68 protein-coding genes (1 of these 68 running past the window's edge) are annotated in these 54,946 nt (G+C 70.9%); 29 read left to right on the top strand and 39 right to left on the bottom strand.

Features of this window, described 5'->3' with window-relative positions:
- Positions 1–113: 113 nt before the first annotated feature.
- The 16 genes from IW245_RS32790 to IW245_RS32865 all read right to left on the bottom strand — a co-directional run bounded on the left by IW245_RS32790 (position 114) and on the right by IW245_RS32865 (position 11,561).
- A complete protein-coding gene (locus IW245_RS32790; protein WP_197006983.1) occupies positions 114–353 on the bottom strand; it encodes a hypothetical protein in 240 nt (79 codons plus the stop codon).
- 108 nt (positions 354–461) lie between these two features.
- The gene (locus IW245_RS32795) at positions 462–1,082 is read right to left on the bottom strand and encodes a PIG-L deacetylase family protein (RefSeq protein WP_233472690.1); all 621 of its coding nucleotides are present in this window, start codon (positions 1,080–1,082) and stop codon (positions 462–464) included.
- A complete protein-coding gene (locus IW245_RS32800) occupies positions 1,076–1,993 on the bottom strand; it encodes a 5'-3' exonuclease (protein WP_231399015.1) in 918 nt (305 codons plus the stop codon). Before IW245_RS32800 ends, IW245_RS32795 begins: the two co-directional genes overlap by 7 nt.
- Positions 1,994–1,997: 4 nt before the next feature.
- Positions 1,998–3,101 (bottom strand): glycosyltransferase family 4 protein, encoded by a 1,104-nt coding sequence (locus IW245_RS32805; protein WP_197006984.1) that lies wholly within the window; start codon positions 3,099–3,101, stop codon positions 1,998–2,000.
- Positions 3,098–3,688 carry a phosphoribosyltransferase gene (locus IW245_RS32810; protein ID WP_197006985.1) on the bottom strand — a complete coding sequence of 197 codons (591 nt, stop codon included), beginning with the start codon at positions 3,686–3,688 and terminating at the stop codon, positions 3,098–3,100. The genes IW245_RS32805 and IW245_RS32810 overlap by 4 nt, the downstream gene beginning before the upstream one ends.
- Positions 3,685–4,623, bottom strand: coding sequence for a radical SAM protein (locus IW245_RS32815; RefSeq protein ID WP_197006986.1), 939 nt, complete (start codon positions 4,621–4,623; stop codon positions 3,685–3,687). The genes IW245_RS32810 and IW245_RS32815 overlap by 4 nt, the downstream gene beginning before the upstream one ends.
- Entirely contained in the window at positions 4,620–5,654 is a 1,035-nt protein-coding gene (locus tag IW245_RS32820) for a glycosyltransferase family 2 protein (RefSeq protein WP_307788931.1), read from the bottom strand. The genes IW245_RS32815 and IW245_RS32820 overlap by 4 nt, the downstream gene beginning before the upstream one ends.
- Entirely contained in the window at positions 5,651–6,112 is a 462-nt protein-coding gene (locus IW245_RS32825) for a DUF6884 domain-containing protein (RefSeq protein WP_197006987.1), read from the bottom strand. The genes IW245_RS32820 and IW245_RS32825 overlap by 4 nt, the downstream gene beginning before the upstream one ends.
- Positions 6,109–6,687, bottom strand: coding sequence for a formylglycine-generating enzyme family protein (locus tag IW245_RS32830; protein ID WP_231399016.1), 579 nt, complete (start codon positions 6,685–6,687; stop codon positions 6,109–6,111). Before IW245_RS32830 ends, IW245_RS32825 begins: the two co-directional genes overlap by 4 nt.
- Positions 6,688–6,695: 8 nt before the next feature.
- Positions 6,696–7,484: a reverse transcriptase domain-containing protein gene (locus IW245_RS32835; RefSeq protein ID WP_197006989.1), complete on the bottom strand. Its 789-nt coding sequence runs from the start codon at positions 7,482–7,484 to the stop codon at positions 6,696–6,698.
- Positions 7,485–7,641: 157 nt separating this feature from the next.
- Positions 7,642–8,370 carry a 7-carboxy-7-deazaguanine synthase QueE gene (locus tag IW245_RS32840; protein ID WP_197006990.1) on the bottom strand — a complete coding sequence of 243 codons (729 nt, stop codon included), beginning with the start codon at positions 8,368–8,370 and terminating at the stop codon, positions 7,642–7,644.
- Positions 8,367–8,744, bottom strand: a complete 378-nt coding sequence (locus tag IW245_RS32845) for a 6-pyruvoyl trahydropterin synthase family protein (RefSeq protein WP_197006991.1) — start codon at positions 8,742–8,744, stop codon at positions 8,367–8,369. Before IW245_RS32845 ends, IW245_RS32840 begins: the two co-directional genes overlap by 4 nt.
- On the bottom strand, positions 8,745–9,473 hold the full coding sequence (gene queC, locus IW245_RS32850) for a 7-cyano-7-deazaguanine synthase QueC (RefSeq protein WP_233472688.1): 729 nt from the start codon (positions 9,471–9,473) through the stop codon (positions 8,745–8,747).
- The gene (folE, locus tag IW245_RS32855) at positions 9,470–10,111 is read right to left on the bottom strand and encodes a GTP cyclohydrolase I (protein ID WP_197006993.1); all 642 of its coding nucleotides are present in this window, start codon (positions 10,109–10,111) and stop codon (positions 9,470–9,472) included. Before folE ends, queC begins: the two co-directional genes overlap by 4 nt.
- Before the next feature lie 28 nt (positions 10,112–10,139).
- Complete coding sequence (locus IW245_RS32860) at positions 10,140–10,388, bottom strand: hypothetical protein (RefSeq protein ID WP_197006994.1); 249 nt, start codon at positions 10,386–10,388, stop codon at positions 10,140–10,142.
- Between the two features lie 174 nt (positions 10,389–10,562).
- Positions 10,563–11,561, bottom strand: coding sequence for a hypothetical protein (locus IW245_RS32865; RefSeq protein ID WP_197006995.1), 999 nt, complete (start codon positions 11,559–11,561; stop codon positions 10,563–10,565).
- 262 nt (positions 11,562–11,823) lie between these two features.
- Here IW245_RS32865 and IW245_RS32870 point away from each other — a divergent pair, with 262 nt between their 5' ends.
- The 3 genes from IW245_RS32870 to IW245_RS32880 are packed head-to-tail and all read left to right on the top strand — an operon-like array spanning position 11,824 to position 15,045.
- A complete protein-coding gene (locus tag IW245_RS32870; protein WP_197006996.1) occupies positions 11,824–13,182 on the top strand; it encodes a helix-turn-helix domain-containing protein in 1,359 nt (452 codons plus the stop codon).
- A 17-nt stretch (positions 13,183–13,199) separates the two neighbouring features.
- On the top strand, positions 13,200–14,306 hold the full coding sequence (locus tag IW245_RS32875; protein ID WP_197006997.1) for a GNAT family N-acetyltransferase: 1,107 nt from the start codon (positions 13,200–13,202) through the stop codon (positions 14,304–14,306).
- A gap of 19 nt (positions 14,307–14,325) precedes the next feature.
- Positions 14,326–15,045 (top strand): AAA family ATPase, encoded by a 720-nt coding sequence (locus IW245_RS32880; RefSeq protein ID WP_197006998.1) that lies wholly within the window; start codon positions 14,326–14,328, stop codon positions 15,043–15,045.
- Here the strand turns inward: IW245_RS32880 and IW245_RS32885 are convergent.
- Together IW245_RS32885 and IW245_RS32890 are read right to left on the bottom strand one after the other, a co-directional pair.
- Positions 15,035–15,889, bottom strand: a complete 855-nt coding sequence (locus IW245_RS32885) for a hypothetical protein (RefSeq protein ID WP_197006999.1) — start codon at positions 15,887–15,889, stop codon at positions 15,035–15,037. The two genes, IW245_RS32880 and IW245_RS32885, sit on opposite strands and share 11 nt — an antisense overlap.
- Before the next feature lie 22 nt (positions 15,890–15,911).
- Entirely contained in the window at positions 15,912–16,934 is a 1,023-nt protein-coding gene (locus IW245_RS32890; RefSeq protein ID WP_197007000.1) for a radical SAM/SPASM domain-containing protein, read from the bottom strand.
- Between the two features lie 173 nt (positions 16,935–17,107).
- Between IW245_RS32890 and IW245_RS32895 the strand changes: the two genes are divergently transcribed.
- The 3 genes from IW245_RS32895 (at position 17,108) to IW245_RS32905 (ending at position 19,641) form a co-directional block, all read left to right on the top strand.
- Positions 17,108–18,616 carry an NsdA family TPR-like regulatory protein gene (locus tag IW245_RS32895; protein WP_197007001.1) on the top strand — a complete coding sequence of 503 codons (1,509 nt, stop codon included), beginning with the start codon at positions 17,108–17,110 and terminating at the stop codon, positions 18,614–18,616.
- A 15-nt stretch (positions 18,617–18,631) separates the two neighbouring features.
- Positions 18,632–19,177: an NUDIX domain-containing protein gene (locus tag IW245_RS32900; RefSeq protein WP_197007002.1), complete on the top strand. Its 546-nt coding sequence runs from the start codon at positions 18,632–18,634 to the stop codon at positions 19,175–19,177.
- Between the two features lie 104 nt (positions 19,178–19,281).
- Positions 19,282–19,641 carry a hypothetical protein gene (locus IW245_RS32905; protein ID WP_197007003.1) on the top strand — a complete coding sequence of 120 codons (360 nt, stop codon included), beginning with the start codon at positions 19,282–19,284 and terminating at the stop codon, positions 19,639–19,641.
- 207 nt (positions 19,642–19,848) lie between these two features.
- On the opposite strand, the gene IW245_RS32910 is transcribed toward IW245_RS32905, so the two are convergent.
- From IW245_RS32910 to IW245_RS32920, 3 genes are all read right to left on the bottom strand, one after another.
- A complete protein-coding gene (locus IW245_RS32910; protein WP_197007004.1) occupies positions 19,849–20,235 on the bottom strand; it encodes a hypothetical protein in 387 nt (128 codons plus the stop codon).
- Positions 20,236–20,558: 323 nt separating this feature from the next.
- Entirely contained in the window at positions 20,559–21,356 is a 798-nt protein-coding gene (locus IW245_RS32915; RefSeq protein WP_197007005.1) for a hypothetical protein, read from the bottom strand.
- 330 nt (positions 21,357–21,686) lie between these two features.
- Positions 21,687–22,253: a hypothetical protein gene (locus tag IW245_RS32920; RefSeq protein WP_197007006.1), complete on the bottom strand. Its 567-nt coding sequence runs from the start codon at positions 22,251–22,253 to the stop codon at positions 21,687–21,689.
- Between the two features lie 407 nt (positions 22,254–22,660).
- Between IW245_RS32920 and IW245_RS32925 the strand changes: the two genes are divergently transcribed.
- The 19 genes from IW245_RS32925 to IW245_RS33015 all read left to right on the top strand — a co-directional run bounded on the left by IW245_RS32925 (position 22,661) and on the right by IW245_RS33015 (position 34,971).
- Positions 22,661–23,044, top strand: coding sequence for a hypothetical protein (locus tag IW245_RS32925; protein WP_197007007.1), 384 nt, complete (start codon positions 22,661–22,663; stop codon positions 23,042–23,044).
- Between the two features lie 102 nt (positions 23,045–23,146).
- The gene (locus IW245_RS41865) at positions 23,147–25,000 is read left to right on the top strand and encodes a ParB/RepB/Spo0J family partition protein (protein ID WP_197007008.1); all 1,854 of its coding nucleotides are present in this window, start codon (positions 23,147–23,149) and stop codon (positions 24,998–25,000) included.
- 532 nt (positions 25,001–25,532) lie between these two features.
- Positions 25,533–25,919, top strand: a complete 387-nt coding sequence (locus IW245_RS32935) for a single-stranded DNA-binding protein (protein ID WP_197007009.1) — start codon at positions 25,533–25,535, stop codon at positions 25,917–25,919.
- Positions 25,920–25,975: 56 nt separating this feature from the next.
- Complete coding sequence (locus tag IW245_RS32940; RefSeq protein WP_197007010.1) at positions 25,976–26,176, top strand: hypothetical protein; 201 nt, start codon at positions 25,976–25,978, stop codon at positions 26,174–26,176.
- Positions 26,177–26,187: 11 nt separating this feature from the next.
- Positions 26,188–26,562 (top strand): hypothetical protein, encoded by a 375-nt coding sequence (locus IW245_RS32945; protein ID WP_197007011.1) that lies wholly within the window; start codon positions 26,188–26,190, stop codon positions 26,560–26,562.
- 74 nt (positions 26,563–26,636) lie between these two features.
- Entirely contained in the window at positions 26,637–27,056 is a 420-nt protein-coding gene (locus tag IW245_RS32950) for a hypothetical protein (protein ID WP_197007012.1), read from the top strand.
- A gap of 83 nt (positions 27,057–27,139) precedes the next feature.
- A complete protein-coding gene (locus IW245_RS32955; RefSeq protein ID WP_197007013.1) occupies positions 27,140–27,535 on the top strand; it encodes a hypothetical protein in 396 nt (131 codons plus the stop codon).
- 106 nt (positions 27,536–27,641) lie between these two features.
- Complete coding sequence (locus tag IW245_RS32960) at positions 27,642–27,905, top strand: DUF5419 family protein (RefSeq protein WP_197007014.1); 264 nt, start codon at positions 27,642–27,644, stop codon at positions 27,903–27,905.
- 183 nt (positions 27,906–28,088) lie between these two features.
- A complete protein-coding gene (locus IW245_RS32965) occupies positions 28,089–28,481 on the top strand; it encodes a DUF8317 domain-containing protein (protein ID WP_197007015.1) in 393 nt (130 codons plus the stop codon).
- Between the two features lie 70 nt (positions 28,482–28,551).
- Positions 28,552–29,019: a hypothetical protein gene (locus IW245_RS32970; protein WP_197007016.1), complete on the top strand. Its 468-nt coding sequence runs from the start codon at positions 28,552–28,554 to the stop codon at positions 29,017–29,019.
- Between the two features lie 80 nt (positions 29,020–29,099).
- A complete protein-coding gene (locus IW245_RS32975; protein WP_197007017.1) occupies positions 29,100–29,381 on the top strand; it encodes a hypothetical protein in 282 nt (93 codons plus the stop codon).
- Positions 29,378–29,926, top strand: a complete 549-nt coding sequence (locus IW245_RS32980) for a hypothetical protein (protein ID WP_197007018.1) — start codon at positions 29,378–29,380, stop codon at positions 29,924–29,926. Before IW245_RS32975 ends, IW245_RS32980 begins: the two co-directional genes overlap by 4 nt.
- A 126-nt stretch (positions 29,927–30,052) precedes the next feature.
- Entirely contained in the window at positions 30,053–30,340 is a 288-nt protein-coding gene (locus tag IW245_RS32985) for a hypothetical protein (protein ID WP_197007019.1), read from the top strand.
- A 145-nt stretch (positions 30,341–30,485) separates the two neighbouring features.
- On the top strand, positions 30,486–31,460 hold the full coding sequence (locus tag IW245_RS32990) for an ArdC family protein (protein ID WP_197007020.1): 975 nt from the start codon (positions 30,486–30,488) through the stop codon (positions 31,458–31,460).
- 85 nt (positions 31,461–31,545) lie between these two features.
- A complete protein-coding gene (locus IW245_RS32995) occupies positions 31,546–31,866 on the top strand; it encodes a hypothetical protein (protein ID WP_197007021.1) in 321 nt (106 codons plus the stop codon).
- Positions 31,867–32,051: 185 nt separating this feature from the next.
- On the top strand, positions 32,052–32,498 hold the full coding sequence (locus IW245_RS33000) for a hypothetical protein (protein WP_197007022.1): 447 nt from the start codon (positions 32,052–32,054) through the stop codon (positions 32,496–32,498).
- A gap of 91 nt (positions 32,499–32,589) precedes the next feature.
- Complete coding sequence (locus tag IW245_RS33005) at positions 32,590–32,931, top strand: hypothetical protein (RefSeq protein ID WP_197007023.1); 342 nt, start codon at positions 32,590–32,592, stop codon at positions 32,929–32,931.
- Between the two features lie 163 nt (positions 32,932–33,094).
- On the top strand, positions 33,095–33,973 hold the full coding sequence (locus IW245_RS42455) for an N-6 DNA methylase (protein ID WP_197007024.1): 879 nt from the start codon (positions 33,095–33,097) through the stop codon (positions 33,971–33,973).
- 320 nt (positions 33,974–34,293) lie between these two features.
- Positions 34,294–34,971, top strand: a complete 678-nt coding sequence (locus tag IW245_RS33015; RefSeq protein ID WP_197007025.1) for a hypothetical protein — start codon at positions 34,294–34,296, stop codon at positions 34,969–34,971.
- 38 nt (positions 34,972–35,009) lie between these two features.
- Here the strand turns inward: IW245_RS33015 and IW245_RS33020 are convergent, their stop codons facing one another.
- Positions 35,010–35,534 (bottom strand): hypothetical protein, encoded by a 525-nt coding sequence (locus IW245_RS33020; protein ID WP_197007026.1) that lies wholly within the window; start codon positions 35,532–35,534, stop codon positions 35,010–35,012.
- Positions 35,535–35,753: 219 nt separating this feature from the next.
- Here IW245_RS33020 and mobC point away from each other — a divergent pair, with 219 nt between their 5' ends.
- The 4 genes from mobC to IW245_RS33040 are packed head-to-tail and all read left to right on the top strand — an operon-like array spanning position 35,754 to position 39,492.
- Positions 35,754–36,200: a plasmid mobilization relaxosome protein MobC gene (gene mobC, locus IW245_RS42460; RefSeq protein WP_197007027.1), complete on the top strand. Its 447-nt coding sequence runs from the start codon at positions 35,754–35,756 to the stop codon at positions 36,198–36,200.
- On the top strand, positions 36,197–37,780 hold the full coding sequence (locus IW245_RS33030; RefSeq protein ID WP_197007028.1) for a relaxase/mobilization nuclease domain-containing protein: 1,584 nt from the start codon (positions 36,197–36,199) through the stop codon (positions 37,778–37,780). Before mobC ends, IW245_RS33030 begins: the two co-directional genes overlap by 4 nt.
- A 15-nt stretch (positions 37,781–37,795) precedes the next feature.
- The gene (locus tag IW245_RS33035; RefSeq protein ID WP_197007029.1) at positions 37,796–39,175 is read left to right on the top strand and encodes a hypothetical protein; all 1,380 of its coding nucleotides are present in this window, start codon (positions 37,796–37,798) and stop codon (positions 39,173–39,175) included.
- A 5-nt stretch (positions 39,176–39,180) separates the two neighbouring features.
- A complete protein-coding gene (locus IW245_RS33040; protein ID WP_197007030.1) occupies positions 39,181–39,492 on the top strand; it encodes a hypothetical protein in 312 nt (103 codons plus the stop codon).
- A gap of 691 nt (positions 39,493–40,183) precedes the next feature.
- Here the strand turns inward: IW245_RS33040 and IW245_RS33045 are convergent.
- The 17 genes from IW245_RS33045 to IW245_RS33125 all read right to left on the bottom strand — a co-directional run.
- A complete protein-coding gene (locus tag IW245_RS33045) occupies positions 40,184–40,540 on the bottom strand; it encodes a hypothetical protein (protein WP_197007031.1) in 357 nt (118 codons plus the stop codon).
- Complete coding sequence (locus IW245_RS33050; protein WP_197007032.1) at positions 40,537–40,773, bottom strand: hypothetical protein; 237 nt, start codon at positions 40,771–40,773, stop codon at positions 40,537–40,539. Before IW245_RS33050 ends, IW245_RS33045 begins: the two co-directional genes overlap by 4 nt.
- Positions 40,773–41,282, bottom strand: coding sequence for a hypothetical protein (locus IW245_RS33055; RefSeq protein WP_197007033.1), 510 nt, complete (start codon positions 41,280–41,282; stop codon positions 40,773–40,775). Before IW245_RS33055 ends, IW245_RS33050 begins: the two co-directional genes overlap by 1 nt.
- Positions 41,279–41,821 (bottom strand): hypothetical protein, encoded by a 543-nt coding sequence (locus IW245_RS33060; RefSeq protein ID WP_197007034.1) that lies wholly within the window; start codon positions 41,819–41,821, stop codon positions 41,279–41,281. Before IW245_RS33060 ends, IW245_RS33055 begins: the two co-directional genes overlap by 4 nt.
- Positions 41,818–42,048: a hypothetical protein gene (locus tag IW245_RS33065; protein WP_197007035.1), complete on the bottom strand. Its 231-nt coding sequence runs from the start codon at positions 42,046–42,048 to the stop codon at positions 41,818–41,820. The genes IW245_RS33060 and IW245_RS33065 overlap by 4 nt, the downstream gene beginning before the upstream one ends.
- A 20-nt stretch (positions 42,049–42,068) precedes the next feature.
- Complete coding sequence (gene asnB, locus IW245_RS33070; protein WP_197007036.1) at positions 42,069–43,874, bottom strand: asparagine synthase (glutamine-hydrolyzing); 1,806 nt, start codon at positions 43,872–43,874, stop codon at positions 42,069–42,071.
- A 104-nt stretch (positions 43,875–43,978) separates the two neighbouring features.
- Positions 43,979–44,497 (bottom strand): DUF4913 domain-containing protein, encoded by a 519-nt coding sequence (locus IW245_RS33075; RefSeq protein WP_197007037.1) that lies wholly within the window; start codon positions 44,495–44,497, stop codon positions 43,979–43,981.
- Between the two features lie 2 nt (positions 44,498–44,499).
- A complete protein-coding gene (locus IW245_RS33080; protein WP_197007038.1) occupies positions 44,500–46,251 on the bottom strand; it encodes a type IV secretory system conjugative DNA transfer family protein in 1,752 nt (583 codons plus the stop codon).
- A 374-nt stretch (positions 46,252–46,625) separates the two neighbouring features.
- Entirely contained in the window at positions 46,626–48,083 is a 1,458-nt protein-coding gene (locus IW245_RS33085) for a putative type IV secretion/conjugal transfer ATPase (protein WP_197007039.1), read from the bottom strand.
- Positions 48,080–49,567 (bottom strand): SCO6880 family protein, encoded by a 1,488-nt coding sequence (locus IW245_RS33090; protein WP_197007040.1) that lies wholly within the window; start codon positions 49,565–49,567, stop codon positions 48,080–48,082. The genes IW245_RS33085 and IW245_RS33090 overlap by 4 nt, the downstream gene beginning before the upstream one ends.
- Positions 49,564–50,769 (bottom strand): hypothetical protein, encoded by a 1,206-nt coding sequence (locus IW245_RS33095; RefSeq protein ID WP_197007041.1) that lies wholly within the window; start codon positions 50,767–50,769, stop codon positions 49,564–49,566. Before IW245_RS33095 ends, IW245_RS33090 begins: the two co-directional genes overlap by 4 nt.
- Positions 50,770–50,865: 96 nt before the next feature.
- Positions 50,866–51,552, bottom strand: a complete 687-nt coding sequence (locus tag IW245_RS33100; protein ID WP_197007042.1) for a DUF8175 domain-containg protein — start codon at positions 51,550–51,552, stop codon at positions 50,866–50,868.
- Between the two features lie 10 nt (positions 51,553–51,562).
- Complete coding sequence (locus tag IW245_RS33105; protein ID WP_197007043.1) at positions 51,563–51,856, bottom strand: hypothetical protein; 294 nt, start codon at positions 51,854–51,856, stop codon at positions 51,563–51,565.
- The gene (locus tag IW245_RS33110) at positions 51,853–52,335 is read right to left on the bottom strand and encodes a hypothetical protein (RefSeq protein WP_197007044.1); all 483 of its coding nucleotides are present in this window, start codon (positions 52,333–52,335) and stop codon (positions 51,853–51,855) included. The genes IW245_RS33105 and IW245_RS33110 overlap by 4 nt, the downstream gene beginning before the upstream one ends.
- Before the next feature lie 17 nt (positions 52,336–52,352).
- Entirely contained in the window at positions 52,353–53,390 is a 1,038-nt protein-coding gene (locus tag IW245_RS33115) for a hypothetical protein (protein WP_197007045.1), read from the bottom strand.
- Entirely contained in the window at positions 53,387–54,382 is a 996-nt protein-coding gene (locus IW245_RS33120) for a 2-keto-3-deoxygluconate permease (protein WP_197007046.1), read from the bottom strand. Before IW245_RS33120 ends, IW245_RS33115 begins: the two co-directional genes overlap by 4 nt.
- Positions 54,379–54,946: the 3' portion of a CpaE/TadZ family protein gene (locus tag IW245_RS33125; RefSeq protein ID WP_197007047.1), read on the bottom strand. 482 nt of this gene lie beyond the right edge of the window; only the last 568 of its 1,050 coding nucleotides appear in the window; the start codon falls outside the window, past its right edge; the stop codon is at positions 54,379–54,381. The genes IW245_RS33120 and IW245_RS33125 overlap by 4 nt, the downstream gene beginning before the upstream one ends.

Here is a 54,946-nt window from a genome sequence, read left to right on the forward strand (position 1 = left end):
AACGACGAGCCGACCAGCCGGGGTTGTGGGGCGCGATGCGTGCCGCGCTGGGGTGCCGCAGTGCAGGAGTGCGCGTGTGGCGGCAATGCGGGCGGCGTGCCCGTAGTTGTCGCTCACCGGGCGGGCGGGAGGGTGCGCAGGAACACCGCGCCGCAGACGATGAGTCCGATCGCCACAGCGGCGTAGTTCTCGGTGCGGTCGAGCAGGGTCGACAGGCCGGGGTCGATCAGCAGAACGGCGGGCACGCCGACGACCATGCCCAGCAGCACTGCGCCGGAGGCGATGTTGACGGCGACGCGGGCAGCGGTGCGCCGCCACGAGGAGCGTGGAGGAAGCAGGGGGTGGGCAGACATGTAACGGGGCCTTTCGGGCTTTCTGCCGCCGTGGGGGCAGCGCGGCGGGCCCTGCGCCTAGTCGGCGAGGGCGCGGTGCGCGCGGGTGGTGCTGGCGGTCGGGGCGGGTTAGAGGGTGTCGGTGGCGGGGATGCGGCCGAGGACCGGCACGGGCCGGAACCCCTCGCCGAAGCCGGTGCCGATGCGGTGGCCGTGGAGACGGCCGAGTGTTTCGGCCATCGGGCCGAAGTGCTCGGCGATCGGTTGGGACTCGTGCGCGAGCAGGGCTTTGATCTTGGTGTGGTGGTAGTCAGTGGTGTCGATGACCACCGGCAGGTCGAGGGGGCGGCCGTGCTGGTCGAGGTTGTTGTAGCTGTCGCAGGTGTAAACCCGCCCGGGTCGGCCGGTGGCGATCACGACCTCAGGCAGCGCGCCGAGGACGACGCCTGAGGCGTGGCGGTGGTCGGGGTGCACGTCGTCTGCGGGGTGGGTGATCACCACGTCGGGGCGCAGCTCGGCCAGCAGCGCGGCGACGGTGGCGATGGTCATGTCGGGCAGCAGGTGCAGCCGGGCTCCGAGGACGTCGGCCCCGGCGGCGGCTTCGCCGTCGCGGACCGGGTCGCTGGCCGGCACGGCGATGCTGGTTCGCCAGCCGAGGTGTGCGTGCCGGCACAGGGTGCCGCCGGCCCAGAGTTCGGCGTCGTCGGCGTGGGCCATCACCGTCAGCAGGTGCCCGTGCCGGGTCACCACAGCTCCAGCCTCTCCAGGACCTCCCGGGGGGTGGGCAGCGGATCGCTGGCCATCCCGGTCGGGGCGATCGGCAGGTCCATGTCGACGGTCAGGCGGATCATGTCGCGCCACTTGAGCGCCGTCTCGAACTGCTCGGCCACCCTGCGGGCGCGTCCCGATTCCAGCCGTCCGGAGTCGCGGAGGTCTTCGAGGGTCAGGCCGCCGGCCAGGAGGGTCGCGGCGGTTTTGGCCCCGATGCCGTGCACCCCGGGAATCTCGTCGGCCGGGTCGCCCATCAGCGCGCGGAAGTCCGCCCACTGCGCGGGCGTGACGCCGTGGCGTTCGAGGACGGCGGCCTCATCGACCAGGCGTTGCCCGTCCCGGAACCGGGGGTTGAGGACCCGGACCCGGCCATCGGTGGTGATGAGCTGGTAGTAGTCACGGTCCCCGGACATGATGATCACCTGCCGGGGGGCGGGGGTCGCGTGCACGAGCGTGGCGATCACGTCGTCGGCCTCTGCGTGATCGAGTTCGACGCGGGCGATGCCGTGGGCGTCCAGGCCCCGGTACACGTCCGGCAGGAACGTCAACGGCAGCAGGGACGCCTCATCGGTGGGTCGGCTGGCCTTGTACCCGGGGTGTTCCTCCTTGCGGGAGGCTCCGCCGTTCTCGCCGTCGAAGGCGACGATCACTTCCGGGCTCCCGCCCGGCACCTCCTTGTTGATCGCCACGCGCAGCAGGGCGAAGAACGCGAACGTTCCGGTCAGCAGCCGGGTCCTGTCGGCGGAGTACACCGCAGCCGGGAAGCCGAACGTCCCGCCGTAAAGCAGGTGGTGGCCGTCGACGAGCAGCAGCGGCGGACCGCCGGGCATATTGGTCGCGGGCATGGGGATGGGCAGCGCGGGCTGGAGCGACACCGGGACGGCGCTCATCAGCTCACCTCACCTTCGACAGGAGTTGGTCAGCGATATGCGCAGGCCGATAGTCCCGAGAGCGGTAGTAGCCAGCCTGTGATGCAGCCCCATACGCTACCGGATCGCTCAACAGCGCCCCGGCGGCGCGCCACAGCCCTTCGGGCCCGTCGGCCGGGTCCACCAGCACCCCGCCGTCGCCCACCAGCGCGGGCAGGTTGCCGATCGCGTAGGCCACGACCGGTGTTCCGCCGGCCATCGCCTCCAGGGCCACCAGCCCGAACGTCTCGGCGAGCGACGGCACGATGACAACCGCGGCCTGCGCCAGCCAGCCGGGCACGATCTTCCACGGCAGGGCGGAGAGCACCGCGACGCCCGGGGACTGGCGGGCCAGGTCCATGCACAGCTCGCGGACGCGGTCCTGACTACCGGGTTGCAACTCGAACGCCGCGTCGGCCAGGGCAACCTCCACGCAGCCGGCGAACTCCGCCGGCATCGCGGCGAGCAGGTCCGTGACACCCTTCTCCGGCCCCAGGCGGGCCATGATCCGGGTCGGTGCGGCGACCCGACGGGCGTCGCGAACGCCCGGGGCCGCCGGGTCCGGCTCGTACAGCAGCGCGTTGGGCAGCACCTGCCAGCCGCAAACGTCGTGCCCGGCAAGTACGGCTTGGTCGATGACGACCGGCGACGGTGCCAGGACCGTGTGCGGGGCCCGGTCGAGGGCGGCGCGCACGTCGGCGCCGTGTCCGAGGACGTGCGCGGCCAGAACCCGCCGGTCGGGTGCCTCCTGCGGCATGATCATGCCGAGGCCCCACAGGGCGTCGACGTACACGGCGACGTCGACCTGCCAGTCCCGCATGATCTCGACCAGCTCGGCCTGGATCGCGGCCGTGTTCGCGGTGATCGCGTCCCGCAGGTGCTCGTCGTCGCACGGGAAGGCGACCGGCAAAGACCACAACCGCAGCAAGTACGCGCCCGCGAACATCGACGTGGACACCGGCGCCGCGGTGAGGATCAGGGCGCGGTGCCCGAGTTCGACCAGGCCGGCGCAGGACGCGGCGACGGCGCGTTCCATGCCGGCGGGGGCGTCGGGGTGCCAGGAGACGAGGACGAACGCGACGGTGGTCATGAGCGGGCCACCGAGGGGACGACGAGGGTTTCGGTGACGGTGCCGGCGGGCAGGCTGTCCTCCCAGGGGAAGTGTGTCCAGTCGTCGGTGTCCCACAGCCACAGGTCCGGCCCGCCGGGCTGGTCGCGGTTGGCGACGTTGCGGCACAGCACGGCCGTGTGCAGGGTCGCGCCGGGTGCGAGGTGGCGGCCGATCTGCGGGATGAGGGTGCCCATGGTGGCCCCGGAGCCGTAGATGTCGTCCACCAGCAGCACCGCTCCGCCGAGGAGGTCGCCCTGGAGTTGGGCGATCAGCGGGCCGAGGTCGCAGGTGACGTCTCCGGTGGCCTGCTCGTACAGGCCGTTGGTCGCGTTGTGCTTCGCGCCGACGGTGTAGGCGCGGGCGCCCAGGGTGTGGGCGATGTGGGAGGCGGGTGCCAGGCCGCCGTTGCTGATCCCGATCACCGCGCTGATGGTCCCGAGGCGGGCGGCGGCAGCCGCCAGGCGCTGGCAGCCGTCGGCGAACGCCTCGGAGGTGACGACCAGGACGCGGTCCCCGCGAAACACCCGCTCGACCGTGGCGGGCTCGGCGGCGTGTCGGCCGGTCATGCCGCACCGTCCCTTCCTGCGAGCATCAGGTCCCCGGGCACCGTCAGCTGCTTCAACGACCCGATGGACAGGGCGCCGCGCCCGTTGCGCCAGACCTGTCCGTCGGCGCGAACGACGCTGAACCCGGCCGCGTTGCGCCGGGTGCGCAGCCGGACCGACAGCCCGTCTGGCAGGGCCAGGCCGTTGAGGAGGGCTTGGGCTCCGTGGTCGGAGACCATCTCCTGCTCGGCGAGGTCGACCGCGGAGCCGATCGGCAGGAGCTGGAGGAACGTCAGCCCGCCCGCCCCCAGCTCGTGCGCGAGGTCGATCATGGCTTGGGCGTGCCGACCGGTGGTGTTCATCAGCACCATCTGCATCTGCACCCGCAGCCCTGCGTCGACGGCCGCCCGCACCCCCGAGCACGCGCGGGCGAACGAACCGGCACCCCGGAGTCGGTCGTGATGTTCGGACGTGGGCCCGTCGAAGGACACCCGGACCGCGTCGACGGTCTCGGCGAGGCGGTTGACCCACCGAGTCAGGTACCAGCCGTTGGTGGTGACCGACACGGCCGCGTGCCCGCCCTCGCGGATGGTGCGGGTCAGGCCCGGCAGGTCGCGCAGCAGCAGTGGTTCCCCGCCGGAGATGTCCACGCCCAGTACCTCAGAGCGGGCCAGGACATCGGCGACGGCCGCGCGGCCGTGCTTGTCGAGTTCCGGGACGGTGGTGTCGTCCAGGCAGTGCGGGCAGTGCAGGTTGCACCGCACGATCGGCGACCAGCACACGCTCATCGGCATCAGCCGTACCACCAGGTCGGGGGTGGCGAGCGGCCAGCCGGCCACCTCCGCGTCCTCCAGGTCTACCCGCCCGTCGGGCACGGTCCCCGGGGCGAAGTGGGTCTGCGCGGTGGCCGGGTCGTGTACGAGACCTCCGGCCGCGCCGAACACACGTCTGGTCATCGCAGGTCCTCCGTCTCTGTGAGCAGCCGCGCCCCGGTGGCGGCGAACTCGCCCGCCTTACCGGTCGGGGCGGGCAGGGTGAGCAGGTGCCGGTAGTGGGCGATGCGGGCGGCGGCGGTGGCGAACTTGGCCTGCCACGCCGCGTCGGCGTCCGGCGGGTCGATGTGCCAGCCCCGCGCCTGGCGCAGCGGGACGATCTTGCAGCCGGCGGCGGCCAGGGCCGCGCCCAGGTGGGTGTCCTCCGAGCCCCACCCGTCGGGCCCGAAGCCCGGGTCGAAGCCGCCGACGTCGGCGACCTTCGCGCGGGGTACTGCGACCAGGGCGGTGACCAGCATCCGGGGCAGGTCCCAGTCGAAGTAGGCGCGGCCGTTGCCGAGGTCGCGGAAGTCATCGGTGTCGTCCAGCGGGTGGCCGACGAGCGGAGCGGTGTAGACCTGCCCGGAGTAGAACATGGGCTTACCGACCGGCGGTTTCCAGAGCACCCGGTGGTCGGCGGCCAGGTCCGGTTCCAGGCCCGGCACGATGGGCGTGTCGTCGCGGCCCCGGCTGTATGGCACGTTCTGCCGGAAGCCCACCAACACCAGTTCGGGGTGTGCGCGCACGGCCATGTCGGTGAGCACGTGCGGGGCGATGACCATGTCGGCGTCGAGGTAGATCACGGTGGGCCAGGTCGCCAGGAACGTGCCCAGGTTGCGGGCGGCGGCCGGTCCCCGCTTCTGCGGGAAGCGCATGACCCGGTCAACGGCGCGGTGCTTGGCTGCGATGCGGCCGGTGTCGTCGGTGGAGGCGTCATCGACCACGATCACCTCCACCCGGGTCTGGAGGTGGCGGCGGGCGTCGAGGGCGTCGAGGACGGCCGGGAGGCTGTAGTCATTGTTGTGGGCGGGGATCACCACCGACACCCCCGTGCCTTCGCCGGCCTCCGGCGGGGTCGGGGTGTGCCAACCCAGGCGGGTGCGCGCGGTGAACGCGGTGGTGTGGGGCCGATGGTCGTTGTCGCGGCCGGCGAGCACGTCGGCGAGGCTGGTCACGGCCACCCCCAGCCGTCGAGGACGGCGGCGGCCTGTGGCCAGCCATGGGCATGGTCGTGCACCCAGTGCAGCTGGGGCCGGGCTGGATGGGCGAGCAAGTCGGCCAGCAGCACCAGGTACAGCGGTTCGGCGATGACCAGCCACTCGGTCACCGGCGCCCCCGACTCCTCCGCCGCCAGTTGCTCGCGGACCAGGGGTCGCAGCTGTACCGCACGGTCGGCGTCGAGGGGCCGGTCGTACGGCAGCAGGAGTTCGTCCGCGCCGATCAGGCCGTGTTCGGCCGACAGGATCCGCACCCGCGACCGCAGCGCCGGTTGTCCGCCGAGCCGGGCGCGCAGCGGTGGGACGGCTCCGCCCTGGTAGAGGTCGAGCGCCGGCACGGGGTGCGTGGTGAACGTCTTCTCCGCCGAGCAGGCCACGATGCAGCGGCGGCCGGCGAGGTGTCCGAGCGAGGTCACGCCGCCCTCACCACCCGCAGCCCGATCCCTTCGGAGCACAGCTCCGAAGGGGCGGCGTTGAGGAACGTGGTGCGCGCATACAGCGGACGGGACGCGAACGACCCGCCGCGGACCTGGTGCCCGCCGCCCGGCACAGCGCTGGCCGTCCATTCCCAGACCAGCCCGGCCATGTCCAGAAGACCCAGCGGGGTGGCCCCGTCGGGGTGGGCGGCCACCGGACCGGGCACGTCCAACGGGAGGTCCCCGCCGGACAGGCGGGCGTGCCGGCTGGTCCAGTCCCGCTCTCCCCAGGGCCAGGGCCGGCGCCTCGGCCCGGAGGCGGCCCATTCCCACTCGGTGACCTTCGCCAGCCGGCCGCCGAGGGCTGTGGCGAGGGCGGCGGCGGAGGCGTGCGACAGGCCGGTGACCGGCCAGTCCGGCTCCCCGACGCCGCCGATCTGCGCGTTGGTGACCGGCGTCGCCGTCCACCACAGGTCAGCGACCGGGCGGGGGGTGGCGTTGTCGCCGTAGAGGCAGACCCCGCCGGGTACGCGGATCCAGCGCAGCGGCGAGCCGAGCGCGGTTTCTGTGATCATCTCCGGCCTCATCCGTCGATCAGGAACAGGTCTTCGATCAGCGCGTGCGCTGGCGGGCGGATGCGGCTCTTGCGCGCGTTGGCCGCGAGCCCCACGGCGGCGAGGGCCGCTGTGACCTGCTCGAACGCGGCCACCGCCGCCGGCTCGTCAACGCTGAACACCGCGTAGTTGTCGGCGAACCGCACCACCCGAAGCCCCGCCAGCTGCTCATCGACCCGGGACAGGCGCAGGTGGAACACCACCGGCCACACCCCCGATCCCGGCATCAGCGGTGACGGCAGCCCGGTCAGGGCGGTGCGGAACCGGTCCAGGAACGCCCCGTCGGCAACGTGCGCGGCCAACCAGTCGACCAATTCGCCCACGTCGCCGCCGGCCGACGCGCCGGCCACGTCGAGGTCGGTGACCCACGCGAAGCCGTCCGCGCGATGCCGGGCGGCCTGGCGCAGCGCGGTGACCCGGCTGCGGCGCGGCCGGTACGCCGACACCCAGTCGGCCAGCACCCGCGTCTCCAGGACCCCGGCGAGCGCCTGGCGCATCGCCCGGTGCACCACCCGGTCCGTCACCGTCGGCAGCACGGCGGTGAATACCTTGCCGGTGTAGGCCGGGATCTCCACCAGCCGCATCGGTCCCGGCTGCCACGTCCCGGCCCGCAGCGCCTGGCCGAGGTCGGCCAGGCGGTGGTGCAGGTCCACCCGGAAGGCCCGCCAGGTCATGCCGTCCGCGCCGGGGCCGCCGGCCCGCCGCATACACAGCCGCGCCGCCCGCAACAGGTGGCGGGGCTCGACCAGCCACGGCATCAGCGAATGCGCCCGGGGCGCCGGTTGGGGTATGGTGTGTCCAACCTGGACGGCAGGAACGATCCCGCCCGACAGCTCTTTCGGGCCGATTTCCTGCACACGCGGCCCCGTAGAGCGGGAAAGACGGCCCCGTCCAGGCCCGTCGGCGACGCTGAGTTCAGCGGCCACGTTCATCACCCCACAGGCGCACGTGCAGCCGGTCGGACAGGTGATATCCCCGCTCCGCCGCTACCTCCCCGAGACGGACTAGTCCCCGGTCGATCGCGGCCACGGTGGTGCCCTCCGGCATCAGCCACACCTCCCGCAGCCCGTGCTCGGCCACGAGCGCGTCGACCTCCGCCAGTTCGTCCAACTCGGAGATGACGAACTTGAATCGGCCGCCGTGCCTGGTCAGCGCCCGCAGCGCGCGGGGCACGATGCGCTTGCGAGCAGCCGACACGCCGAACCGCGACAGCTTGGGGCTGACGTTGAACGAGACCAGCCCCGCCAACTCGGGATCGGGGACCAGGGTGCCGTTCGTCTCGATCTCCACCCGCCGACCAGCCTCCACGAGCCCGCGGACCAGGGGGGTGAGGTTGTCCTGTTGGATCAGCGGCTCCCCGCCGGTGATCACGACCAGGCCGGGGGCGTGCCGGGTCAACCAGTCCAACAGGACGTCGACGCCGATGCGGCGGCTCTGCTCCCGGGCGTCGAAGCGCGTCCAGTCCCACGTGTAGGGCGTGTCGCAGTTGGCGCAGTCGAGGTTGCAGCGCGACAGGCGCAGGAAGCCCGCGACCTGACCCGCGGACGGCCCTTCCCCTTGCAGCGTCGGTGTGAACCCCTCCGCCACTAGCAGACCCCCGTCGCCGATGGGGTGGTCGGCCGCCGGCAACTCCAGGCGGATCATGACGGCACCACGTGGTACGTCGCCGAGCTGGTCGCGGTCTCCATCACGGTGACCGAGCGCAGGAGCCCGTCCAGGTGCGGCGGGGCGGCGTCGATGAACCAGCCGGCCAGGTACTTCGCCAGCCGCTCGCTCGTCGGCTCGAACGACAGCACGGTGTTGAGGTCGCGGTGGTCGAACGCGGCGGCGAGGTAGCTGCCGAAGAACGCCAACTCCCCGAAGTCGGCCACGAACCCGGGCCCCGTCAACTCCTCCGACCCAAGTTCCACGCGCACCCGGTAGCTGTGCCCGTGCGGGCGGGAACACTGGTGCTCGGGAGGAAGGCTGGTGAGGCGGTGGGCGGCCTCGAACCGGAACTCCTTGCTGATCGTGTACACCTACACCACCCCCGCCATGCCGGCCGCGTACCGGGTTGGGTCGGTGACGCCGGCCAGGGCGAACGCCTCGCGGCGCTCGGTGCAGGTGCCGCAGGTGCCGCAGTGCACGTCACCGCCCCGGTAGCACGACCAGGTGTCTCCCAGCGGCACGCCCAGCTCCGCGCCGAGTGCCACGATCTGGCCTTTCGTCGCGCGCAGGAACGGGGCCAGCACCGCGAACCCAGCGGGGAGGAAGCCTTCGTTGGCGGTGGTCGCCGACCAGGTGAACGCCGACAGGAACACCGGACGGCAGTCCGGGTAGATCGGGTGGTCGCCCGCGTGCGCGCCGAACACCACCGCCTGGATCTTGCGCGCGACGGCCAGGCCCACGGCGATGTCGAGCATGATCGCGTTGCGGTTCGGCACGACCGTGGCCGTCATCTGCTCGGCGGTGTAGTGCCCGTCAGGCACGTCCACGCCCCCGTCGGTCAGCGCCGACCCGGACAGGATCGCGCCCAGCCCCGACAGGTCCAGCACATGGTGCACGGCGCCGAGACCGGCCGCCACCCGGCGGGCGTGGTCGAGTTCCACCCGGTGGCGCTGGCCGTAGTCGAACGACAGCAGCGTCACCTCTGCGCCCCGCTCGCGCAGCCAGTAGGCGGCCACCGTCGAGTCCAGCCCGCCCGACGCGATCACCACCGCCGACTCGGGCGCGGGCGTCTCCTCCGGCCATACCAGTGCCGCGGTCACAGCGACCACTCCGCGCTGATCGTGCCGGCCAGCGCCAGGAACTCCCCGCGCACGGTCCGGTCCTCCAGCAGCGTGCCCCGGTAGGCGGAGGTGACGGTGGTGGTGCCGTGCGCGCGGGCCCCCCGTTCGGTCATGCACAAGTGCACGGCGCTGGCGACAACCCCGACACCGGGGGTGGCGAGGTTGTCGTCCAGCCAGCCGGCGATGCCGGCCACCAGGTCCTCCTGGACCTGCGGGCGCCGGGAGAACAACTCCACCAGGCGGGCGATCTTCGACAAGCCCAACAAGCGCTCGCCCGGGATGTAGCCGACGTGGGCGACGCCGATGAACGGGAGCATGTGGTGGGCGCACAGCGACGTGAACCGGATCTGCCGTTCGATCACCAGCTCCCGGTTGCCGCCGCTGTTCGGGAACGTGGTCAGTTCCGTGTCGCGGGGGGTGAGCATTTCCAGGTAGGCGTCCGTCATCCGCTCGGCGGTGCGCTCGGTGTGCTCGCCGTCGAGCGGTACCCCAAGCGCGGCCAGGAACTCCGCCGCGGCCTCCGTCGCCCGGGTCCGATCTCGACCGCCGAGGCGACTATCACCGGCCGAGTACACGTGCACGCCGCGCTGATCTGGGCGTGTGAGCAGGTCAACCATGCCGTCTCCTAGGTGTTGGTGGTCGGACTTACTGGATGTGCAGCGGGCCGAGGGCCGCCACGTGCAGGAACACGCTCCGGCGAGCCACTGCCTCGCCGTGCTGGTCGAGCTGGTAGACCTCGAAGCTCGCCCAGCCGCTGACGCTGGAGCGCCGCTCCACCGCCTTGATCACCCGGACCCGCATGGCGAGCCCCGTGAACTGCGGAGACGCCTCGCGGTCCAGGATCAGAACGTCCCCCGGTTTCGGGGTCCACTTGGTTGGAGCAGCCGCAGCCATCGGTGCCTCTTTCGTCCGAGGGTGAGCGCGCGGCTAAGGCCGTGCGCTCTCCCTGATCACCCATGCGGCGCGGAGTCCAGTCACGCACCGCTGGGGAGCCGGTGAGATTCATCAGTCGGACTGTCAGGTCAGTCCGTCGCCACGGTCACGTGGACCACGGCGACGAACCGGCGGTCACCGGTCGTCGGCCGCAGCCGCAGCGGACGGGCACGCCGAGGCCAGCGGGCACACCCCGCACCGGGGGTCTCGGGTCGTGCATACCGCGCGGCCGAGCCAGATCAACAACTCACTGACCAGCGCTATGTCCCCGATCCGGGCCAGACGGCCAGCCGCAGTCTGTACGTCGTGCCGGCCGCTGGGTTGGCGCGACAGCAGGCCGAGGCGGGTACAGATGCGCAGCAGAGCGGTGCGGGTCGGCATGGCGATCCGCGAGCCGGTGGCCGCGATCACGACGCGCGGCGCGGTCGCCATGTTGACGTGGGGCAGCGTGGCGACCTCCGCCAGCAGATTCCGATCGTCGGCCACCAGCTTGGCGAGACCGTCGTCATCCCCGACGACGCCCAAGAGGGCCTGAGCCACCAGCCGCAGCCGCCGAACATTCTCCCCGGACACCGCCCCCGTATCAGGAAGAGCCGCCAGTCCGGCTAGCGTCAGCCCGCCCGAGGCGGCCACCACAGCATCAAACGGGACCTGGGTCCTGCCGGGCGCACGCCCGGACACATCGAAAGCCGCCAGGACCAGCATCTCCAGCGGCGGAGCCGCCATCAACACCACGCCCTGGCACTGCTCCCGCAACACCGCGAGACCCGGGTACCGGTCGAGATCCAGCCCGCCAACCTGGAGGGTGAACATCGCCTCCAACCGCTCGCGCACCCCGTCGCGTGCCGCGTCGAAGAAGAACTCCAGCGACCGGCCCGCCGCCGCGACCTTCACAGGTACCGGCCGCCCGCCCACGTACACCAGCCGCCGCCAGCGTCCAGCCTCCACCGCCCGCCACGGAGCCGCCGCTAGCTGGCATTCCATCGTCGTCGCCAGATCCACCGCAGCCGCGAAGTCGAGCACCAGTTGCGGCCCAGCGTCCGGTCCGGTCAGCGTTTGCGCCGTCGACGGGCGGGGCGGTGGTGCGGCACCACGCCTGCGGAGCGTGGCCGGCACAGGGATAGTGGTCTTCACCTGTATCTCCTGACGTTGGCCGGAGGGGCTGTGAGAGTCACGCTCCTCAGAAAAGGCGGAGGTTCCCCGGAGAAAACACGGAATTTTCCCGGACTGCCCTCCACCGCCGCGTTCCCGGCGGAGCAATCGCCACGACTCAAGATCGACAATTGCCACTGCGGGCCTGTGGCCTGGGTCTCACCTTCCCGGTACGGTGGGTGCTCGGGTAGATGCACGCAGTTCCAAAGGAAATTTGGAACATGTGGAACACCGGGGGTGACTCGTGACCGGGGATACTTTTGGCGAGGCGCTGAGAGCCCGCAGGGCCGCGCAGGGGTTGACCCAGCGCGCTCTGGCGAAGCTCGCGTTCATTGCCGCGAGCCGGGTCAACGAGTACGAGGGCAAGGGGCTCCGGCCGACGATCGACAACGCCAAGGCCCTAGACGACGCGCTTGGGGCGGGAGGTGAACTCCTCACGCTGGCGGAGCGTATGCACGAGGATCGGCGCTTGCGGGTCGTCAGTACGGTGCCGTTCAATGTGTACAGCTATGCCGCTTTGTCGCAAACTTTGCTGACTGGCAATGGTGGGGAGGGAAGTCCCGTGGACCGTCGACAGGTACTCGCGCTCGGTGGTGCCGTGGCAGGTTTCGGCGCGCTCGCGCCAGGGCTCGGCATGGAAACCGCCCGACACAGCCTCAACCTCGCCCTCGCCGAAGACCGGGCTCGGGCCGGCACTGACGAGTGGCACGAGATCATCCGCGACTACGGGTATGACTATTTCTCACAGGCGCCCGCTGACCTGCTCGATTCGTTGTGGATCGACAACTTCGGCATCCAGGTTGCTGCCCAGAATGCTGGAAGCGACACGGAGCGCAACGAACTCCGACGGGTCGCGGCTACGCTCGCCGCACTGATCGCCATGACGATGGCGAACCTGGCGAACCTGACCGAGTCGCGGCGCTGGTGGCGCACCGCCCGGACCTTGGCCGAGGCATCTGGAAACGTCGATACCGAGCTGTGGGTACGCGGACGGCAGATCATCCGCGCCCTGTACGAGCAGCGTCCCGTCGACGCGATCATCCGGCTGGCCGACGAGAGCATGGCCCTCGCCTCGCACGGCAGCCCCCAGGCGGTCACCGAGCTGACGAGCGGGCGGGCGCAGGCGCTGGCCCTCGCCGGCCGCCACGACGAGGCCCTATCCGCCCTCGCCACGGCCGAGTCGCTGATGCACACCCTGCCGGCCGACGCGGTGGACGAGTCCCCGGACCGTGAGTCCGTCCTGATCTGGCGAGAGAACCGCTACCGCTTCACCGCGAGCTACGTCTACTCCCACCTCGGGATGCTCGCCGAGGCCGGCGAAGCCCAGGACCAGGCTCTGCGCACCTACTCGCGCACCTACCACCGCGGCCCCGCCCAGATCGAACTCCAGCGGGCGCTGTGCATGGTGCGCGCCGGAGACGCCGCAGGTGGCGCCAAGCACGCCCAGACGGTGCTGAACAACCTTCCCCGCCGCGACCACATCCGGCCCGTGGTCGACCTCGGATACAGCGTCCTGCACGCCGCCCCACGCGAGACCCGCAGCGTCGGCGCGGTCGCAGACCTTGACCACTACCTCAACGTCCACGCCGCGATCACGGCCTGACCGACCAGGACAACCCCATGGCCGACCCCTCCCTCACGCTCGCCCGGTACGCCGCCGAAGACGCGCTGAACCTCCGTGACGTGCTGGAGGACATGTACGAGGCGACACACCTCGACGTCGCCGACAACCCGTTCTACAGCCGGGAGCAGTTCTGGCGGAGGCTGGTCGACTGGTACGCGCCCGCGCCCGGCTTCGCCTTGGTCGTCGCCTCGCTCGACGGCGAGCCGGTCGGTTTCGCGTTCGGGTGCACTCGCCCCGCAGACCGGGCCGCCGGCCTGTGGGAGCAGGTCAGCGCGTCAGAGGCGGACATCGAGATCCCGGCGAGCCCGCAGCCGGTGTTCGTGTTCAACGAACTCGCCGTCCGCCCGACAGCACAACGACACGGCGTTGGCCGGGCCCTGCACGACGAACTCCTCCGTGACCGGCCCGAGCTGATCGCCACCCTCACCGTGCGCCCGAACAACCCGGCGCGGGGCTTCTACGGGCACTGGGGGTGGGCGAAGGTCGCTGAGGTCGTCAACACGGGCTTCCCCGTCTTCGAACAGCTGGTCCTAGATCTGCACCACCGGCCCGAACCGGCCCGGCTGGAGCTGGACCTGCGCCGGTACGGCGCGGCCGGCGCGCTGGCGCTGCGCGAGGAGATCTTGAACGTCTACGTCACCTCCCACGCCGACATGCAGCACGACCCGTGGTTCGGGCCGGAGGCGTTCTGGGACCGGTTGGAGACCCTGTACGCGCCGGGCCGTGACTTCGAACTCGTCGCCGGCTGGCGGGATGGCACTCTGGTCGGCTACGCCTTCGGTAGCCCCCGCGACCGCGACCTTGCCGACCTGTGGGCCGAGATCCGCGACGCAAACCTCCCCGTCGAGTTCCCCGCCAGCCACGGGCCGGTGTACATCTTCCGGGAGTTCGCCGTCCACCCCGACCACCAGAAGCGCGGCTACGGCAAACAGATCCACGACGAACTCCTCCGCACCCGCCCCGAGGCCGCCGCGAACCTCTTGGTCCGCCCAGACAACCCCGCACGCGCCGCCTACACCCGCTGGGGCTGGCTCCAGTTCGGCACCAAGCAGCCGTTCTCCGACTCTCCCGTCATGGACAACATGGTCAAGCCCCTGCCGTAGATCCAGATAGGCTCGGCCCGTGCTGATTGACTCCCTGGACGTCGACCAAGGCAAAGTCGACCTGGACCGGTGGCCGTATACCGTGCCGGCGGTCCGCCAGCTCACGGAGGAGGGGCTGGAGTTCCGCCGGCCGATCACCGTGCTGGTAGGTGCGAACGGGTCGGGGAAGTCGACGGTGTTGGAGGCCATCGCCGAGCGGTATGGCCTGGACGCCTCCGGCGGGCACGGTGGCCGGGCGCGGGCGAACGTGTGGGGTAAGAGCCTGCTCGGGGACGCGATGCGCCTGTACCGGACCCGGGAGGGCAAGGGGTTCCGCGGGGCGGGGGCGAAGGGGTTCTTCCTGCGGGCCGAGACCGCGCACGAGGTGTTGGCGTGGGCGACGGGTCGGGAGATCCCCGGCTACGGGGACAGCCCGTCGTGGGAGGTCAGCCATGGCGAGTCCTACCTACAGGCCATCACTGGCCGTTTCTCGGGAGCGGGCTTGTACCTGCTCGATGAGGCGGAGGGCCCGCTGAGTTTCGAGGCGACGTTGCAGTTGCTGTTCCGGCTGGTGGATCTGGCCGCTGAGGGCGCGCAGGTGATCTATTCGACGCACTCGCCGCTGGTCGCGGCGCTGCCCGGCGCGCAGGTTCTGGAACTCGGCGCGCACGGGATCCGCGATGCGGCGTGGGAGGACCTGGAGATGGTCGGCCTGTGGAGGCGGTTCCTGGCCGCGCCGGGCCGGTTCTTCACCGAGTAGCCAGCCGGCCCGCGACCGTGCTGGCGTGTGCGCGGAGGGCCGGTTCCAGGTCTGCGTGGTCGCCGTGTTCGATGTGCGATAGCAGCCGGGCGGCTACGAGGAGTTGGGCGACGTCGCCGGTGGGGGTGTCGAGCAGGTCGGCGAGTTCGAGGTGGACGCGGCCGGCGGTGTCGGGGAGCAGCAGGCTCGTGCACAGCAGGGTGGCCGCGTCGTAGCCGGCGGGTGCGGTGCCGAGGTTGTCCCAGTCCAGGATCTCCAGCCGGGGGCCGGTGAGGTTGCCCCAGTGCAGGTCACCGTGAGCGGTGGCCCAGTCCAGTTCGCCAGGGTCGACGTCGACGGCGAAGTACTCGCGCAGGATCGGGCCGATCTCGTCGGGGTGTTGGCGCTGCCGGCGGGTCGGGTATGCCGCGATCGTGTCGAGCGCGGCGCGCAGGTCACCCCACCAGGCCGCCCCGGTGCGCGCGGGCGCCTCGTGCAGCACCATGTCCGTGGACAGCGCCGGGCCGGTGGCGAGGTCCATCAGATCGGCGCGCAGGCCGATGTCGGGGTGGTCCGGGTCGGCCCAGGTGTGCCAGGCGTGTACGTGTGGTTTCGGGACGCCGATCTCGTCGGCGAGCTGGTCGCCGTCCCAGGTGTCGGCCACGCCCCAGCCGGGCAGGTCGTAGCGGAGCTTGAGCCAGCGTCCCGCGCCCTCGGGAGTGAGGGCGCGGGAGCCGATCGCGTGCAGGTGAGCGCCGAACGCCGGATCCCCGGCCAACTGGACGCCGAGAGCGTCAGCGGCCGATCGCAGGCGCTGGCGGAGCCATTCCCGCTGGTCAGCATCCGGATCCGGTTCGGCGGTCACCTGGCCACGCTACCCTTCCGGGCTAGTTCTTCTTGGTTTTGGGGTTACAGGTGGCCGTCGGGTTGCACTGCTTCGGTGCGCAGTCCGACCGCGGCGAGCACGGCGTACCAGGGCCCCGGTAGTTGGGCGGACAGAAGTTGCTGGCGGGGGCGCACTGCTTGGCCGGGTTGCAGCCGGTCATGGGCTGGCACCTCGGGCCGCACCCGATCGGGTTGCAGTTCGGCCCGCACGTGGGGTTGCAGCCCGTGATCTCCGGTCGGGTGGAGAACGCGGCGTCGAGGTAGGCCCGCCGTTCCGCGAGTCCTCCGGCGAGGATCGTGCCGAGGTCGTCGGTCAGCACGTTGCCGGCGGGCAGCCAGCGGGAGAACACGCACGGGAACACCGAGCCGTCGGGCAGGACCGCGCCGACTCCGGCGGTGCACTGCCCGCACAGCTGGTCGGGCGAGGCTCCCTCGGTGCGGATGCCGCGTCCAACCTGGCGGAGCTGGTCAACGCCGATGCGGCCTTCCGGCACGCCGAGCCCGGTCAGGTCGTCCACGGCCTGCCGCCAGCGCTGTTCGTCGTCCAGGTCGATCACCCCGACCCGCAAGTTGATGCCCTCGGTGACGGCGCGGGCGATGTTGTCGCGGGTCCGGCGGTGGCTGCCCCGCCGGTGGGTGATCGCGTCGTGCTGGCCCGGGTCGTCGGAGTAGTAGGAACAGGCCAGGCTCACCCCGTCGCGGGCGAACAGGTCCCACAACTCCGGGCGGATGATCAGCAGGTTGCTGAACACCTCCACCTCCAAGCCGACGTCGAGGGCGTGGGCCAGGAGCGTGGGCATGGACGGGTGCAGCGTCGGTTCGCCGCCGATGAGCTGGATCATGCGCACGCCGAGGCCGGCGGCCTGGTCGATCACCCGCAGCCAGTCCGGTTCGGCCATCATGCCGTGGGTGCCGTTCGGGCCGGAGTCTGCGTAGCAGTGCCCGCAGGTCTCTTGGCACTTGCCGGTGATCTCCAGCCACAGGAATTGCAGATCGGTCCGGCTCGCGCCGGTGAAGTCGTTCACGATGCCTCCTTGTTCAAGAGCACGTCGGGACGCTCTCCCTCCACCCTGGACCGCATCGACGCAGGCCACTACGGTGGGTGTGCGCGTGATTGTCCGGATGAAACGCGGGGGCGGGAATGGCAAAACACGGAGAAAACACGGATTCTCAAGCCCCCGCTGGACTGAAGACGGAGTTGCAGCGCCTGCGCAAGGCCGGCGCGTCCGATCTCGCGGTCCGGCCCGCCCGGTACCCGTTGCTTGTCGCCGCGCTGGCTCGCCGCGCCGGCCCGGCTCCGGCGGAGGCAACGGGCCGGTTCGGCTACTTCGCGTCCGCGTTCGCCGCCGTCGTGGCCGAGCTTCCTGAAACGCTCCGCGAACCGGCGGCGGTGCTGTTCCACGCGGGCCGGGGCGGTGCGCTCCCGGTGCTCAACGACCGGCGCCGGGCCGCCGACCGTGCCTTCACCGGCAACGGGTACTCCCGCAGCCCGGACACGATCCAGCGGTACCTGGAACACGACGCGCTCGACCCGCACCTGCTCACGATCCTGTCCGACTCCGGCACGGACGTCTCCGAGGTGCCGCCGGAGCCCGTCGACGCCGACGGCTGGACCGAGGACGACGGTTCCGGATCGCTCGCTGACGGGGTGCGGCACGCGGCGGCGACCTGGCGCGGGGACCTCCTCGGGCACCGCCCGGCGTCGACCCTGACCGGGCCGCACGCGAGTGCACCGGTCTGGAACTGGGAGAACCCGCCCGATGATCTCGACGTGTCCAGCATCGGCCAGCGCCCGGTGAACGCGGAAGACGTCGAACGCCTGGTCCGGGCACGCGGGCTGTACCAGGAGATGTACCGGCGGGTCGGGGGTGTGCCGACCCGGCCGCGGATCGTCGCGCTCCTCAACGCGCAGGTCGCCCCGCTACTCCGCAGCGCCTACGACGACCCGTTGGGACGCCGCTTGTTCCGTGCCGCCGCCGGCCTGGCCGCGTTCGCCGGAGTCTGCGCCTACGACGGCGACCTGCAACCGCTCGCGCAGCGGCACCTCCTCGCGGCGCTGCGCCTGGCGAAAGCGTCCGGCGACCGGGGGCTTGGCGGCTACGTGGTCGCGCTGCTCGCCAACCAGGCCCTGTACCTCGGAGACTGCCGGCTGGTGGTGCAGTACGCCAGCTCCGCGCTGCGGGCCGCCGGGTCCGGGCTCGCCCCGGCGATGATCACCGACCTGCACGCCCTCGCCGGCAAGGCGTACGCGCGGATGGGCGACGGCCGTCCAGCCCGTGAGCACCTGGCGCTGTCGGAGGCCGCCGCCAACCGGCTGGACTTCGCCACGGGGCCGGCGGAGTACAGCTACGTCGCCCCGGGCCTGGTGGCGACCCAGGCCGCCGAGGCACACCGCCGGCTCGGTGACCTGCGCACCGCCCAGGAGTACGCCGAGGAGTCCGTGCGCACCGCCCCGCTCACCCACCTGCGCGGACAGGTCCACCGCCACGGCGGCTTGGCCTTGGTCCTCGCCGCCCGGGGCGAGGCCGAGCACGCCGCCCAGGTCGGCGGGCTCATGCTCGACCGGGCCGACGGCATGGAGTCCGGCAGGATCGCCGACCGCATCGCTACCGTCGCCACCGCGCTCCGCCGCTACCGGACCGAACCGGGCGTGGAAGACTTCCTCCAGCGGGCCCGCGGGTACACCAAGTCTGACCTGTGGGCATAGCGGAAGGCGGAGCCGATGAAGTGGATCAACCACGGCGAGCGGGACCTGTTAAACGACCGGTGGGTTCACGTCACCTCCGCTGACGTCGAACTCCCCGACGGCCGCCACCTCGATCACCGGATCATCCGCACCTCAGGGCCCGGCGCCTGCGCTGTCGTCGTCCAGAACCAACACGTCCTGTTGATCTGGCGGCACAGGTTCATCACCGACGCCTACGGCTGGGAACTCCCGCACGGCAGCATCCGGGCCGGAGAGGACCCGGCCCACGCAGCCGCCCGCGAGGCCGAGGAGGAAACCGGCTGGCGGCCAGGGCCGATGCGACACCTGCTGACCGTGCACCCCTCGCCCGGGATCATGACCTCTCAACACCTGGTGTTCCGCGCCGACAGCGCCGAACACATCGGTCCACCTCGCGACGGCTTCGAGTCCGACCGGGTTGAATGGGTGCTGGTGTCGGAGTTGCAAGGGCTGGTGGAGAAGGGCCACATCGTGGCCGGCACGAGCCTGGCGGCGCTGATGTACCTGGTTGTGACCGATGCGGCTCGACCCACGAGCCAGTAGAGCACCGTCGCCTCCAAACCTGCCCTTCTCAATCTTCTGTGTGATGCCACCAGCACCAACGAGTACGCCCAGCCGCTCCAGGCGAGCGGCTTACTCTGTTGTCCATGAAGCCCGAACCTGGCGACCTCACGCTGGCAGTAGCCCGCCGGCTCGAACTCGACTGGCAATACGTCGAGCACATCGACCCCAGCGACCAGCTCAGGATCGTTGCGGTCCGTGAAGCAGGCCGTGCCGCCGGGCGCCTACTCGGCGTGCAGGTCGTGACAGGTGAGACCGACCCTGCCGCCCGTGAGGACGAAAAGGTGGTCGTGTACGTCGCGGTCACCTCAACCTCAGATCCTCAGGACCAGGAACGGCTGGACCAGCGGATACGTCTCTTCGCCGACACGGTTGCCGAGCTACCCGCACACCGAGGATGGCCGGGCGAGGGCCTGTCCGTACCCGACGGTCCAGCCCAAACCTAGGCAGCTCGCCGCTGGGGTGACGACCGTCCGGCGGGCGTGGTTCCCCGACGTCCCCGGCGGGGCTTCTGCACCCGGAAGCACAAAATCAGGATCGGTGGGACCAGCAGGCAGTCCTGCTCGCCGAGACTCTGAACGACCTGCCCGCACGCCAGCGCTGACCGGCAACGGGCCGGCGTGACGCCGCGTACCGCGAGCAGGTCGTTGTGATCACTGGCTCTGCAGGGTGATGCCCTGGTCTGCCGCGGCGAGGAGCAGATCGCGCAGTTCCTGGCCGGTGTCGAGGTTCAGGCGCAGGAAGACCCGGTCGCGGTCGTCGATGCCGGATGTCACCTGCAGACCGGCGGCGGTCAGCTCCGCGACGAGCTGATCGGCTCGATCGCTCGCCAGCTTGAAAGCCGCCCGCGCATGCTGGCGTGCCGCGTTCTTCGCCAGCCGGCTCCGGTGTGCATTGAGGTGCAGGCCGCACATCTGCGCGTCGCGCTGTTCATCCGTCGTCAGTCGCGTTCCGCAGACCCGAGTCGAGCCGACCCCTGCCTTCCCCGGTGGCGTGACCAGGACCGGGCAGGCTGGTGTGCTCGTCAAATCGTCAGCCATCTCTGCGCGCCTTCCTTCGTTCGATCGTGCCATCGTGTCAGGGTCGGCGAGTGGACACATGTCCACCGTAGGTGAGCGCCGACAAGCACCTTGGCTTCCGCCGTCTCTAGACGTCGGCCGCACCGTGACCGGCACTGCCCCCGGACACCGTGCTCCCGCGGATCGAGTGTGCGGTGTCCGGGGTGGCGCCGGGGGCGGCTACACGGTGTTGATGTTCATCGGGCGGGTAGGCGGTGCGGTGGTGGCGGTCGGGGCGGCCATGGCCTCGGTCAGGCTATGGCCCTCCAGCGGTGCGGCGTCCGGCGTCGCGGCGGCGGTTCGGGCTATGCCGGCTGTGGCTGCCTGGCCGGGCGCGTCCGGTGGGCACGGTTGCCCCGGTGCCCCCAGGTCACCTTCTCCGTCCGCAGGCAATCCCGCAGGTGCCGGTCGGAGCAGCCGATAGCCAGTGCGGCTTCCACCTGTGTCAGCGTTGGGCGGTCGGCGCGCAGCGCCAAGGCTCGCGCGACGATCTCCGGCGCGGACAACTCCGGCCGCACCGGATCCTCGACCGCGTCTTCATCTGCCGGATCGCCATCACCGGGTGTTCCGGCAGCCGACGCCGAAGCCGGGGCTTCCGGCAGCGGCGCAGTGGGCGGTTCGGGAGCTTCCGGCAGCACAACTACCGCTGCCGGATCGACCTTCGGAGCCGAAACGGACGCTACCGGTGGTGCCGGAACGACAGGGCGCGTGGTCTGGCCTACCGGCACGCCGCCGGAGCTACCAGCGAGCGCTGCGGTGAGCATGGCGACCACAACGTCGTAAATGGTCTCCATCCGCCACAGGATCACTGAATACAGGCATGACACGACGACCATGAGGACGATGCTGCGCTGGATCAGGCCGGATGCGAGCAGGTGGGCCAGGGACTGGGTCGCGGACATCAGCAGCAGCGCGAGCGTCACGTCCAGCTTGTTACGGGACTTGAACGCCGCGCTGGTATAGATCAGCAGGAGCAGCGGCGCGAACCAGGCCAAAGGCGGGTAGGTGCCCACCTCGACCATCAGGTGCTGCTCGCCGGGGGCGGTCAGGGCGGTGGCCGCGACCAGCGCGACCCAGCGGCCGTAGACGATGATCGGGGGCACGGGCAGGGTGCTAGCGTCAGCGGTGCGCAACGGAACTCCTGGGCTAAAGGAGAGTTCTGGGGCGTGGCCTCGGGGTGTTAGCGCACCCCGGGGCGCCCCATTGGGAAGTTCGGTCACTGTACCGCGCCGCATCCACCGTTCCGGCACACGTTTCCTGAGTGGAGCGTCACATGCCGGATCAACCGTCCGAAGCCGGAACGCCGACACCACAACGGCTCTGCCGGCACCTGCCGCCGCGGCGTTCCGGAACGCGAACAGCGCCAGCCCGAAACCGGAACACCTTCCGGAAGGGCGCCGCCCTCTCGGGCATCCGGAAGGGATGGGCTCGACCTACGCGCGTACCCGCACGAGGCCGTGCAAGCACAGCAGCCCGAACTCCAGGTGCGGGCCGAGCCAGGCCGTCTCGCTACCGCCGTCGTCGTTCGGCGGGGTCGCGGTCCAGTCCACCAGCGACGCCCACGCCCGCAGCACCGGGGCAACGTCCGGCCCCAGCCACCGGCCGCCCACTCTGCCTCGCGGCGCGTCGTGCCCCGCCGCGGCGAGCATCGAGATCAGCTCGCCCTCCAGTGCGGCCAGGGCGGCGCGCCGGGTCTCGTGGTCCCGGGAGGCCAGCGCCTCGGCGCGGTCTGCGAACCAGCTGGAGATCCCCTCCGCAGTGACCGCACCTGGACCGCCCGGCTCGCCGGCGCCGAGAGCGTAGACCGCCACGGCCACCATTGCGGTCAGGATGTCCTGGCCCGGGTCGGTGCCGACGAGTTCCCGCCACCGGCCGCGCTCGGCGACCAGTTCGCCAGCCCGCGCGCACGCCACCTGCCACGGGCCGCGGTCGCCGGCCGCCAGCCTCGTCATCCGGTCGGCGAGCGTTGTCGGTGCGAGTACCGCCGGAGCGTTCGTCATGCCGTGCAGGCTACCGGCCGAAGCCGGCCGCGGGAGAGCGTGACCATCAAGACCAGGCCGGCGTTGAGCCTCGGGGCGGTCGCGGCTCGTTGTCCGGTGAGCGGTTGCGCAGTCACCGCGACCGCCCGCCTCGCACCCAGCCTGCCGTTAGGGCAAGCCGCGGAGTGCCCTGCAGCGGCGTCTCAGCGCGGACTGGATCTGTGGCTTCCTTCGTCCCCGGCAGGCCATTATGCGGCACCCGGAGCCACGCGCAACTCCCGGAAAGAACGCCCGGGAGTTGCGCGCGGCGCCACCGGGTACCGCCTAACGACCTTCTTGCCGGGGTCGGCGGAAGAAACGGACGCGGCCAAGTGGCCCCTGTCTCGCACCGGCCCCGCGATCACACCAGCTCTGGGAGGAACCCCGCCATGTCCAGCACCACCCGCACCAGCAAGCTCACCCCGCACGCCGTCACCGACGAGGACGCGCTGAACCGGATCTGCGCCATCATCAACCGCGACACCACCGCCGCCGACGCCCGCGCCGCCGTCGCCCAGATCATCGCCAGCACCGGCCGCCCGGTCCTCCCCGTCTGCCAGATCACCGCCCGGGTCGAGCCCGGCGAGTACGAACTGCCGTGCGCGATCGTGGACACCGGCGTCCAGGGCGTCACCGTCACCGTCCACCAATCCCTGATCCGCTCCACCGGCATCAACATCGAGATCGACACCGACAGCGACGCAGAGCTGGAGACACTGACCGTGCAGCTCAACGACGGTTTGATCTTCGGAAAAGAGCAGCACACCAATTGACTTTCACGCTTAAGTAGGGTATCTTTGAATTGTTCGAGGGAACGGGACGGCAACCCGCCCCCCGAGCACCAGGAATCACCACCAACTATCGAAGGGACCAGCGTGTCCACGATCGCCATCGAGCACGACACCGCCGAGCAGGTCGACACCGACCAGCTCGTCACCGACTCCGACGCCCCGGCCGCCGAGCAGGCCGAGGCGCTGCCCGGCCGCTACGAGCTGATCGACGTCAAGAACGTGATTGTCAACAAGGCCAACATCCGGGAGCAGGCCACCGCCAATGCCGGGATCGTCGCCAACATGAAGGAGGAGGGCGCGGCCGGGCTGATCCAGCCGATCGTCGTGGTTGAGATCGAGCCCAAGAAGTACTCGCTGATCGCAGGTGAGGGGCGGCTGCTGTCGGCGCGCGACGCCGGGCTGAAGAAGATCCCCGCGATCATCCGCGAGGATCTGGGGCTGCGCCGCGACCAGATCGCCTCCATGCTCAAGGAGAACGTCCACCGCACCGATCTGACCTCAGCCGAGGTCGCAGCCGGGATCGAGCAGTTGCAGATCGAGGGCCTGTCCGTCACCGGCATCATGAAGAAGACCGGCATCAAGCGGGCCAAGGTCGCCCAGGCGCTGACGGTGGCCGGGATGGGCGAGGCGAAGACCGCCGTCGCCGGACTCGACATCCCCCAGGCCGCGACCGCCGCCGCGTTCGCCGACGACCCCAAGGCACTGGCCCGCCTGGTCGAGGCCGCCAAGGAGGGGCCGGACGCCTTCAAGAAGAAGGTCATCGCCGAGACCCAGACCAAGGAGTCCGCCGCCAAGCTCGCCGCCCGCACCGCCGAGTTGACCGCCGCCAAGGTCACCCTGCTGGCCAAGCAGCCCGACACCTACAACACCCCCGTCCAGCGGGTGAACGCGCTCGCCCACGACGGCAAGGCCCTCACCGCCGCCGACCACGCCACATGCCCCGGTCACGCCGCGTACCTGACCATCAGGTCATGGGACGGGGCGGTGATGGAGGACTACTACTGCACCGACTGGAAGGCCAACAAGCACAAGCAGCGCAACCAGCAGGGCGCGTTCTCGGTCACCGGCCCCCTGACTGACAAGGAGAAGGCCGCGCGTAAAGAGGTGCGCGAGAACAACGCCGCGATGCGCGTGGCCATCGCGTTCCGCCACGACTGGATCCGCGACAACCTGATGACCCGCAAGACCCTGCCCAAGGGCGCGGCCCTGCTGATCGCGGAACTGATGGTCACCGAGGCGCACCTGATCGGCCGCTGGATGCGCGACCCCGCCCGCCCCCTGCTCGCGGAGTTCATGGGCCAGGAGACGGGAAGCAAGGTCGAGGTCAAGGCCACCACCGACGCCCGGTGCCACATCTACAGCCTCGCCGTCATCGCCGCCGCCCACGAGCGCGAACTCGGCCCCCGGAGTTGGGACGGAGCACCCAACACCACCGCCGCCCGCTGGCTGACGTTCCTCGGCTCGCTCGGCTACCCGATCGACCCGATCGAACAGAAGATCATCGACAAGGTCACCGCCGACGCCAAGAAGAAGGCCAAGGCCGAAGCCAAGGCGGCGGCGAAGGCCGAGGCCAAGACCGAGCCCATGCAGGAGTCCGCCGTCCCGGACGTTCCCGCCGAGCCCGAGCCGCAGGAGCCCGACGCCGACCCGGCCGACCCCAGCGAGGCGACCACCCCGGCCGGGGAGCCGCACGGCTACGCGCTCGGCGGGTACGTCCTGGTCGAGGTGGACGACGCCTGGCACGTCATCGACCCCGACGGCGACCACATCATGACCAGCACCACCCCCACCGACGCCGCCACGGCCGCCGACTGGGCCACCGCCCGGCTCGCCGACCTGCGCGGCCTGACCGCCACCTGGTACCCCGACCACACCGCCGACCACGGCCACCACCTGCGCGCCATCACCACCACAACCCCCGAACTCGTGGCCGCCTGACCCCAGGGTGCCGCCCGGCCGACCGGGCGGCACCATCCACAAAAGACCACAACCACGCGAGCCCTGCCGGGCGCACCAACCGGCAGGGCTCGCCTCTTCACTGCCGCCACCAGGGCGACAGGCGAGAAGAGCGAAGATCAAAAGCATGTCCTCGCCGGACGGGCAGGCCAACAGGATGGCCGGGGCACCTGCCTCAACACCAGGTGATCTGTGGGTCCGGTTTCTCCTTGTGCCATCCCGCCGCCTGACCCGGAGGGTCTACCAGACCGCGCGCCCGACCAGAAGGACAAGCCGCTTCGCGGTCGCCGCAAGCGGCGATCCTTCAGCCCGGACACCCGGCCTGGTAGATCAAAGATCAGACGACGGGATGGCACAAGGCGAAACACTCAGGTGAGAGCCAACCCCGACCCGCGCCAGGCCCCGGCCAGCTCACCGCCGACCAAAAAATCTTTGACTTTCGCGCATAAGTAGGGTATCTTTAGATGTGTAAGGGGAACCGGGGCCGACCAGGAATCACACCAAGGAGTACGACGTGAGCGACATCGAAGTCAGGATCACCGGCAACATCGCCAACGAGCCCGACCTACGGATCTCCAAGACCGCCAAGTCCGTGATCAAGCTCCGGATCATGGTCAACAAGCGCGTCCCGGACGGCAATGGCGGCTGGAAGGACGGCAAGGCCACCGCCTACAACATCACCGCCTGGGACAAGCTCGCCGAGAACATCGCCCTGCGCCTGCGCAAGGGCCAGCGGGTGACCGTCGTCGCCAACGACCTGGAGCCCCGCTACTGGGTCGACAAGGAGGGCGTCACGCACGCCGAGATCGAGGTGACCGCCCAGGAGGTCTCGCTGTCGATGAAGTTCAACCAGCGCACCGCCGACGCCCCCGCCGAGCGCGAGCCCGCCGCCGCGTTCTGACCCACCCGACCAGGGCGGCGGCACTCCTGCCGCCGCCCCACCCCAAGGAGCTTGACGTGTCGCTGTACGACGACCAGGACCACAACCCGCCCACCCCCGCCGTCGTCGCCTCCATGCGCGACCTGGCCGAGCGCGAGGAGGCCGCCGCCCGGCTGCGCCGGGCGCACGCCGCCGGGATCGACCCCGCCGTCTGGATCATGTCCACCGATGCCGAGCTTGACGCGCTGATTGCCGAAGCCGAGCGGGAGGCACAGTGAAAATCCTTGTCATGCGCGGGTACACCGCCGACACCGACTGTCCACTGTGCAGCGGAACGGGGAAGCCCGAGCTGTACACGTGCCCCTGCGTGACCGAGGTCGCCGACATCGTGATCCGGCACCGGGCCAGCGGAGCGACCGAACACCACCAGTACACCCGCTGGGGATGTATCGCCCGGCTCTGGAACCCCAGCGGCATCCGCGTGGCAGCTCTACGCCCGGACGGCCGGGCCATGCTCGCCCACATCCGCATCGACGCCGCACGCAGCTGGCTCGTGCACATCCTGGAACCCGAACGTCAGGCCCCGGTCATCGTGACCGGGGACTACCTCGACGCGGAAGAACTCGCGCTGCAAGCCGCCGGTTTGACTTTCCCTCATAAGTAGGGTATCTTTAAATACATCAGGGGGACGGACGGCAACCCGGAACCCGACCAGGAATCCGACGACAAGGACGCAGCGTGAACAACGAAACCCCCGCGGTCCACGACTGGGACTCGCCGACCGAGGTCAGCCCGGTCCCGACCGAACTGGACCCGCCCGGAGCCGCCCTCGCCCGCGACATCGGACACCGGCTGGCCACCCGGATGCGCACCGAGCCCGAGAGCATCACCGTCGAGACCACGACCTGTGTCTGGGGCACGAACCTCCGATACACCCTGACCTACCCGCGCTACGGTCGACAGCACCCGCACGTGATCACCCTCTACCACTTCGCCAACTCCACTGTCGGCCCCGACCCGAGGTCCGTCCTGTACGTCGACGGCCACCAGGTCCAGTACGACCACGGGTTTCACCGGCCACTCGCCCAGGTCATGGCCGAAGTCGCATGGCTCCAGATCCTGGAGACCCGCCGCCAGCGCATCCGCGCCGCAGACTGAACCACCCCGGGCGGCGGCACCCGCCGCCGCCCGACCCTCCCGCAGCCATCAGGGCCAGCGACCCAGCTCAACACCCTAGGAGAATGCAGATGTCCATCTACGTGGCCAACGAGTGGGTCTCACCGTCCGGCGCGCGCTGGAACTCCGCCCCTGCTGACGCGGTGTGGTGCGCGATGATCATTTTCGAGCGCGCCGACGGAGAGACCGACTACGCCTACGGGTACACCGACAGCGAGGATGAGCCCGCCGACACCGACGCCCTACTCCCCGAAGGCGCGACCCTCCTGGAGACCGAGGTGAACCGCTGCCGACTCCTGGATGGCGAGACGTGGCAGTACCTCACCAAGGACGGCCAGGACATCACGAGCGACCCCGTGATGAACATGGATGACGTCGAAGAGAAACGCGTCTGGAACCCCACCGGACTGGTCGCGGCATGGCGACGCCACGGCGAGACCCGCTGGGAGCGCACCGCGTAGGGCAACTCCGTTTGACTTTCACATTTAAGTAGGGTATCTTTAGATTGTTCGAGGGGAACGGGACGGCAACCCGAACCCCGCCAGGAATCCACTAGGGAGCGAACTGATGACCTGGTTTGACGACACGTTCATCGACCCGGACAAGCGCCGTGAGGCCATCGCGCTGATCAACGAGAAGGGTCAGGATCACCTGAAGTACGCCGGAGGTGATCACGGATTCGGGCTGTTCATGCTCGCGATCGACTACGCGTGCCGGAAGCGGCTCGGCGTGTCCTGCTTCGACCTCGCGGACTACTGCTACCGCGACGCCTACGACGACGGCCTCACGCCCGTCCAGACCCTCAAGCTCGCGCTCGCGGCCGAGTTCTAGCCCCGCCTCTCCGGTGCCCAGGCTTGGGGCTGGGCACCGGACTGCGGGGGCGAAGCCGAGGGCGCATCGAGTGGCCCGCCAGGAATTGACTTTCAGGCTCTAGTAGGGTATCTTTAGATTGTTCGAGGGGAACGGGACGGCAACCCGGACCCCGCCCAGGAATCCAAGAAGGAGCGCACCTCCGTGACGCAGCTCGACCTCTCCGCCCTGGCCGGCACCAAGGGCCTCATTACGTACATCTTCAAGTCCGCCACTCTGGGTGACTGCGCCAACGGGGGGATCTCCTCCCGGTGCGACCAGGTCACGATCGTTGGCGTGGTGGACGGACGCAACCCCGGCAGGCCGACCGTGCATCGGCTGGCCGATGACTCCCAGGTCTTCGCCCCCGCCGAGGACCGGCCCGCCGTCGTGTTGTTCGCCCGAGCCCGCTACGGCCGGATCCTGGTACCTGCCACCCCCGACCTCCTGTCGCGCTGGATGGCTGGCGGGACCTACGTCGCCGCCCACGACTCGCGGCTGAGCAACCTGTGGGGCGGGTATCACGCGCTCCCGCTGCACGACCGCACCGAGCACTAGCACCCCACCCGGGGCGGCACCGCCGCCCCGGGCCCCAACCTCGGACACCACCCGAATCAGGAGCACGAATATGGAGAACAGCCCGATCTACGTCGAGGTCACCCGGCGACAGACCATGATCATCCGGGAGATTCGCGACCACGCCGCCCGCTACGCCTATCCCCACAGCGGCGCGGGTCTCAACGACCCCGTCCGCTACCTCGCGGACGGCCACATTCCCCACTGCACCCACGAAGAGCGGGAGTTCATCAAGACCTATATCCGCCTGCACCCGGAAGTCATCGACCGCCACCCCCTCACCATCGCCGAACTCGAACAGCGCGACGCCCGCGACCGTGAGCGCGCCGGACAGGTCGCCGAGCACGCCCGGGAGCTGTTCAACGTCGGCGAGTTCACCGCAGCCCTCTACCTGATCGACCGCGCCGAGCACCTGGACCCCGGAAGCTTCGCGCGGTGGGACAGGCTCCGCACGCTGATCTGCACAGCCCGGGAGCTGGACAAGAACTGTTCCGACAGCTTGATTTTCGCCTCTAAGTAGGGTATCTTTGACTGGTCGGGGCGAGGGACGGCGACCCGAGCCCCGACGGCCAGGAATCCCAGCGACACCAAGGAGACGAGATGTCCAAGGACGAAGCGCGGATGCGCAACGGCACCTACGCCGGGCTGTTCTACTCGACCACCGACGGGGCGTGGATGATGGACGCCGGATGGCTCCCCGAGGACGTGGAGCCCGTCGCGCTCAGCGAGATCACAGACGCCGCCGACTACAACAGCGCCCGGGAGTGGGGCACCGCCACGCTGGCCGAGACCGGTCGGCCCGCAGGCTTCTGGATGCCCGAGTGCCGCAACGGCCAGGCCAACCCCGCCCCGTCGTTCCAGTGGATCGAGGCCCGCGCGTGACGACCCTGACCGCCCCGGCGATCACCGAGACCCGCGACAGCTTCCCCAATGCCGAGCGCCCCCGCTACTGGCCGCAGGAGGAAGCCCACTACCGCAGCGCCCTGGAGCCCGGCGACATCGTCTGTGACGACACCGGTACCCGGTGGCGGATCACCGCCTACGACAACGCCTTCAGTCACCTCACCGCCGGGCGAATCGCCTACCTGGAGGCGACGCCCGACCGGCACGCCGCAGCGTCCGGCCGCGCGCAGGCCAGCCGCACCGCATGGGAGAACACCTTGACAGCAGCTAACGACGACAGCGCCGACCAGTTCCAGGCCGTGGCCCTGGCGTTCGAGCTGGCCGCCATCCTGGAGGACAAGGCCGCCCGACTGGAAGGGCTCGACCCGTCCACGCTGTGGGAAGAGATCCTGTGCCTGACCGAAGTCATCCGGGCCGGGGACGACAGCGCCCCCGAGGCGGGGCGCGATCTGGCGGAGAAGGTGTACACCCTCAATGAGTGGATCATGACCGACGGGAAGCACCCTCGACAGTGGACGTGGTGAACCGATCTCGCTTGACTTTCGCGTAGAAGTAGGGTATCTTTAGATCTGCGAGGGGGTCCGGTCGGCAACCCGGACCCTCGGCCAGGAATCGACACCACGAAGACGGGAACGAGCGACATGACCAGAGTGACCATCGTTGACGTACGCGGCATGTTCGGCCGCGCCGCGCGGGCCGCCGCCAGCATCGGGCTGGACACCACCGGCTGGTACCTCGAAGGCGGATCCCAGGTGCAGGGGGTGGCCTGGAGGATGCACACTCACGGGTCAGCCACGCCCGTGGCGCTGGAGAACGCGAGGATCGGGAGCACAGCGCGGGAGGCGTATGCGGCCTTGCACATGCTGGCGCTCGCCTGGGAGGCGGCGGGCACGGTCCAGGCCGAGCGCGCCCCCGAGCGCGTGCTGATCGCAGCCTGACCACCTCGGGGGCCGCCGATCGGCGGCCCCCGAGGATCTGAGTCCAGGGTTTGACTTTCACTGCCAAGTAGGGTATCTTTTAATAGTTCGAGGGGAACGGGACGGCAACCCGGACCCCGCCAGGAATCCAAGCAAGGAGAAGACGATGGCGAAGCAGAAGAAGGCTCCGGCGACCGAGGAGCAGAAAGCCGAGTGGGCCGAGGCGCGCAAGGCGAAGGTCGCGGCTCTCAAGGACCGCAGCGACGAAGCGGTCGCGGCGCTGGCCGAGCCGAAGGCGTGGGCCGCGATGCTGCACGGCATGGGGTGCTTCGGCCGCCGGTACTCGCTCCGTAACGTCCTGCTGATCATCACGCAGCTTCCGGGCGCCACGAACGTCAACGGCTTCTGGACCTGGAAGGCGCAGGGGCGCGACGTGCGCAAGGGCCAGCACGGCGCGGCGATCCTCGCCGCGATGCGCGGGACGAAGAGCACCGAAGGCGAGGCCCAGGAGCAGGCGAAGCCCGCCGCGGAGCAGGCGACGCCCGCCGAGGGCGCGCAGGGCGAGCGTAAGGGGGTGCGCGGCTTCAAGCCCGAAACCGTGTTCGACATCAGCCAGACCGCCCCGACCAACCCGGACGCGCCGGACCTCTGCCCGCCGGTGGTCGACGCCGACCGGGCCGCCATCGTCCACTGGCCCGCGATCGTTGCCCGCATCGCCACCCACGGCTACGACGTCGAGACCTGGACCGAGGGTGACGACGAGGAGGACGGCGACCAGGGCGACGGCTACGAGATCGACACCGACAGCCGCACCGTGCGGCTCACCACCAACGGCGACCTCGCCGACGCGCGCCAGGCCGTGCACGCGCTGGCCTGCCTGGAACTCGGCCAGCTCGACACCGGCGAGGGCTACGAGGCAGCGGTGGTCGACTCGGTCGCCCACATCGTCATGAGCGGACTCAAGCTCACCGCCGACGCCCCGGACCCCGAGGACTTCGACGCGATCGGCGAAGCCCTCAGCGACACCGACCCGGAAACGATCATCGAAGCCGTGGAGACCGTCGCCCAGGCCGCGCGGGACATCCTCGACGCCATCGACCCGATGCCCGAGCCCGCCGCCCGGCCCACCCGCAAGAGCTGACACCCCGGGTGCCCGGCCACGGCCGGGCACCCACCAGCCAAGCCCCACCCATCCCGCAGCTCAGCACCCGTACCGAGGAGTCCCGATGTTGTCCCCCCACCGTTCCGGCAGCACCGTCCGCTACCACGGCAGCCTCACCGACCAGCACGGCCCGTACCTGATCGACGGCTCTTGCGACTGCGCGGACTGCGACGAACGGTGGGAGATCGTGTACGCCAACTGGCGCTACTACGGAGGCGACGAGCCGACCACCACCTACCGGCTCGTCAACTACCGCACCGGTGCCGCCCTGGAGTGCGTCAACCACCACTCCGTCACCCCGGTCGAGCGGGACCAGGTCGCCGCGGAGGTGTGGCCCCGGGAGTACCTGAACCACCGACGTGCCGCCGCGCCCGCGCACTCATGACGCCGCCCCGGTCCGGCCCCCGTGGTCCGGCCTGGGGAGCCCGTCACGCTGACCGGCCCGGCTGCGCATCGAGCGCGCCGGACCGGGCGAGGGGCGCTCCGCGCCGCCCCCTCGCCCTCCCCGGGCATCCCGTCCCCGCCCACCGGATCCACCTCACGGACACCCCAGAGAAAGGCCAACCGACTGTGAACCCCACCGACCGGAAGACCGACGCCGCGATGGCCGCCCTCCTGCGGACCATCGCGCCCAACACCACCTCGCGCCACCTGCTCTACCCGATCACCACCGACCGCACCGGGCAGCTCACCGCCGAGCCCCGCCCCCTCGGCGGACCGCGCGACACCACTCCGCTCTCGCTACTCCTCGGCGGTCTGCGGATCGGCCTCACCCGCTTCCCGTCCGCCGCGGCCGGCATCGACGGCTACGCCGTCGCCCGCGCAGGCGCCTCCAGCGTCAGAGCTGCCGACCGCAGCGGCCGACTCCACATCGCCCGCTACACACGCGGCGTGAACGAGCCGGAGGTGGAGCACCACGGCGACCCCCAGGGCCTCCGCCGCCTCCCGTGGGAGAGAGCACTTGTCGCACTCGCCCAGGCCCTCCCCGCCCCCATCGGTGTTTACTTTCGAGAATAAGTAGGGTATCTTTAAATGGTGAGGGCGGGGATCCCCCCGAATCCGGGACCGGATCCCCGCTCCAGTCCAGCCAGGCAAGACGGAGGAACTGATGACCACCTGGAAAATCCTCAAGCAGGACGCGCTGCCGGACGGCCGCCTGGTCGAGCTCCGCTATCGCGAGTTCGGCGCCGGCCGCACCAAGGTCCGCAAGTGGGAGATCTACGTCGGCAACTTCCGCGTCGACTACGCGGTCAACGAGACCGATGCCGAGCACAACTACCACCTCGCGCTGAGCGGGAGCCGCCTCAACGGCCGCAGCGAACCCGTCCTGACCAGCTGCCCCGACGAGTGCCCCGAATGCGGCATCGATCTCAAGGGCGACGGATACCCGCTCAACCACAAGACCGACGAGGGCAACTTGTGCCTGTTCGCTTGGGTCAACTGGATCTGAGTGGTTGCACCAGGCTCACGGTGGGGCCCGGCGAGCGCGGGCCCCACCTTCCCGACGCAAGGTGCGTCAGCTTCTCTGAGATAAAGGGTATCTATAAATCGCTGGAGTGAGGGACGGCAACCCGAACCCCGGCCACCAGGAATCACACCGAAGGAGTACCACCGTGTCCACTTCCCGCCGCCGACCCATCGGCAACCCCCGCGACCACGCCCAGCGCATCGCCGAAGCAGTCGCCGAGACCTGGGGACGCTCCGCCAGCGGAGGCAGCGACCTGGAGATCCCCGTCGGAGTCGTCGCGGCCCTCGCGCTCGGCTGCCAGCGACTCGACTCCGACGGCCCCGCCCCCACCGATCTGCTTCTCGCGGCCACCCGGGAGGACTTCATCCAAGTGCTGCGCGACCTGTGGATCATGTTCGCCGTCACCCGCCCCGACCTGTCGCCCAACATCGGCATCGCCAGAAACTGGCTGTTCGAGGACCGCAGCGCCCACCAGCTCGGCGCCGCTCACGACGTCGGCCGCGCCGCCCTGCGCGCCGGCCTCCTCGACCTGCTCACCGACCCCGAGCACCGCCGCGGCGTCGACCTCCTCGGGCCCCTGCTCATGACAATGCGCCCCGCAAGCGCCATCTCCGGCCGGGGCCAGTTCTACACCCCGCCCGAGGTGTCCCAGGTGATGGCCAACATGCTCGGAGTCCAGCCCGGCACCACGGTCAACGAACCGTCCGCCGGAACCGGCGGCATGCTGTGCGCCGCCGCCCTGCATCTGCGCGCCAACGGCCACGACCCCGCCACCGTCACCTGGTACGCCAACGACATTGACCCGTTGGCCGTGGCCGCTCTCGCGATCAACGCCCACCTCTGGGACCTCGGGCCCCGCGTGTTGTTCGCCACCGCGAACACGCTCAGCGAACCCGACTGGATCCCCCGGGCACTCGCCGCCCGCGACGCCGCACTCTTCGAGATCAAGGCCGTCCGCATGATGGCCACGTTGCGCCACCTCACCACCCCAACCGACGACAGCCCCGAGCAGATCGCAGCCTGACCAGCCCCGGGGCCTGGACCATCCAGGCCCCGGCCGACCCGCACCCCACACACTTCGCCCCGGCCGACGCCGTCGGCCGGGGCACACCAGGAGGGCCCACCATGATCACCCCGACCGACGCCGGTCACAGTGAGACGCTGTCGCGTGGACCCCGGCCACGCTCACCCGGTAAAGTCACAGGCGACTCCAGCACGTTCGCGGCCCCGGTCGCCTTCGTTGGTGGATTCCTGGAAGGCGGCCGGGACGTTGCCGGCCCACAGCGGCAACGCGGTGGGTTTCGTTCCGGCCGCCGCTTACATCAGGCCCCGGGGGTGTACGGCATGCAGACGCGAACGGTCAACGGCCACCAGGCCACCGACCGCGACGGCGCCGCCGAACTCCTCGACCGCTCCCGCCGCTGGATCGACCTCAGCGCCAGCCCGAAGAAGCGGCCTGAGACCGGCTTCCCTGAACCGTGCGGAAAAGAAGACGGCCGCGACTGGTACCCGGTCGCTGACCTCACCGCCTACCGGGCCAAGCTCGACACCCCGAAAGAGAAAAACACGCCAGCGCGAGCTCCGCGCTCCGGCGACCCCAACGAACTGATCCCCGCGGTCGTATTCCGGGAATGGCTCGGAATCGAGCAAGGCACCTGGAAGCGCTACGTCAAGGACAGCGAAGCCGAGTGGGACGCCGGTCACGACGGGTACCTTCCGCTGTACGACGACAAGCAGCCCGGCAAGCGCGGCTGGATCTACTACTGGAAGCGCCACCGGGCCAACGAGTGGATCGACAGCCGGCCCGGCAAGGAAGGGGCGACCGGCCGCCCGGTCGGGGCGACCAAGGCCGCCGCGACCGCGACGCTCGCTGACGCCGAAGCGGCTGTGCGTGCAGCAGCCGACCGCGGCGAGGCGATGTCCGGCACGAAACTCGCCGAAGCGCTCGGTGTCCCGCTCAACCGCGCCTACGTCCTGCTCCGCCAGATCCGGGCCGCCGACACCGACGTCTCCGCCAGCTGACCGTCATACCGAAGTCCGGGACCACCAGGGCGCCGCTGTCACTCGACCGCGGCGCCCTGACTCTGTCCCCAGCTGGTGAGTCCTACCTGAGGCGCGTGCACCTCGACCACCACGTCCTCCGCCGGCGCCGGGCCGCGTTGTTCCGGAACACGCCTAGCCGGCTTGGCACGCTTGCGTGGCGCCCGCACCGGCAGCGCGTACTGCAGGTCCAGCAGCGTCGGCTCGGTCCACGCAGCCGCCGCGGCGTCGAACGCCTCCGCGTACGCCGCTTCCGCCTCCCCGGCCTGCCGCTGCGCATCCTCCTCCAGCAGCGCGCCCTGACGTCGCGCTTCCGCGACCAGGGCGGCGCCCCGCTGGCGTGCTTCCTCGACCAGCTCACGGGTCCGCACCGCCGCCGCGTCCAGGGCGCTGGCCGCGTCGTTGCGGGCCACCGCGGCGAGCCGCAGGCTCCCGATCAGCGGAATCCGGTTCTCCATCAGCTGCAGAGCTTCACGCTCGGCGTCTCTGGCCTCCTTGCGTTGCTGTCCGGCTGTCAGCCGCCGGGTCGCTGAATTCTGTGCCATGACCCGACGATAAGCCGCACACGGCCAAGGGCGCCGCATTCGCGGGAGCAAGATATCCCATTCCTAAGTAAAGCTCTGGCAGCTTCGCCGCCTGCGCTTTAACTTTGGCAATGGAAATTCATCCGACCGGGCGCGGTCGGATCAGAAATGCAACACCGAAATGCCAAAGCAATTGCATCACCCGTGAAACACCTTAGTACAAAACAATAGGGGGACCAGGTGGCCGACCAGCCCGAGGAGGACGCGCCGAACAACCACGCCATCTACTTGCGGCACCGCCGACACCGCCCGCCCGGCAAGGGCCGCATGCACGATCCGGGCGGGCGAACCGTGAACCTGGCGCTCGACGGCAAGGAGTACGCGGCGGTATTGGCAGCCGCCAAACGAGCCAAACTCCGGCCCACGAGCTGGGTCGCGGCCGTCGCGGTCTCCTTCGCCCAGGACACCACGCCGCCCATGCCGTCGCCGGGCAAGGACCTGCTCGGCGAACTCAACCAGGCCAGGACGCAACTCGGCCGGTACGGCAACAACGTCAACCAGGCCGTCAAGCAACTGCACGCCACCGGCGAGGCCCCGCCCTGGCTAACCGACGCCGTCCGCACGTGCCAGAACACGATCGCGCTCATCGACCAGCTCGTGGACGAACTGCGCAGGCGAGTGCGATGATCGGCCGCGTTCTGCAGAGCGGACAGCGCGTCGGCGGTCTCCTCGGCTACCTCTACGGCCCCGGCCGCCACCACGAGCACACCGACCCGCACATCGTCGCGTCGTGGACCAGGGAGACCGTCACCCTGGACCCGCCCCTCAACCAGGCGACCGGACGGCGCGACTTCCGCAACCTCGTGAGTCTCCTGCACGCCCCGGTCGACGCGATGCCCGCAGAGTTCCGGCCCGCCGACCCCGTCTACCACGTCGCGGTCCGCAACCGGGCCGATGACCGGATCCTGTCCGACGCCGAGTGGCAAGACGTCGCCGAGCAGATCATGCACGACACCGGCCTGGCGCGCCGCGACGACCCGGACGGCGTCCGGTGGATCGCGGTCCGCCACGCCCCAGACCACATCCACATCGTCGCCACCCTCGCCCGCGCCGACAACCGCATCGCCCGGCACGAGAACGACTGGCTGCTGATGCGCAACACCTGCAAGGTGTTCGAGCGCCGCTACGGGCTGGTCGAGACCGCCTCCGCCGACCGCACCGCCGCCCGCCGCCCCACCCGCGCCGAGACCGAGAAGGCCCGACGAGCAGGCCGCCACGAGACGGCCCGCGAACGGCTCCGCCGCGAAGTCCGGGTCGCCCTCGCCGCGGCGACCAACGAAGCGGAGTTCTTCGCGAACCTGCGCACCGCCGGCGTCATGGTGCGGCTCCGTCACTCCAGCACCAACCCGCTGGAGGTCACCGGCTACTCGGTCGGCCTCCCCGACACCCAAGCAGCCAAGGGCGGCACCATCTGGTACGGCGGCGGCAAACTCGCAGCCGACCTCACCCTGCCCAAGATCCGCCACCGCTGGAACCCCGAACCGGAGGCACCGGCCCCGGCGGATCCGAAGCCCGCCGACCCCGGACCGGCTCCGGCGCCGCAGCCCACCGAAGCCCCGACGCCGCCACCGGCAGCAGAGCCCGAACCACAGCAGGCGCCGTCTCGCCCACAGCGGCCACGGCTCAGCCCCGCCGAACGCCGCCAGATCTTCGACCAGGCGGTGCGCGCCGTCATCGGGGCCGCCGCCGACATCCGCCGCCTGCAGGGCACCGACCCGGCCGCCGCCGCGGCCATCGCCTACGCGGCCTCGGACACCCTCACCACCGCCGCCCGGATCCTGGAGGGACGCCGGGGCGGACCGCTCAGCCACGCCGCCGACGCCCTCGATCACGCCACCCGCCCCCGCAACGGCCACCCGGAGCCGATCCCGCCCAGGGCCGCGCCCCGCACCCAGTACCTGCGTTCATCCACCCGGCTATTGGCCGCCGTCCGCCGGGTCAACCCCGACGACAAGGGGCTGCAGGTCGCCGAACTCATGACCCAACTCGCCTCGCTGTCCGACACCGTGGCCGACCTGCGCGCCAGCCAACGCCGGCTCGCCCAGGCCAATGCCGCCCGCCGGGCCGCCGAGCTCCTGCGCGAGCAGGCCGCCCGCTACCCGGCCCCCACCATCGCCCCCACCCGCCCGGACCGGCCGACCCGCCGGCCGACCCCACCCCGCCGACCCACGCCCCGACCCGGGCCAGGGCCGGCACCGAGCCCGTAGAACAAGGAGTAGGCGATGACCCAGCCCATCCGCGGAGTACACGACGAATACGGCGACCCGCTACAGGAAGCCTCTCGTGCCCCGATCAGCAACGCCGTCGTCGCGACGTCGTTCCTCGAAGCCCTCGCCCGCTGGCAGCACAGCCGCGCCCAGGACAAGGCCGAGCAAGCCGAGCGCGCCGCAGCCAACGACCGCAAGACCGCAGAACAAGACCGCAAGTTCGTAGCCGACCTCGCCCGGTCCAACTCCGTCCGCGAGGCCGCCGGCAGGCTCGTCTACGAGCGCGCCTTCGAGCCCGGTTTCATGCAGCAGGCCGACCTGCGCACGCTCGGCGAGACATGGGCCGCCGCCGAAGCCCAGCACCGGTACAACCCGCGTGCCCGCGAAGCCATGGAGCGCGTCGAGGACCGGCTGTTCGACGCGATCCCCGCGCACATGGTGCAGTACGACGTCTGGATCGACCAGGGCGTGCCGCCCCGCGACGCGATGGCCCGGGTGTTCGCGCGCGTCGACAATGTCACCCCGCCGCCAGCGGAGACGGCGCGTCCGACCCGCGACCGCGCTGGAGCGCTCGAAGGCCCGCAGCCGGAGATCCAGCCCATCGCCACCCCCGACACCCCGGCCGCCGGTGCCCGGGAGGACCGGGGTGCCGTCGTTCTCGTCGGCGGCGTCTCGGACCACCTGATCCGGCCGCCGGTCGAGCCCGACGAACTCGCGCGGCTGCGCGCAGAGGTCGTCTCACTGCACCGCATCGACCGGTACCTGGAGGCGACCTCTGGCCCCGAAGGCATCAGCCCGCAGCTCCAGCAGCGCCAGCAACTGGTCCACGACAACCTCAAGCTCCAGATCAGCCGGCTGGAAGTCCTCCTCGCCCCAGCCCCGGAGACCGTGACACTCGACCAGCTCCGCGAGGAAGCCAAGCGGCTCACCATGATGGTGAACCTCCGCCAGGACTACCTCAACGAGATGGTCACCGAGTACGTCACCCGCCCCGATGTGGCACCCAGCTACATCGAATTCCTCGGCCGCAAAGTCGACCAGCACTCAGCGAACCTCCGCACGATCGAAGGCGAACTGCTCGCCGAACCCCACCCCGGCAGGGCGGACAACGAGCGCAAGAAAGCCGCGTACGATATGACCACGCCCGACCTCGCGGCGACATCTACAGTGGACGAGCACGCCCAGGGCGTCATCGACGCCCGCCGGCACCTCGGCGTCGCCGAGCAGGACACCGCAGCACCCCGCAGCGCCCCGCAGCTGGCGATGGAGTCGTTCCCGACCCCGGCCGCCGCCGATGTGGCCGCGGCCAAGGCCAAGCCGACTGGCCCGGCGCCCCGGCCCCGCAAGGCCGCTGCCCCGGCGCCCCGACCCGCAACACCGAACACGGGGGGATGACCTCGATGCTGACCGTGCACCGCGACGACCCAGAGGGCGCGACGTACTCCGAGGTCAAATGCGATCTCGAACTCACCGACGACTGCCACTACACGCTCGAAATCGATGGCGAGCCCGGCCAGACCGAAGAGCAGGTCGCCGCCGTGGCGGCCTCCGAACACGGCTGGGTGTTCAACGTCCGGCAGCACAAGTGGGCGTGCCCGCCCTGTGCCGCCCGAGACCAGCAGCGCCGCCGCGCCTCCACTCTCGCCAGCGAGGCGTACCCCCGCGCGATCAGCGACGACGTCATCGAAGCCGCCGCCCGCGCAGAGAAGTAACCCGCGCCACTAACCGGAAATATTGTTGATCAAACCGTGGCCCGTTGGCACACTTGATCTACAACGCGAGGTGAAAACCCGCCCGATCGGCCCACTTCCCCCGTGGTGTGTCGCGCGGGCGGCGTTGCGAACAGTTCCACATGCGTCGAGCCCCGCCGGTTGTCCGGTGGGGCTCGACGTGTCTCTGGGCGAGTCGAGCTTGACATGTACGTACAGGTGTTCGATAGCCTGGTCGACGTGCCAGTCCAGTTGACCCGCATTGACGGGCGATCCAGTTTCGTATCGGTACCGCCCTCTCCCTGCCCGGAGTGTCGCGTCATCCTGGCGTGTGAGGACGCCCGAGTGGAGTGGGAACGGCACGGCACAGAACTGCGGGCCATCTGGATCTGTACCTGCGGAGCACGCCTGCCCGAGGTTTACGGCCAGTAGACAACGCGCCTACCAACGCCTCGTTATCCACAGCACCCGAGTTATCCACAGGGCCCCCACGCGCCCGGGTGCGGGCTGCGAGGGTGTTCGTGCGGGGCGAGGTCACCGCACGAACGCCGGCCACGGCCGCGGCAGGTGGGGCGGTCACGTTCGGCAGGCCACTCGCCGGAAGGGGCGCGGCATCCAGCCGCGCCCCTTCCGTTCAGCACCAGCTCCTTAGCCGCCGCGCCCGACCGTGGACTCCGGGCAGGACGGGCCGTAGCTAGTGCTTCGCCTCCCGTCGGAACGCTCGCACGTCGAGCGTCCCCGCCGCGAGGAAGCCGACACCAAGGGCGGGCGGAAGCCAGGGGCCGACCACCGCCCATCCTTCGTGATCTGGGGTGAGCACGAGGGCCAGGAGCGTCAACGCGGCGACGATGACGACCGCCCCGCCCCGCCAGACCTCCCGGGACCGCAGTTCCAGTCGGCGTACCTCTTCGGGCACTGCGGTCCCGCGCAGCGCGGCGTGCCCCTTGGCCAGGGAGACCACGGCGCCGATGAACAGATGCACGATGACGTTGGTCAAGCACGTGATCACCGTGAGCAGGACCAGGGCCGCTGGCCAGTTGTAGGGCGTCACGACCGGTCATCCCACCAGGTGCAGCGCCAGGCCCGGACCGCGAACAGCGCGGCCCCCGCCAGGAAGAACCCCGTCGCCGCGCCGGCTAGCCACAGCAGGACGCCCCTGGCCGGGCCGGTGTCGGCGGGCAGGATCGAGGCGAGCGTGCCCCAGCCGACGGCGAACAGCACGCCCGCGGTGAGGTACAGCCCGAAGTGGGTCAGCTCCCGGGAGAGGTTCGGGTCGCCGGCCATCAGACGCCGTCCCGGGCGTTGTCGCGGGCGCGGGCCCGCCCGACGAGCAGGCACAGGCCGACCGCGACCACCACGAGTGTGACCACGAGCGCCAGCGCCCGCCAGGCGGCCAGGGGCCGGGTCCAGCTGATCGTGACCGCCAGCCCGCATCCGGTCTGGCCGGGTGGGCACTCGATCGGCTCGAAGTGCAGGAAGTACTGGCCCTTGTCCAGACAGACCTGGTCGCCGCACTGCCGGGGCGCCCAGCCCTCATCCTTCGCGCGCTGCACGGCGTCGGCGACCGTGGGCGGCTCGTGCAGCCGCCACGTGATCGAGGTGTGCCGGGCACCGGCCGGGCCGTCGACGGTGGGCGCGGAGACGTCCCACTCAGGCGGGGCGAGGTCGGTCATCTCGGCCACGGCCTGCTCGCGCAGGTCCGTGTCCGTTCGCGGTTTGATCAGCGCGCCCACGCAGCCGAGGATCAGCACGATGATCGCGGCGGCCAGGACGCGGCGGGCGGTTCGGCTCATGCTCTGCTCCTGCTCGGGATGACGGCGGGCCGGACGGCACCGCCGGAGGACGAGATTGAGGTCGACGCGGGCGGAGGCCGGCGGCGCAGGCGTGCCCACCGGCCACCGGCGGCCACCAGCAGGACGGCCACGGTCGCGGGGAACGCCAGCGCGTCGCGGATCCACGGATCCGACCAGCTGATGGCCACCCGCAACCGGCACGCACGCAGGCCGGGCCGGCAGGGTGATTCGACGGTCAGCCGGTAACCGGCCTTGACCCAGCACGACAACGGCGGCCCGCACGGCTGGGCTGTCCATCCGTTCGCGCGAGCCCGCGCCGTCAGCACCGTGTCGGTCGCAGCCGGCTGGTCGAGCCGCCAGCCGATGAGGGTGTCCACGCCATCGGCGACCGCTACACCCCAGTCGGCCGGTACCAGCTCGCGCAGTTGCCGTTCGGCGGCGTGCCGGGTGGCCCGTCGGTCCAGAGCCGGCACGGCGAGGGCGGCCACCGCGATCAGCGCCGCGGCGACCACCATCCACACCACGGCTGCCCGCCTCACCGCGGCCCGCCAGGCTGGTACCGGACCCACAGGTCCAGCCGGGGACCGAGCAGGCTCACCCCTGCCGTCTGGCGGGTCATGAACTCCGCGGCGGGCAGCGCCGGGATCTGGTCGTGGACGATCGCGGCCAGCAGGCCCGGCCAGACCTGATCTGCGGGCAGCCGCACCCACTGGCCTGGCCACCGTCGCGCCCGCTCGGCGGCGGTGGCCAGGTCGGGAGTCCGCACGGTCGGGGCCCACCGGCGGTTCACAGCAGCCTGACCGGGTGCTGCGAAAACCACATCCCGCACTCGATCACGAAGCAGATGTGCAGGCTGGAGGTCCAGTCTGACCGATCCGACTCCGCCCGCTTCACCACCCACGCGACCGTGTCCCGGTCGAGCAGAGTCCACACCGGAGACGACGACTCGGCCAGCAGGTCCCGGGCCGCGCCCCACAAGTACCGCTGGAACTCGATCGACGCGGCCACCGGGAAGCCGGACTTGCGCCGCCACGCAACCTTCTCCGGCAGCAAGCCCTCCACCGCCCGGCGCAGCAGACCTTTCTCCATGCCGGCCTGCCTGCGCCACTCGATCGGGATGCTGCGCGCGTACTCCACCAGCGGCAGGTGCAGGAACGGCACCCTGGCCTCCACACCCACCGACATCGCGAGGCGGTCTTTGCGCCGGAGCAGGAACTGCAGGTAGTACTCGTCGGTGAGGTGGTAGATCTCCCGCAGCCGCCGGGCCGGGCCACGTTCCCCGCGCAGATGCGGCACCTCGTCCAGGGCCTCCTGGTAGCGCTGCCGGCGGTAGGCGCCGGGCTGCACGGCCTCCGTGACGTCCTTGCGCAGCAGGTAGTCCATCGGGCGGTAGGACCGCGTCCAGGGGAAGGTGTCCGGCTCGGCACCGCTGAGTTGGTGCCAGGCGTAGCCGCCGGCCAGCTCGTCGGCGCCCTCGCCGGACAGCACCACCGGCGTGTGGGGACCGAGGTGTTCCAGCAGCAGCCGCAGTGGCACGTTGATCGGCCCGTACCCGGGCAGGTCCATGGCCTGCACGGTCGCGGCGTGCCCGGCGATCAGGTCCGTCACCGTGACGTAATGCGTGGTGTGCCTGGAGCCGATGTGTTCGGCGACCAGCTCGGCGTACGGGGTGTCCCGGTCGACGTGGAGGGCGGAGGAGGCGTAATTGCCGCCGCCGTCGTAGTCCACCGCCCAGGTCGGCAGCCCGTCGACGTCGAGCAGCGCGGCGATCGAGCTGGAGTCCAGCCCGCCGGACAGTAGCGCCCCGACCGGCCGATCCGCCCCGCTCTGCGCGGCGACCGCTTCCTCCAGCAGGCCGCGGAGCGTGTCGACGGTGGTCGTCACGTCGTCGGGATGCTCGTGCGGGGTCCACCGCCAGTACTGCCGGACCTTGGCGTGACGTCCGGTGACGGTGACGATCGTGCCGGGCCGTACATCCTGCAGCCCGGCGAACACGGCGTGACCCGGGCTCGTGTTCGGGGCCAGGGCGAACAGCTCCGCGATCCCGGTACGGTCCAGGGCCGCCTCCACCCGCGGGTGCTGCAGCACCGCCTTGGCTTCCGAGCCGAACACCGTGCCCCCGTCGCCGGTCCTCGCGTACAGCAGGGGCTTGATCCCGAGGTGGTCACGGACCAGGAACAGCGACCTCACCGCCTCGTCCCAGACGGCGAAGGCGAACATGCCCACCAGGCGCTCGGGCGCGGCCGGACCCCACTCGATCCACGCCCGCAGCACCACCTCCGTGTCGGACCGGGACGTGAACCGATGGCCGAGTTGCTGCAGCTGCCGTCGCAGCTGGCGGTGGTTGTACACCTCGCCGGAATAGACCACCGCGACCAGCCCGCCGGCCCGGCCGACGGCCGTCATCGGCTGGGCGCCCCCGGCGGCGTCCAGCACCGCCAGCCGGGTGTGGCCGAGCGCGATCTCCTCGCCGATCAGCACGTCGTCTGCGTCCGGGCCGCGCGGCAGGAGCGCGTTGGTCATCGCCCGGATAACCTCGGGTTCGTTCTTCGGGCTGATCGCCCAGCTCGTGTAGCCGGTGATGCCGCACATCGTGTTCTCCCTCAGCGTGGTCGTGGTTGTCGGGAACGGTTGCGATGCCTGTCGGCGGTCGCCGGCAGGCGGGATCAGCGGGGGCGAGCTCGGAGCGCGAGGCGCTATGGCGTCGGTGGGTTGGCCCGGGGCGGATCCCACCAGCCGTCGGGCGCCGGGCGGGTGATCAGGTCGGTGGTGGGGATGTGCCGGTCGGGGGTGCAGGCGGCGAACGGCCCGGCCTGCCCCATCAGCAGCGGCTGGTGATGGTCGAGCCGTTCCCGGCACCACAGCTCGATCCCCAGCGGCTGGGTGCGCAGGTGCTCCCAGCTGCGCCACAGCGATTCCAGGCGCACGATCGCCTCGGGGTGGTCCCACCAGGCCGCGCACCACCGGTACGCGCCGCCGTGCTGCCGGGCATAGATCAGGGAGAAGTGCTCGACCACCCAGGACTCCAGATCCGGGTACCGCAGTTCGACCTCGGCCGGCGTCTTCGCCTCGGCGGGCTGCGCACCGGAGTTGGAGATCAGGGTTTCGAGTTCTTCGACTGTTCCTTCCAGGGTGTACAGCCGGGCGTCGGCGGTGTCGTAGTCCAGGCGCAGCTGAGCGACCTCGGCGGTCAGGATCTCCTCGGGGTCGGCCATGGTCAGTCCTGCGGGAAGGCGAGCTGGGCCCGCTCCTTGAGGTCGGAGGTCGCCGCGGCGACGTCGGCGGTGATCTGCTGGGCGTTCGGCCCGGTCTGCCAGGGCAGCAGCTTGAGCTTCGCCGCCATGCAGCCGGTCGCCAGCAGCAGGCTGGTGAACGTCTCCAGCTCGCGGATCTGCGCGGGCGTCAGCTTGCGTTCCTTGCGCAGCGACACCGATTCGGTGACCTCGCCGCGCTGCCCCCGCGACAGTGAGGCCACGGTGACGTCATGGTCGCCGATCAGCCGGGAGACGGTCTCGCCGAACCGCTCGTCGTCGGTGCCGGCCCCGACCAGTTTGATCGTCGCGGCCGACCACAGCGCCTTCATCCCCGTCTCGCCCCACACGCCGACGCCTTGGGCGTAGTTCTGCAGCACGCAGATCGGGATGATGCCCCGGCCGCCGAGGTGGGAGTACTGCGCGGGAAGGTCGGCGATCTTGCAGATGTTCCCGGCCTCATCGAGGACCAGGACGATCGGAACCGACAACCGTCCGCCCTGGACCTCGGCGTGCCGGGTCGCGGTGCGCATCACCGCGTCGGTGAGCGCGGCGACCAGCGGCGCGGCCGAGCCCCCGGAGTCCTTGCTGAGCAGGTACAGGGTGTCGTGCGGGCTGGTGACGAATTTCCACGGGTTGAACTGGGGGATGTTGCCCCGCCGCGGCGGCGTCACCCAGGCCATGATCGCCGGGTTGCGCAGGCACCGGGCGCCGATGCGGGCGGTGCCGTAGATCCCGGTCTTGGTCTCCCAGGCCAGGTGCTGCGTGCCGCGCAGACCGGCGGCGACCGCCCCGAACTCGGGCCTGGCCTCCAGGATCTCCACCGGCTCGGGGGTGTCGTCGGTCAGCCACTGGTAGACGTCCGCGAGGGTCTTGCCGGACAGGGCGGCGGCGAGGATCAGCGCGGACAGCAGCTCCGAGGCGCCGGGCCCCCAGATGTCGCGGCTCTTCTCGTCGTTGACGGTCAGGACGAAGTGACTGGCGAGTCGTTCGGCGTCCTCGACGGTGCTGATGCCCTGCAGCGGGTTCCACCACCAGGTCCGCGGCATGAACGCCACCGCCTGCGGGTCGAACACCCACACCGTCGAGTCGGGCCGCCGTCCCCGGGCCGCCATCGTCGTCAGCAGCAGGTCGGAACGGTTGGACGTGGCGACGACCGGCCCGGGTGCGGCCAGCACGATCGGCGTGGCCAGCGACGTCGTCTTACCCGTCCGCGGACCCATGAACACCAGGCACGCATCTTCCCAGCTCGCGCGGATCGGCACCCCGAACCGGGACAGGGCACCGAGCAGGATCCCGGTGTCATCGGCCTTGAGCTCCTTGGCGGGTACTGCGGCGAGGTCCGGGCGCAGCCGCCGGGCGGAGGCCGCCGACCCGGCGGGCGTGAGCCGGGCGATGTCCCGGGGCCGGGCCAGCGCGGCTTCCCCATCACCAGGGGTCGGAAGGCGGCGGGCGATCTGCCGCCACACCACCACGACGATCGTGATCAGCGCGGTGAGCAGCACCGCGCCGACGGCGACCACCAGTGGCACCGGCACCCCGGGCCACAGCGTGGCGGTGTGCCCGGCGATCAGGTCGGCGAGGAACGCCTTCCCGAACTCCGGCCCCGTCGACCAGCCGTGCCCGGACAGCACGGCCGCGATCCGGCCCGCGAGCCACACCAGCCCGCCGAGCCCGACCGCGCCGCCGACCGCGCCCATGATCAGCCACGGGGTCAAGGGGCCTCGCGGGGCGGCGGTCGGCCGTACCGCCCTCACTGCGAGCCCACTTCGGGCACGGCGGCATCGCTGCCGGGCTGCGGCTCTTCACCGAGAAGGACGCGGGGTCTGGGTGCTGAATTGATCACCCGATCGACGCTTCCTGCCCAAGATCAGCCCCGGTAGGCGTCACGGTGGGTCAGGGTGAGATAGACCCTGCCCCGGTCAGGTGATATTCGTGACGGACGATGCGTCCTGTGGCGGGTACGGCTTCGGCCCGCCGGAGGACCGGCGGGCCGAAGCTATGCGTTCTTCAGGACGTCAGTTCGCGGCGCGTACCCCACCGGACTGCGATACGGCGGCCCCGGGTGTCGGCGCCGTCGACGACCCCGCGCTCATCCGGTGCTCGCTTGCAGGAGTCGCACGGCGGCATCGGTGTCGTACAGCCACGACTCGTCATCGACCAGGGAAAGCTCCACGGGGATGCCGATCCGCTCGCCGGTTTTGATCAGGTACTTGCCCCTGCCGGGATGCACCGCACCGGGCAGCCACGTCTCGGGTGCCGCCCACGACCGGACCAGCCCCGCCTCGGGGTCCGTTAGCAGCATGATCTCCCGGATGCGCTCGACCTCCTTGGCCGGCAATCCAGCCATGATGACGATCGCTGCCCGTTCGATGAACCCCTTCGCTTTCGCCTTGTCCTCGTCGCGGCCGAGGGCTTCCAGGTCGATGACCGAGTGCGTCGACATCAGGCTGGCCATCCCGAGGTGCCGGTTCAACCTGGTGAGCGCGTCGGCGAGCTCGACCAGGCCCGGGGCGCCCCGGATCACCCGCCACAGCTCATCCAGGATGGCAAGGAAGGTCCGCTGCGGGGCCAGGCCCTGTTCGGCGAGCGCGGCGGCGGCGTCCACGCACGCGTACCCATAGGCCCAGCAGCACAACATCGCCGCGGCGACCAGGGTGTCCCCGGCCCCGGCCAGGGCGGAGATGTCCATCGACACCGCCGGCGCGTCCAAGTTCACGGCCGTGGTGGTCGGCCCGTCGAACAGCCCCTTCAGCGAGCCGTCGCACAGCAGGGTCAGCGTGAAGACCATGTCCCGCGCGCTGTCCATGTAGGACTCGGCGTTGTCGGTCCATGCCGCGTCGAGGAGTTCGGCGGGGCACTCGCGGATCAGGGCCAGCACGTCCGGGATGGTCGGGTCGCGGTCGAGCTTGCTGGTCAGGATGTCCAGCGCCCGGCCGAGGATGACGTGCTCGACGTTCTTCACCGGGCCGCCGCGGACCAGGGTGCACAGCGCGATCAACAGGTCGAGGCGGCGGCCACGGATCTCCAGCCGGAGCCGTTCGGCCTCGCGGCCGGTCATCCGGGCCATCGCCTGGCCCAGCGGCCCGGCGTCGAGCGGGTTGATGGTGTCGAGCCCCCTGCCGACGCGGATCACCTGGCCGCCTAGGTACTCCACGAGCCGGGTGTACTCGCCCTTCGTGTCGCCCAGGATCAGCGCCCGGGTGCCGAATGACGTCATCCCCATGACCAGCCGCTTGGTGATCGCGCTCTTGCCGGAGCCGGGCTGGCCGACCAGGAAGATGCCCGGGTTGGTGGTCAGGCCCGCGCGCATCCAGGCCAGCGGGTCCATGCACACGACCTCGCCCCACAGCATGTGCCGGCCGATGGGCACGCCGGTGACGGGCGACCCGCTCCCGGCGACGTACGGAAACAACCCGCAGACCTGCGTGGTGGTGCCCTGATAGGACATGCCGGTCGGAATGTTCGCGGCGCGGCCGAGCCCCCGGCCCCGCCAGCCCCAGGCCGGGGCCAGCGGAACGGCCGGAGTGCGTGGTGCCTTGCGGGTCATCGCGGCCACCTCCTTGCCAGGTCGGCGGGGTTGATGCCCAGCGGCAGGGTGACGGCGAACCCGGCGGCCTGCGCCCGCCACGCCCGCCTAAGCCGGATCTTGGCCGTCTCCACGCGGGCTTCGATGTCGGCGACGGCGGCGTGCAGGTCATCGGGGTCGAGGACCGTCACGGTGCAGAACATGTTCACGTCGGTCATGCCGGCGCCGGCCGCCTCCTCGTGGGCGGACTGTTCGGCGCGCTGGCGGTCGGCGATCTCCCGGGCGGTCGCGTCCCGGCCTGCCCGGCGTGCGACCTCCGCGCGGAAATGCGCCGCGTTGACCTCGGACTCCAACTGCCGGGCGGCCTCGGCGGCGGTGGACGGCACGTACTGCAGCGTCACCCGCTTGGGGAACCGGCCCGGTGAGACCAGACGGGCGAGAACATCGGAGTTCACGGCCTGGCGTGGCGCCTCGTGCCAGGCCCAGGACACCGACACCCCGGAGTCGTGCTCGTAGCGGTCGTGGTGCTCCTGTGCAGCTACCGGCCCCGCATCAGCCCATGTCAGCAGCGCGGCCGGATCCGGCGACGCCAGTGCCCGGCTGATCGCCCCGCGCTCGGCCGGGTCGAAGGCCGTGCGGACCATCCCGACGAGCTCCGGGGCGCTGGCCCGACCGAGGACGGTCACCCCGCACGCGCCCAGCGAGCTGGTCAGCCCGTGCAGGGTGCGGGAGAACTCAGCCAGGGCATCGGGCAGTTCCTTCGGCCGAGCCGGCGAACTCGCCGGGTCGAAGGTGATCGAGACCCGGGTGTCCACCTGCGCCGCGGCGGCCGGCGACTGGCGGACCAGCTCACCCATCAGCCGCCGGGCGTTCTCCGGTGCGTCCGGATCCATCCGGGCCGCGACGTAGTCGGCGAGGGTGGATCCCGGGTCGGGGGCTGTGTCGATGGTGACGGTGACCCAGCGGATCGCTGACGCGTGCCCGAGGCTGGCGACCCAGGAACCCCAGTTCGCCACCCAGGCGTCAGCGTCGCCACGGTCAGCCAGCCACGTCGAGGACGAAGCGCAGCGCACCGTCGCGGTCAGCATCCCCGACCTCTGGTCCCACACCACGCCGTACTGCCCGCCCAGACCGTCTTCGGCCGACAGCAGCGACAGCGGGGCCAGGGCGCCGGGCAGGTCGAAGGCATGGTCGTGGGCGACCATCACCCCGCCGCGCCAGCTGGTGTGACCCCGCAGCCGGGTCCACCGCCACCGGATCCTCTCCTGTACCGCGTGAGACAGCGGAACACCGTCCCAGCGCACGATCGTGACCACGGCGACGATCAACGCCGGGCCAAGCATCCACAGCGCGGCCTTCAGCGACAGCGACGCCGTGCCCAGGACCGCCACGGCCGTGCCGAGCACGACGATCGAGGCCACCGGCCCGAGGCCGAACATGCCGATCCCGCGCGCCCGGCGCCACCCGCCGTATGTACGAACCTGCTCCGCAGTTGGCGCGGTCACTTGTCTCCCCCCTTAGTAGCTGCGTTGGTGGTGGCGTCCGCTGCGGACTTCGCCCCGCTCGCCAGGGCCTGCCCCGCGGCCACCGCGACACCCGCAGGACCCGCCGCGGCAGTACCGCCCCCGACCTTGCCCGCGGCTGCGGCATTCGCGCCCGGTGCGCTGAGCCCGCCCGGCTTGGCGGCAGGACCGCCCGGCGCTTGGGCTGCCGGAGCCGATGCCGCAGGCTTGCCGGGTGCGGCACCCTGCTTCGGTGGCTGCGGGGACTGCGGATTCGTGCTGCCGCCAACGTCGCCGGATCCGGTACCAGGTTTCGCGCCCGACGGCATACTGCGCTGCATCCAGCGCGCATGGTCAACCGGAGAAGAACCTCCACCTCCACCGCCGCCAGCTCCGCCGCCGCCGCCGAGCCAGGACGCGGCGTGCATCGCGCCTCCGGCGGCGGCCAACCCCGTGGCCAGGCCGCCGCCGGATGACTCGATCGCCCCGGGTGCCCAGGTGAAGAACTTCATCAGCGCGGGCATCGCGATGATGGCCAGCAGCAGCACCGCCAGGCCCATGAACTGGACCCGGGTGTCCTTCCCGCTGCCGATCATCACGAAGCCGACCTTGTAGACGAGCGCTGCAGCGGGCTTCCAACAGATCAGCGCCACACCCCAGCCGATGATCTTCCTCAGCCACGGGCGGGTCGCCGTGGTGAACTGTCCGGAGGCGGCGAGCACGATCACGCCGCTCAGGATGATCACGGAGCCCTCGCGGAACATCAACAGGAACGTCTGCACGATCGCGGCGAGGATGACGATGATGCCCAGGATGATCGTCAACCCCGGGTTGGAGACGTAGGCCATCGTCAGCGCATTCGTCAGGCGCTTGCCGAACATGTCCCCGTCCGGGGAGGACAACACCCAGGTGCTGAAGGCGTCGCCGGCCTTCAGCGCGGTGGCGGGACCGAAGACTCCGATGGCCGACCACAGCGCGACGTGCCACATGCCCCGGCCGATGTCGATCAGCGGGGCGGGCTTACGGGACAGGGCCATTCTCGTGCCCTGCCAGATGATGCCGGAGAACGCGACGATGAACGCGATGGGCAGGACCAGGCCGCGGATCTTCATCACGACGCTGTCCTCGCCCTCCAGGTTGATCGAGGGCACCGACAGCCACCAGGTCAGCATGGTCTTGATGACCGAGCCGGCGGCATCGGCCATCGCCTTGGCCAGGCCGTTGACCCCGGCACCGAACACGTCAGTGGGGCCGGGCAGGCATCCCAGAGGATCTTCGAATGGGTCGCAGGCCATGAGATGTCACCTCCTCGGTGGGAATGTCGTGTACCCGGCGGCACTGGTCACCGACGCGGCGGCGGTCTCCCACAGCCCGTTCGGCGGAGCGACCAGCCGCCAGTCGTTGTTGATCCATTGCACCTGCAGGCGGAAGTCGACCAGCGCGGGCGTTCCGGCCCGCGCCGGGCCGGTGAGCAGCAGCCGCAGGTAGGCCGTCTCGGGCGTGTAGGTCTCCACCCGGTAGCCGGTCAGCGTCGCCGCCGCCGCGCCGGTGGTGGTGGTCTGCTCGGTGGCGGCGAGCAGGGCGGCCTGATCCACGCCGGTGACCTGGTCGTTGATGGTCGGCCGGTAGATCTCGGGTCCGGCGGTGGCCACGCACCGGGCCATGATGTGCACACCGGCCAGCAGCGCGCCGGTCGGCGTGTGCGCGAAGCCCAGCGCCCGGCCGTCACGTTCGTTGCCTGGCCCCGATTTCGCGGACACCGGCAGTGCGACACCGTGCATGTCCGTCCAGCGCACATCCGACAGGTCCACCGTCGCGGCGGTCACCGCCGGAGCCGGCGACGCCGACATGGTGGCCGCGCCGGTCGGTGCGGGCGACCCGTTCGGGGTGGCGGTGCGGTTCGGCGCGTACAACGCCAGCCCGACACAGCCGAGCACCAGGACGGCGACGCCACCGAACAGCAACACCTTGCGGGAGGCAGAGTTCATCTCTGTGTCCTTACTGGAGGATGAGGGCCGCGAGTCCGGCCCCGGCTGAGGCTAGCGACAGGCCGCCAATGATCCACGGGATTCCCGACGCGCCGTCGGCTGCCATCGCCGATCGGTTCCGTCGACCGGCGATCATCATCACCGCCGAGATCGTGAACCCGACGCCGCCAGCCAGGAGCGCACCCCACTTCATCCAGCTCAGGAACAACTCGGCCGGCTTCTCCAGCCCCGGCGGAGGTGCGGGCGGCGGGTTGAGCGGGTTGGGTTCGAGGGCGAGGTACTGCAGGACTGTGTCGCGAATCATGACGGGATGCCTCCTTCGGGGGCTGCGAGCGCCGCGCGGATGCGCGCGAGCGCGGAGGTGACCGCCCGGGGAATCCGGGCAGACAGCGGGTCATCGAGGTAGCGCCACCGGCCCACGAACGGCACCCGCACGACCGCGGGCACCAGTGGCCCGAGCGTCACCAGGCGCCGGGTCGCCGTCATCGGTTCAGGCCACGGGCCGTCACCGACCACGACCAGAGCCAGCGCGGCGAGGCTGGGCTGCGCGCGCAGCGCGGCGAGGACGCTGACCGCAGCCCGGGAGCCATACGGCGTCCCCCGGGCCACCAGCAGCAGCCGCGCCTGCGGCGGAGGCGCCCAGCCTGTGGGCAGGTCCGGGAGTTCGAGTAGCCGCGCCAGGGTGCTCGCTCCAGCACCGCCGTGGCAGCCGTGAACGATCGGGCCCGATGGCGGGCCCGCCGGAAAGAACGTCACCGGGGAATGGGGAGCGGCGAAAGCCATGCCTTTGTCCTTTGTGGTCACTGGGCGTTGAGGTGATAGGGCGTCATGGAGTAGCCCGGAAAGTAGGGGTATGGGATGACGCGGTGCTTCGTGCCGCCGTCTCCGGCCTGCTCGAAGCCGACATAGGACCGGTGCGCGGCATCCGCCCAGCGCTCGAACAGCACGACGTGCCCCGCCGGCCCCGACGCCGGATTGATCAACATGTCGCCGGGCTGCAGCGCGGAGGCCGGGATCGGGGTGGAGCGCGCGGCCAGGCCGCCGGTGTCCAGGCCCGGCCCCGGGAGGCCGAGGGCCATGCTGACGTAGCCGGAGCAGTCGCGCCGGTAGCCGCCGAAGTAGGTCGACGGGTCGCTGGACGACAGGTACGGGACCGGCCCGCCCTGCCAGGCCGTCAGCCAGGTCGCCGCCCGCGCGAGCGAAGCCGTGGACGGGCTCGCGGCGTACTTGGGCAGCTTCTCCCTAATCAGGCGCGGATACTCGTGCGCCTGCCCGGCCGGCGGGACACCGTGGTTGGCCGAGACGCAGCCGCGCCCGCAGTTGTAACCGGCCAGCGCGATGTCGATCAGGTCGCCGGACAGCGAACGGTCGGCCAGGCCGCGGCGGGCGAACTCGACCAGGTCACACATCAACTTGCCCTGCGCCACGATCCCGTCCGCCGGGTCGAGGGGGTGATTGACGCCGTTGCCGTTGGCGTCAGCACCCCAGGTGGCGTAGGTGCCGAGCTGGAACTGCGCGACCCCGTAGGCGTCGCCGCCGCGTTCCGGCGGATTGTGGGCCACGGCATCCACGCGCCAGCCGGACTCCTGCTCGTCTTGGGCTGCGATCAGCGCGGGCGTGATGTCCTTGCAGGTCGTGCCGGCCCGAACCACCCACGCGACCAGGTCGGGCGGAACCGGGGCGTCAGCGCGCAGCGGCCCGCCGACCGTCCCCCAGGCCGACCCGGTACCCGCGTCGGCGGGATCGCCGGCCCCGAGGAACAGCACCATCACCAGCAGCGGCAGCACGAGGAACAGGGCGAGGATCCCGGCGACGGCGCCGGTCGCGGACTTGTTCATCGCACACCCACCCGCCGGTCGGCGCCGACGTCCAGCGCCGCCGGAGAGTCCGGGGCCGGGATGTGCCGGCGCCGGGCGGCCAGGGTGGCGGCGATGGTGGCGAACACGGAGGAGGCCAGCACGGCGACCGACGCTTGTGCTGCGGCCACCGGAACCAGCGCCGCCCAGCGCGGATCGGCGCTGGCGACCAGCTGCGGCAGCGCGCCGGAGTTGGCCGCGCACGCTCCGGCCGCCCAGCCGATCGCGGACGGGCGGTGCAGAAGCTTGCCCCAGGACAGCGCGACGATGCCGCCGGAGATCGCGCCGAAGGCGACCGCCAGGACGATGCCCGCCGGAGCCTGGCGCACCAGTGCGGACAGCGGGATGCTCCAGCCCAGCCCGAAAGACAGCACCGGCAGCAGCGGCGCGAGCAGCCCGCGCAGCGGGGCCCGAATAGCCGGGGCCACGTTGCCGGCGACGAGACCGACCAGCAGGGGCAGGACCGAGTCCAGCAGCAGCCGCCAGGACACCGCGCCCGCGCTGCCCCGCCACGCAGCGATCACGAGCAGCGGGATCAGCGGCCCGGAGCTGAGCGCGGCGGCCAGGCATCCGGCGGCCACGTCATCGGGCCCGCCGTACTTGCGGGCAATCGCCGCCCACATCGCGTACGAGTTCGACAGCCCGACCGCCAGCAACGTCAACAGCGGCACCCCGGCGATGCCGGAGTCGCCGAACGTCCAGCCGTAGGCCAGGATCATCGCGGCCGGCAGGATGGTCGTGCCCGCGAGCACCAGGGCGCTGCGCCCGGTGAGCCCGGCCAGCTCGCGGACCGAGATCTGCGCACCGACCGCGATGAGCAGCACCGCGATGCACGGGGTGGCCGCCTGGGTGAGCGCCGAGGTGATCGGCCCGAGAGCGTGCCGGTCGCACGCGGCCGACAGCACCGCCCCGGCCAGCAGTGGGACCAGGATGATCAGGCCCGGGATCCGGCCGAGCCGGGACACGGCGATCATGTCGCCACCCCGGTCACGTCAGCGCCGTCGCCGTCGTCGCTGGGCTGCCAGATCGGCGGCTCCAGCACGGCGGGGCAGCGTGCGAGCACGGCCGCGGCGACCTGGACCAGCGCGCCGGTTGTGCGCCGCCGCAGCGCCGACAGGTCGATCGGTTCCGGGTGCGCGAGGTGCGGGTCGTACGGGATGCGCAGCACCTCGGTTCCCCCGGCGCGCATCGCGCGGGTGATGGCCAGGGCCTCGCGGTCGACGCGCGGCGAGGTAGTCATCACGACGACGAGGGCGGTCGCGGTGACCTCGCCGAATCCTGCGTCGGCCAGCCGGACCAGCAGGTGCTGGACGTGGCGGAGGGAGTCGGCGGTGGCGCGGGCGACCAGGACCGGCGCGGTCGCCGACCACAGCGCGGCCCGTGCCCACTCGACGTCGGCGGTGGGCAGGTCCAGCAGGGTCGCGGAGTACCAGCGCCGGGCGCGGGCGATCACCGGCGCCAGGGCGTGGAAGGACGGCGTCGCGGCCAGCTCGCGCTCGCCGAGCAGCACGTCCAGGCCGCCGGATGCGCGCTGCACC

This window comes from Longispora fulva, assembly GCF_015751905.1.
Taxonomy (GTDB): Bacteria; Actinomycetota; Actinomycetes; order Mycobacteriales; family Micromonosporaceae; genus Longispora; species Longispora fulva.

Bases quoted from the DNA above. Each gene is read 5' to 3' on its own strand.
- IW245_RS32790 (WP_197006983.1), bottom strand. From the start codon at position 353: ATGTCTGCCCACCCCCTGCTTCCTCCACGCTCCTCGTGGCGGCGCACC.
- IW245_RS32800 (WP_231399015.1), bottom strand. From the start codon at position 1,993: ATGAGCGCCGTCCCGGTGTCGCTCCAGCCCGCGCTGCCCATCCCCATG.
- IW245_RS32805 (WP_197006984.1), bottom strand. From the start codon at position 3,101: ATGACCACCGTCGCGTTCGTCCTCGTCTCCTGGCACCCCGACGCCCCC.
- IW245_RS32810 (WP_197006985.1), bottom strand. From the start codon at position 3,688: ATGACCGGCCGACACGCCGCCGAGCCCGCCACGGTCGAGCGGGTGTTT.
- IW245_RS32815 (WP_197006986.1), bottom strand. From the start codon at position 4,623: ATGACCAGACGTGTGTTCGGCGCGGCCGGAGGTCTCGTACACGACCCG.
- IW245_RS32830 (WP_231399016.1), bottom strand. From the start codon at position 6,687: ATGATCACAGAAACCGCGCTCGGCTCGCCGCTGCGCTGGATCCGCGTA.
- IW245_RS32835 (WP_197006989.1), bottom strand. From the start codon at position 7,484: ATGCCGTGGCTGGTCGAGCCCCGCCACCTGTTGCGGGCGGCGCGGCTG.
- IW245_RS32840 (WP_197006990.1), bottom strand. From the start codon at position 8,370: ATGATCCGCCTGGAGTTGCCGGCGGCCGACCACCCCATCGGCGACGGG.
- folE (WP_197006993.1), bottom strand. From the start codon at position 10,111: ATGGTTGACCTGCTCACACGCCCAGATCAGCGCGGCGTGCACGTGTAC.
- IW245_RS32860 (WP_197006994.1), bottom strand. From the start codon at position 10,388: ATGGCTGCGGCTGCTCCAACCAAGTGGACCCCGAAACCGGGGGACGTT.
- IW245_RS32875 (WP_197006997.1), top strand. From the start codon at position 13,200: ATGGCCGACCCCTCCCTCACGCTCGCCCGGTACGCCGCCGAAGACGCG.
- IW245_RS32900 (WP_197007002.1), top strand. From the start codon at position 18,632: ATGAAGTGGATCAACCACGGCGAGCGGGACCTGTTAAACGACCGGTGG.
- IW245_RS32905 (WP_197007003.1), top strand. From the start codon at position 19,282: ATGAAGCCCGAACCTGGCGACCTCACGCTGGCAGTAGCCCGCCGGCTC.
- IW245_RS32910 (WP_197007004.1), bottom strand. From the start codon at position 20,235: ATGGCTGACGATTTGACGAGCACACCAGCCTGCCCGGTCCTGGTCACG.
- IW245_RS32920 (WP_197007006.1), bottom strand. From the start codon at position 22,253: ATGACGAACGCTCCGGCGGTACTCGCACCGACAACGCTCGCCGACCGG.
- IW245_RS32925 (WP_197007007.1), top strand. From the start codon at position 22,661: ATGTCCAGCACCACCCGCACCAGCAAGCTCACCCCGCACGCCGTCACC.
- IW245_RS32945 (WP_197007011.1), top strand. From the start codon at position 26,188: ATGCGCGGGTACACCGCCGACACCGACTGTCCACTGTGCAGCGGAACG.
- IW245_RS32955 (WP_197007013.1), top strand. From the start codon at position 27,140: ATGCAGATGTCCATCTACGTGGCCAACGAGTGGGTCTCACCGTCCGGC.
- IW245_RS32960 (WP_197007014.1), top strand. From the start codon at position 27,642: ATGACCTGGTTTGACGACACGTTCATCGACCCGGACAAGCGCCGTGAG.
- IW245_RS32970 (WP_197007016.1), top strand. From the start codon at position 28,552: ATGGAGAACAGCCCGATCTACGTCGAGGTCACCCGGCGACAGACCATG.
- IW245_RS32975 (WP_197007017.1), top strand. From the start codon at position 29,100: ATGTCCAAGGACGAAGCGCGGATGCGCAACGGCACCTACGCCGGGCTG.
- IW245_RS32990 (WP_197007020.1), top strand. From the start codon at position 30,486: ATGGCGAAGCAGAAGAAGGCTCCGGCGACCGAGGAGCAGAAAGCCGAG.
- IW245_RS32995 (WP_197007021.1), top strand. From the start codon at position 31,546: ATGTTGTCCCCCCACCGTTCCGGCAGCACCGTCCGCTACCACGGCAGC.
- IW245_RS33005 (WP_197007023.1), top strand. From the start codon at position 32,590: ATGACCACCTGGAAAATCCTCAAGCAGGACGCGCTGCCGGACGGCCGC.
- IW245_RS33015 (WP_197007025.1), top strand. From the start codon at position 34,294: ATGCAGACGCGAACGGTCAACGGCCACCAGGCCACCGACCGCGACGGC.
- IW245_RS33020 (WP_197007026.1), bottom strand. From the start codon at position 35,534: ATGGCACAGAATTCAGCGACCCGGCGGCTGACAGCCGGACAGCAACGC.
- IW245_RS33030 (WP_197007028.1), top strand. From the start codon at position 36,197: ATGATCGGCCGCGTTCTGCAGAGCGGACAGCGCGTCGGCGGTCTCCTC.
- IW245_RS33035 (WP_197007029.1), top strand. From the start codon at position 37,796: ATGACCCAGCCCATCCGCGGAGTACACGACGAATACGGCGACCCGCTA.
- IW245_RS33040 (WP_197007030.1), top strand. From the start codon at position 39,181: ATGCTGACCGTGCACCGCGACGACCCAGAGGGCGCGACGTACTCCGAG.
- IW245_RS33050 (WP_197007032.1), bottom strand. From the start codon at position 40,773: ATGGCCGGCGACCCGAACCTCTCCCGGGAGCTGACCCACTTCGGGCTG.
- IW245_RS33055 (WP_197007033.1), bottom strand. From the start codon at position 41,282: ATGAGCCGAACCGCCCGCCGCGTCCTGGCCGCCGCGATCATCGTGCTG.
- asnB (WP_197007036.1), bottom strand. From the start codon at position 43,874: ATGTGCGGCATCACCGGCTACACGAGCTGGGCGATCAGCCCGAAGAAC.
- IW245_RS33075 (WP_197007037.1), bottom strand. From the start codon at position 44,497: ATGGCCGACCCCGAGGAGATCCTGACCGCCGAGGTCGCTCAGCTGCGC.
- IW245_RS33085 (WP_197007039.1), bottom strand. From the start codon at position 48,083: ATGACCCGCAAGGCACCACGCACTCCGGCCGTTCCGCTGGCCCCGGCC.
- IW245_RS33095 (WP_197007041.1), bottom strand. From the start codon at position 50,769: ATGGCCGATGCCGCCGGCTCGGTCATCAAGACCATGCTGACCTGGTGG.
- IW245_RS33100 (WP_197007042.1), bottom strand. From the start codon at position 51,552: ATGAACTCTGCCTCCCGCAAGGTGTTGCTGTTCGGTGGCGTCGCCGTC.
- IW245_RS33105 (WP_197007043.1), bottom strand. From the start codon at position 51,856: ATGATTCGCGACACAGTCCTGCAGTACCTCGCCCTCGAACCCAACCCG.
- IW245_RS33110 (WP_197007044.1), bottom strand. From the start codon at position 52,335: ATGGCTTTCGCCGCTCCCCATTCCCCGGTGACGTTCTTTCCGGCGGGC.
- IW245_RS33115 (WP_197007045.1), bottom strand. From the start codon at position 53,390: ATGAACAAGTCCGCGACCGGCGCCGTCGCCGGGATCCTCGCCCTGTTC.
- IW245_RS33120 (WP_197007046.1), bottom strand. From the start codon at position 54,382: ATGATCGCCGTGTCCCGGCTCGGCCGGATCCCGGGCCTGATCATCCTG.